This window comes from Colwellia sp. Arc7-D (assembly GCF_003061515.1).
Taxonomy (GTDB): Bacteria; Pseudomonadota; Gammaproteobacteria; order Enterobacterales; family Alteromonadaceae; genus Cognaticolwellia.
Genome location: NZ_CP028924.1, coordinates 692,057 through 749,727, shown reverse-complemented (window position 1 = coordinate 749,727; position 57,671 = coordinate 692,057). Strand labels below are relative to the sequence as shown.

Annotated in this window: 40 protein-coding genes and 2 riboswitches (2 of these 42 running past the window's edge); of the genes, 14 read left to right on the top strand and 26 right to left on the bottom strand. The window is 37.7% G+C overall.

The features are described from left to right. A protein-coding gene (locus DBO93_RS03210) for an aldose epimerase family protein (RefSeq protein ID WP_108455038.1) crosses the window boundary here: on the top strand, positions 1-482 show its final stretch. It extends 607 nt beyond the left edge of the window; only the last 482 of its 1,089 coding nucleotides appear in the window; its start codon lies beyond the left edge, outside the window; the stop codon is at positions 480-482. 121 nt (positions 483-603) lie between these two features. Here DBO93_RS03210 and argR read toward each other — a convergent pair whose 3' ends face one another. From argR to DBO93_RS03190, 4 genes are all read right to left on the bottom strand, one after another. Continuing rightward, a complete protein-coding gene (gene argR, locus DBO93_RS03205) occupies positions 604-1,086 on the bottom strand; it encodes a transcriptional regulator ArgR (RefSeq protein ID WP_108455037.1) in 483 nt (160 codons plus the stop codon). A gap of 100 nt (positions 1,087-1,186) precedes the next feature. Continuing rightward, the gene (locus DBO93_RS03200; RefSeq protein WP_108455036.1) at positions 1,187-2,260 is read right to left on the bottom strand and encodes an ACP S-malonyltransferase; all 1,074 of its coding nucleotides are present in this window, start codon (positions 2,258-2,260) and stop codon (positions 1,187-1,189) included. Next, positions 2,257-4,461 carry an alpha-ketoacid dehydrogenase subunit alpha/beta gene (locus DBO93_RS03195; protein WP_108455035.1) on the bottom strand — a complete coding sequence of 735 codons (2,205 nt, stop codon included), beginning with the start codon at positions 4,459-4,461 and terminating at the stop codon, positions 2,257-2,259. Before DBO93_RS03195 ends, DBO93_RS03200 begins: the two co-directional genes overlap by 4 nt. Before the next feature lie 119 nt (positions 4,462-4,580). Continuing rightward, positions 4,581-5,774, bottom strand: coding sequence for an acyl-CoA dehydrogenase (locus DBO93_RS03190; protein ID WP_108457728.1), 1,194 nt, complete (start codon positions 5,772-5,774; stop codon positions 4,581-4,583). A 131-nt stretch (positions 5,775-5,905) separates the two neighbouring features. Between DBO93_RS03190 and DBO93_RS03185 the strand changes: the two genes are divergently transcribed. The 4 genes from DBO93_RS03185 to DBO93_RS03170 all read left to right on the top strand — a co-directional run bounded on the left by DBO93_RS03185 (position 5,906) and on the right by DBO93_RS03170 (position 12,140). Continuing rightward, positions 5,906-6,742, top strand: coding sequence for a LysR family transcriptional regulator (locus DBO93_RS03185; protein ID WP_108455034.1), 837 nt, complete (start codon positions 5,906-5,908; stop codon positions 6,740-6,742). Between the two features lie 161 nt (positions 6,743-6,903). Beyond that, positions 6,904-7,986 carry an aminoglycoside phosphotransferase family protein gene (locus DBO93_RS03180; protein WP_108455033.1) on the top strand — a complete coding sequence of 361 codons (1,083 nt, stop codon included), beginning with the start codon at positions 6,904-6,906 and terminating at the stop codon, positions 7,984-7,986. 397 nt (positions 7,987-8,383) lie between these two features. After that, a riboswitch (cobalamin riboswitch) is annotated at positions 8,384-8,558 on the top strand. 102 nt (positions 8,559-8,660) lie between these two features. Continuing rightward, positions 8,661-10,658: a TonB-dependent receptor gene (locus DBO93_RS03175; protein ID WP_108455032.1), complete on the top strand. Its 1,998-nt coding sequence runs from the start codon at positions 8,661-8,663 to the stop codon at positions 10,656-10,658. Further along, on the top strand, positions 10,659-12,140 hold the full coding sequence (locus DBO93_RS03170) for a cadherin repeat domain-containing protein (RefSeq protein ID WP_108455031.1): 1,482 nt from the start codon (positions 10,659-10,661) through the stop codon (positions 12,138-12,140). It abuts the gene before it with no gap. 126 nt (positions 12,141-12,266) lie between these two features. Here the strand turns inward: DBO93_RS03170 and DBO93_RS03165 are convergent, their stop codons facing one another. From DBO93_RS03165 to cobC, 5 genes are all read right to left on the bottom strand, one after another. Further along, positions 12,267-13,763 carry a cobyric acid synthase gene (locus DBO93_RS03165; protein WP_108455030.1) on the bottom strand — a complete coding sequence of 499 codons (1,497 nt, stop codon included), beginning with the start codon at positions 13,761-13,763 and terminating at the stop codon, positions 12,267-12,269. Further along, the gene (cobU, locus tag DBO93_RS03160; RefSeq protein WP_108455029.1) at positions 13,760-14,428 is read right to left on the bottom strand and encodes a bifunctional adenosylcobinamide kinase/adenosylcobinamide-phosphate guanylyltransferase; all 669 of its coding nucleotides are present in this window, start codon (positions 14,426-14,428) and stop codon (positions 13,760-13,762) included. Before cobU ends, DBO93_RS03165 begins: the two co-directional genes overlap by 4 nt. Beyond that, entirely contained in the window at positions 14,425-15,279 is an 855-nt protein-coding gene (locus DBO93_RS03155; protein WP_108455028.1) for an adenosylcobinamide-GDP ribazoletransferase, read from the bottom strand. Before DBO93_RS03155 ends, cobU begins: the two co-directional genes overlap by 4 nt. After that, positions 15,269-16,333 carry a nicotinate-nucleotide--dimethylbenzimidazole phosphoribosyltransferase gene (cobT, locus tag DBO93_RS03150; RefSeq protein WP_108455027.1) on the bottom strand — a complete coding sequence of 355 codons (1,065 nt, stop codon included), beginning with the start codon at positions 16,331-16,333 and terminating at the stop codon, positions 15,269-15,271. The genes DBO93_RS03155 and cobT overlap by 11 nt, the downstream gene beginning before the upstream one ends. Before the next feature lie 163 nt (positions 16,334-16,496). Next, a riboswitch (cobalamin riboswitch) is annotated at positions 16,497-16,667 on the bottom strand. A gap of 214 nt (positions 16,668-16,881) precedes the next feature. After that, positions 16,882-17,538, bottom strand: a complete 657-nt coding sequence (gene cobC / locus DBO93_RS03145) for an alpha-ribazole phosphatase family protein (protein ID WP_162533713.1) — start codon at positions 17,536-17,538, stop codon at positions 16,882-16,884. 230 nt (positions 17,539-17,768) lie between these two features. Between cobC and DBO93_RS03140 the strand changes: the two genes are divergently transcribed. The 3 genes from DBO93_RS03140 (at position 17,769) to DBO93_RS03130 (ending at position 24,801) form a co-directional block, all read left to right on the top strand. Beyond that, positions 17,769-18,581: a cobalamin-binding protein gene (locus tag DBO93_RS03140; protein ID WP_108455025.1), complete on the top strand. Its 813-nt coding sequence runs from the start codon at positions 17,769-17,771 to the stop codon at positions 18,579-18,581. A 1-nt stretch (position 18,582) separates the two neighbouring features. Then, positions 18,583-24,213 carry an ABC transporter substrate-binding protein gene (locus tag DBO93_RS03135; RefSeq protein WP_108455024.1) on the top strand — a complete coding sequence of 1,877 codons (5,631 nt, stop codon included), beginning with the start codon at positions 18,583-18,585 and terminating at the stop codon, positions 24,211-24,213. A 120-nt stretch (positions 24,214-24,333) separates the two neighbouring features. Further along, the gene (locus tag DBO93_RS03130; protein WP_108455023.1) at positions 24,334-24,801 is read left to right on the top strand and encodes a 2TM domain-containing protein; all 468 of its coding nucleotides are present in this window, start codon (positions 24,334-24,336) and stop codon (positions 24,799-24,801) included. A 79-nt stretch (positions 24,802-24,880) separates the two neighbouring features. Here the strand turns inward: DBO93_RS03130 and DBO93_RS03125 are convergent, their stop codons facing one another. The 3 genes from DBO93_RS03125 to DBO93_RS03115 all read right to left on the bottom strand — a co-directional run bounded on the left by DBO93_RS03125 (position 24,881) and on the right by DBO93_RS03115 (position 28,302). After that, the gene (locus DBO93_RS03125) at positions 24,881-26,566 is read right to left on the bottom strand and encodes an RluA family pseudouridine synthase (protein WP_108455022.1); all 1,686 of its coding nucleotides are present in this window, start codon (positions 26,564-26,566) and stop codon (positions 24,881-24,883) included. Positions 26,567-26,744: 178 nt separating this feature from the next. After that, positions 26,745-27,872 (bottom strand): OprD family outer membrane porin, encoded by a 1,128-nt coding sequence (locus tag DBO93_RS03120; RefSeq protein ID WP_204100643.1) that lies wholly within the window; start codon positions 27,870-27,872, stop codon positions 26,745-26,747. 145 nt (positions 27,873-28,017) lie between these two features. Next, positions 28,018-28,302 carry a hypothetical protein gene (locus tag DBO93_RS03115; RefSeq protein ID WP_108455020.1) on the bottom strand — a complete coding sequence of 95 codons (285 nt, stop codon included), beginning with the start codon at positions 28,300-28,302 and terminating at the stop codon, positions 28,018-28,020. Positions 28,303-28,811: 509 nt separating this feature from the next. Here DBO93_RS03115 and DBO93_RS03110 point away from each other — a divergent pair. Next, positions 28,812-29,930 (top strand): GGDEF domain-containing protein, encoded by a 1,119-nt coding sequence (locus DBO93_RS03110; protein ID WP_108455019.1) that lies wholly within the window; start codon positions 28,812-28,814, stop codon positions 29,928-29,930. Between the two features lie 133 nt (positions 29,931-30,063). Here DBO93_RS03110 and DBO93_RS03105 read toward each other — a convergent pair whose 3' ends face one another. Continuing rightward, on the bottom strand, positions 30,064-30,315 hold the full coding sequence (locus tag DBO93_RS03105) for a TIGR03643 family protein (protein WP_108455018.1): 252 nt from the start codon (positions 30,313-30,315) through the stop codon (positions 30,064-30,066). 438 nt (positions 30,316-30,753) lie between these two features. Here DBO93_RS03105 and DBO93_RS03100 point away from each other — a divergent pair, with 438 nt between their 5' ends. Both DBO93_RS03100 and DBO93_RS03095 read left to right on the top strand, forming a co-directional pair. Beyond that, on the top strand, positions 30,754-32,733 hold the full coding sequence (locus tag DBO93_RS03100) for a methyl-accepting chemotaxis protein (RefSeq protein ID WP_108455017.1): 1,980 nt from the start codon (positions 30,754-30,756) through the stop codon (positions 32,731-32,733). A gap of 294 nt (positions 32,734-33,027) precedes the next feature. Beyond that, positions 33,028-33,519: a hypothetical protein gene (locus DBO93_RS03095; RefSeq protein ID WP_108455016.1), complete on the top strand. Its 492-nt coding sequence runs from the start codon at positions 33,028-33,030 to the stop codon at positions 33,517-33,519. Between the two features lie 344 nt (positions 33,520-33,863). Here the strand turns inward: DBO93_RS03095 and DBO93_RS03090 are convergent, their stop codons facing one another. The 11 genes from DBO93_RS03090 to iadA form a co-directional block, all read right to left on the bottom strand. After that, on the bottom strand, positions 33,864-35,414 hold the full coding sequence (locus tag DBO93_RS03090; protein ID WP_108455015.1) for a cryptochrome/photolyase family protein: 1,551 nt from the start codon (positions 35,412-35,414) through the stop codon (positions 33,864-33,866). Positions 35,415-35,486: 72 nt separating this feature from the next. Then, positions 35,487-35,639 carry a DUF2256 domain-containing protein gene (locus DBO93_RS03085; protein ID WP_108455014.1) on the bottom strand — a complete coding sequence of 51 codons (153 nt, stop codon included), beginning with the start codon at positions 35,637-35,639 and terminating at the stop codon, positions 35,487-35,489. An 8-nt stretch (positions 35,640-35,647) separates the two neighbouring features. Next, entirely contained in the window at positions 35,648-36,436 is a 789-nt protein-coding gene (locus DBO93_RS19180; protein WP_343215941.1) for an FAD-binding domain-containing protein, read from the bottom strand. A gap of 29 nt (positions 36,437-36,465) precedes the next feature. Next, complete coding sequence (locus tag DBO93_RS19175) at positions 36,466-37,224, bottom strand: deoxyribodipyrimidine photo-lyase (protein ID WP_343215940.1); 759 nt, start codon at positions 37,222-37,224, stop codon at positions 36,466-36,468. A 1-nt stretch (position 37,225) separates the two neighbouring features. Further along, the gene (locus DBO93_RS03075) at positions 37,226-38,581 is read right to left on the bottom strand and encodes a DASH family cryptochrome (protein ID WP_108455013.1); all 1,356 of its coding nucleotides are present in this window, start codon (positions 38,579-38,581) and stop codon (positions 37,226-37,228) included. Positions 38,582-38,899: 318 nt separating this feature from the next. Next, complete coding sequence (locus DBO93_RS03070) at positions 38,900-41,578, bottom strand: TonB-dependent receptor (protein ID WP_239059163.1); 2,679 nt, start codon at positions 41,576-41,578, stop codon at positions 38,900-38,902. Continuing rightward, on the bottom strand, positions 41,548-41,982 hold the full coding sequence (locus DBO93_RS03065) for a TonB-dependent receptor plug domain-containing protein (RefSeq protein WP_162533710.1): 435 nt from the start codon (positions 41,980-41,982) through the stop codon (positions 41,548-41,550). The genes DBO93_RS03070 and DBO93_RS03065 overlap by 31 nt, the downstream gene beginning before the upstream one ends. Before the next feature lie 985 nt (positions 41,983-42,967). Continuing rightward, entirely contained in the window at positions 42,968-44,689 is a 1,722-nt protein-coding gene (locus DBO93_RS03060) for a Mur ligase family protein (protein ID WP_239059098.1), read from the bottom strand. Between the two features lie 171 nt (positions 44,690-44,860). Next, positions 44,861-47,680 carry a cyanophycin synthetase gene (gene cphA, locus DBO93_RS03055; RefSeq protein ID WP_108455010.1) on the bottom strand — a complete coding sequence of 940 codons (2,820 nt, stop codon included), beginning with the start codon at positions 47,678-47,680 and terminating at the stop codon, positions 44,861-44,863. Positions 47,681-47,896: 216 nt separating this feature from the next. Continuing rightward, on the bottom strand, positions 47,897-48,634 hold the full coding sequence (locus DBO93_RS03050; protein WP_343215949.1) for a cyanophycinase: 738 nt from the start codon (positions 48,632-48,634) through the stop codon (positions 47,897-47,899). Between the two features lie 94 nt (positions 48,635-48,728). Further along, positions 48,729-49,916 carry a beta-aspartyl-peptidase gene (gene iadA / locus DBO93_RS03045; protein WP_182257296.1) on the bottom strand — a complete coding sequence of 396 codons (1,188 nt, stop codon included), beginning with the start codon at positions 49,914-49,916 and terminating at the stop codon, positions 48,729-48,731. A gap of 483 nt (positions 49,917-50,399) precedes the next feature. Here iadA and DBO93_RS03040 point away from each other — a divergent pair, with 483 nt between their 5' ends. Together DBO93_RS03040 and putA are read left to right on the top strand one after the other, a co-directional pair. After that, positions 50,400-50,930 (top strand): prepilin-type N-terminal cleavage/methylation domain-containing protein, encoded by a 531-nt coding sequence (locus DBO93_RS03040; protein ID WP_108455009.1) that lies wholly within the window; start codon positions 50,400-50,402, stop codon positions 50,928-50,930. Positions 50,931-51,448: 518 nt separating this feature from the next. Continuing rightward, positions 51,449-55,285 (top strand): bifunctional proline dehydrogenase/L-glutamate gamma-semialdehyde dehydrogenase PutA, encoded by a 3,837-nt coding sequence (gene putA, locus DBO93_RS03035; protein ID WP_108455008.1) that lies wholly within the window; start codon positions 51,449-51,451, stop codon positions 55,283-55,285. Between the two features lie 163 nt (positions 55,286-55,448). Here putA and DBO93_RS03030 read toward each other — a convergent pair whose 3' ends face one another. Then, complete coding sequence (locus DBO93_RS03030) at positions 55,449-56,177, bottom strand: DUF1499 domain-containing protein (RefSeq protein ID WP_162533709.1); 729 nt, start codon at positions 56,175-56,177, stop codon at positions 55,449-55,451. Between the two features lie 475 nt (positions 56,178-56,652). On the opposite strand from DBO93_RS03030, the gene DBO93_RS03025 reads away from it, so the two are divergent. Next, entirely contained in the window at positions 56,653-57,066 is a 414-nt protein-coding gene (locus DBO93_RS03025; RefSeq protein ID WP_239059097.1) for a GFA family protein, read from the top strand. Positions 57,067-57,187: 121 nt separating this feature from the next. Here DBO93_RS03025 and DBO93_RS03020 read toward each other — a convergent pair whose 3' ends face one another. Beyond that, positions 57,188-57,671 carry the 3' portion of a DUF5610 domain-containing protein gene (locus DBO93_RS03020; protein ID WP_108455006.1) on the bottom strand. The gene runs 146 nt beyond the window's last position, so the window shows 484 of its 630 coding nt (coding positions 147-630); its start codon lies beyond the right edge, outside the window — the gene reads right to left on this strand; the stop codon is at positions 57,188-57,190.

Genomic DNA, 57,671 nt, shown 5'->3' with positions numbered 1-57,671 from the left:
AACATCAAATCCAACTAAACGCTGAACACTTTCTCCCGATGAATGAACGAATTTATCCCACAGGGGAAATTAGAACGGTAAAGAATAGTGCTCACGACTTCAAGCAATTAAAACTTTTAGGCTCGGACATAAAGTCTAACGACGAACAAGTTGTTATTGCCAAAGGTTACGATAATTATTGGTTAACAAATGATAATGCGATAACAGGTGAGGTTTATACTGCTCGTGCAATAGAGCCAAACTCTGGTCGACAATTAACAATGTATAGCGATAATCCTTGTTTAATTTTATACACCGCTAATTATATTGATGGCAGCCAAACCGGTAAGCAAGGTACGGTTTATCAGCAGCACTCAGCGTTTTGTTTTGAACCGCAACGCTTAGCTAATAATTTAACGGGAGCCGACATTAAAAACACTATACTTAACCCAGAACAGCCATTTTATAGTAAAACTCGCTTTATTTTTGAAACGCTAGCTTAGTTTAAGTGCCGTTTTCGACTTTATATTTGCTGATCAAAGGCAGGTATTTAACATGAAAAAGCTAATTATAGCGCCGTATAAATGCCCCAAAATAGCATTAACATGTTAACTGTAATTTAAATCAAGATGATGAAGAAACACCTAATAATAAACTAATGTCTTTAGTGATTTCATCAATTCTATTAACATCTGTTGGTGCAATAAATATTGTATCGTCGCCAGCTAAAGTACCTAAAATACCTGTAGACTCACCTAAACTGTCTAACATTCTTGAAATTAATGGCGCGCCACCAATGCCAGTTTTTAAAATAATCTGCATATTGTTATGTTTTACACTGATCACAACAGATTGAATTGCTTGCTTAGATTTTGGCACCGCTAATTCATCAGGTAAAATATAAACAACTTGATCACTAGCATTACGCATTTTTACAGCGCCCAGCTTAGACAACAAGCGTGAAATTTTCGCCTGTGACATATTCTTAAAGCCTTGTATATCAAGCGCATCGGCAAGTTGACTTTGTGAGCCATAACACTGCTCTTTAAGTAACGCCTTAAACGCAAGTATTAATTCTGCTTCATTTTTTTTACGGCTTGTGGTCATTATTTAACTCAAAACGGAAATTTCTAATGGTCTATTGTATAAAATAAATATTTTTTCAGCTATTTTATTTTATCTCGAATACTAATTACTTTTTTTCTCATTATTTTACAACACATTTGCGTTGCTCAGATAACCCCATGGCAAGTACATAAGGCGCTTGTTTTTGTCGAGTTATAAAATCAGCTTTATTGGCAAGGTTAAGCCAGTTATGGCTGATCAAACTCTGAGCGACTGCACCTCCTAACGTGGCACCTGGACCTAAAATAATCAACTTATCTGGTGCAAATTCTTTAATGGCGACCTCTATCGCTTTTGAAAAGTTATATGGCTCGACCACTTGAGTGCTTAGCGTATATTGATGTAAACGTTTAACATCGCAACTAAAAGGTTGCCATACTTGCCCTAACCCATCGATTAGCGGTATTTCTGGCATACTAAATAATTCAGACGACATCAATTTCATCGCTTGTGCTGAAACATCTGTTAGTAACGGAGTATGAAAAGCTGCATGGTTAAATAAATTCATGGGGTAGCGGTCTTGTACTACGGGTAGTAATGCTTCTAGCGATTTTAGCCCATTCTTATTACCACCAAAAACTAAATAGCCACCTAAATTAATCGACACATACACTTCACAATCACTTTGTTGGTTGGCTTGCGCTAAGCATTGCATCACCCTTTGCTCTTGCTCACCGTCAACTTTCCATTCATCGTTAATGATGGGATAGATCATTTGACCGCCAATAACGCCGTTTGTCATCATTGAGCCCATGGTATTAATTAGCTCAATCGCTTGTTTGGGCTTTAAAGCGCCAGCAACCGCTAATGCGATATACCAACCCATCGAGTTTCCAGTCACGGCTACAATATCAAATTCATCTTTATTAATAGCTTGGTAATCTAATAGCGCACAAGCATAAATAAGCGCAGAAGCGTTTTCACCCGCTGTATGAATACGCATACTGTAATTTTGCATGCCATCAAGTTCAGCGACTTTTATTTGCCCTTGCTTATCACGATAGTCATCTATCAGTGAAACAATTTCAGTTTTATCGCCATGCAGACGCTGTAAATAACCTAGCTCTTCTTTATTATATGTGCCACGCCCTGGACAAATAACGACTGCTCGCTGCTTTTTTTTAAATTCTTTAGAGTTTTTATCTTGCGCACTCATTGGCAAACCTCCTTCGCGGCTGCAATTATATTGTCAACTGATGGCAACACTTCATAAGCAGCAGCGCCAAGGGGAATAAAACTATCGCTGGCAGTAACACGCTTTATTTTAGGACAATTGCTTGTTTGTTCATGAATTAACGTGACTAAAGCTTCACTGATTGACCCCGTTTGTCGACATTCATCAACAATAAGCACATGTTCGCACTCATTTACTTGTGCCAAAATGCCTTTTTCATCAAGGGGTGCTAACCAACGCAAATCAACAACACGCGCATCAATGCCCTGTTCGGCTAACTTGGCTTGGGCTTGGCGCGATAAATAATTGCCATTACCATAGGTTAAAATACATAGTTTTTTACCTGTGCCAGCAACCTTAACGCCCAAATCAATGTTGCTATTTTCTTGTGCTGGTGGCTTATATTCAAACGTCCACAGTCCGTCACCTTCTTCATGCAGGTCTTTCGCCATATATAACGCTATAGGTTCTAAAAATATCACCATACGCTGCTGTTCTTGCGCTAAACGCACACTAGCACGCATCATTTCAACCGCGTCAGCACCATTTGATGGACACGCCAGAATCAGACCAGGAATATCACGAAAAACAGCAAACGAATTATCATTATGAAAATGTCCACCAAAGCCTTTTTGATAAGCTAAACCCGCAATACGAATTACCATAGGGTTAGTAAACTGACCATTGGAGAAAAACGGTAAGGTGGCTGCTTCACCACGAATTTGATCTTCAGCATTGTGCACATAAGCTAGAAATTGAATTTCAGGTATCGGTAAAAATCCGTTATGCGCTAAACCAATAGCCGCACCTAAAATGGTTTGTTCATCTAACAGCGTATTAACCACACGACTTTTACCAAAGCGTTCGCATAGTTTTGCTGTTACGTTGTACACCCCACCTTTTTTGCCAATGTCTTCACCACACATAACAATATTGGGATATTCAGCCATTAAATCCATTAATGCCCAGTTAATCAATTTTGCTAAATGCTGCTTTTTAGACAGATTGTGTTTTTCATGTTTGAATATTTCTGCACGGGTGTTATCACTTACGACTAACGAACTTCGTGCTTTATGAATACTAGGTATAATGCTCGCCATTACGGCATCAGCACTGGTTAATTTTTCTTTACCTGCTGCATTGTCAGCAATTACAGCAATACGTTGTTCAACATTTTGATAAATTTCAATTAACTGTTCGGCACTTAAAATATTGTTTTCTAATATTATGCGTGCGGTATGTAAAAGTGGGTCTTGAAACTCTGTCGCGGTAATATCGACCATATCGCGATAAACAAACTCAGCATCTGAACCCGCATGACCGAGTAAACGCACCATGCGGATATGTAAAAATACCGGTTTACGTAATTCGCGTGCAATGTGCTCAGCTTTTTTCGCTGTATGATACGTGTCTAGTATATTCAAGCCATCACAGTAGAGATAAGTTATACCGGCTCTATTTTGATAATTAGCAGCGATCCAACCTTCTGGGGTTGCCGTTGAAATACCAATGCCGTTATCTTCACAAACAAAAACAATCGGCATAGGGATCGACTGATACGCAGCCCAAGCCGTGCTGTTAATTGCTCCTTGTGTAGTTGAGTGATTCGAAGAAGCATCACCGAAATTACAAATAATCACGCCATCGTTAGGAATTTCACCTTGGTGTGCTAACCGTTTGGCAAGTGGAATACTATAAGCCGCGCCAATGGCTTTAGGTAAGTGCGAGGCTATGGTGCTGGTTTGTGGTGGTATCGATAGCGCTTTACTACCTAAAACCTTATGACGACCACCAGAAATGGGGTCATCCTTTGAAGCCGCAAATGATAACAACATGTCATATAAAATAGTTTGTCCGGGCACTTGTTTGCTGCGCTGTATAACAAACGCGCCGCTGCGATAATGTAAAAAGGCCATATCAGTCGGACGAAATGCCTTGGCATAAGCCGCATTACCCTCATGGCCAGAACTACCAATAGTATAAAAACTTTGGCCTTTTTTCTGCATCACGCGTGATTGTAAATCAAGGTGACGACTCATTACTTGGGTTTCAAATAGGTCAATAATGTCAGCTGAGCTTAAGCCAACATCACTTGCGCTTAACGTACATCTTGATTCAGGTAAAGTACCGGCGCGAACAAAGTTGATAAAATTTTCTTTCACCAACTGATTACGATCAGACATGATATCTCCACGGGTCATTTTTATTATTGTGGTTTAAAGGTAACGTTTATGGCCATTTTAAAATAACTAAAAAGCCTAAATTAAAGACGCATTCACTACGCCTTTAATTACACCTTATTTTAGTAAAATGCTTGTAGACCCGTTTGCGCTCTACCCAGTATCAAGGCATGTACATCATGTGTGCCTTCATAGGTGTTAACCGCTTCAAGGTTCATCATATGACGTATAATATGAAATTCGTCGGCAATACCATTGCCACCGTGCATATCTCGGGCATTTCGAGCAATTTCTAATGCCTTACCACAAGAATTACGTTTGATTAAGGATATTGCTTCAGGCGCTAGCTGATCTGAATCCATTAAGCGCCCTGCTTGTAAACAGGCTAATAGTCCGGTGGTAATATCGGTTTGCATATCAGCTAATTTCTTCTGAATTAACTGTGTTGCCGCCAATGGACGACCAAACTGTTCGCGGTCAAGCGTGTATTGACGCGCGCCGTGCCAGCAAAACTCTGCCGCACCTAAAGCGCCCCAAGCTATGCCGTAGCGTGCTTTGTTCAAACAACCAAATGGACCTGACAAACCTTTAACATTTGGCAGTAAATTCTCACTAGGTACAAATACATTGTCCATTACGATTTCACCGGTAATCGATGCACGTAATGAAAATTTACCTTCAATTTTAGGTGCACTTAATCCTTCCATACCTTTTTCTAAAACAAATCCACGAATGACACCGTCGAGCTTGGCCCATACCACAAAAATATCAGCCACTGGTGAGTTCGTGATCCACATTTTATTTCCTGTCATGCGATAGCCACCTTCTACCGCAGTGGCATGGGTAGTCATACTGGCAGGATCAGAACCTGAATTCGGCTCTGTTAAGCCAAAACAACCAATGTATTCACCGCTCGCAAGTTTAGGTAAATATTTCATTCGTTGCTCTTCACTACCATAAGCATAAATTGGATGCATAACTAAAGACGATTGAACGCTCATTGCACTACGGTAACCACTGTCAACCCGCTCAACTTCACGAGCAACTAAACCGTAGGTAACATAATTTACGCCAGCACAGCCGTATTTCTCAGGTAAGGTTGCACCTAATAACCCCAATGCACCTAGCTCGCGCATAATTTCAACATCGAATACTTCATTACGATTAGCCATTAATATTCTTGGCATGAGCTTTTCTTGGCAATACTGATGAGCGCTATCGCGGATCATGCGCTCCTCTTCAGATAATAAAGATTCCAATAAAAGCGGATCTTGCCATTTAAACGAAGGACGGTTTGCACTGTTTGAGTTAGACATGAAATTACCTGATTGACTGTTTAATTTTCGTGCAAAAATAATAAGCAAATCCTAGCCAAAGTTAAAATATTATTTTCCTTTAACTGATATAGTTTAAGACTATACCTAAAACTAAAGTACTGGATATTATTATGGATTTAAAATCACTCAATTATTTTATTTCAGTTTATGAGCTCAAAAGCTTTAGCGCAGCCGCTAAAGCCTGCTTTATAGCTCAACCTTCAATATCGTCTGCAATAGCACAACTAGAACAACAACTTAAAGTACAACTTTTTATTCGCCATGCACGCGGGGTAACACCTTCTGAACAAGGTAAAAAACTTTTTCCATTAGCCAAGCAACTCCTTGGGCAAGCGGGAGCAATAAAAAACATTTTCTCTGAAAAAACAAATAAACAGCCCTTTAATTTAGGTGTTACTAGAGGTTTAGGTGTTGAGCGCATGAGTTTATTGTTAAAAGACTTCACCGCAGATAACCCGTTAGTCGAACTCACTTTGGTACCACACACAGATCAAGTTGATGCGCGTATTATTCTAAAAGACGAGTTACATGAAAATGAATCATTTATTGATATGTGGCAAGAAGACTACTTGTTGGCTCTCCCTTATGATCACGTTTTAGCACTCAATGAAACTGTTTCGCTCTCGCAATTAGATGGCTTACCTTTTATTCAGCGCACACCTTGTAGCGCTTGGAACAATTTACACGATACCTTAGCGTTAGCCGGTATTAGCCTCGACATTAGAGCAAAAATAACCACCATAGATTATGCCCTGGGTTTAATTCATGCAGGTTTAGGATGTGCATTTTTACCTGCACACAGTGAAATTATGAAACAAAGTGACGTCGTATTTAGGCCCATAGTAGGCTTACAACTTACTCGAGAAATTGTGCTGGCTTATACTTCATCGTCGAAGACCATGAATAATTTAAAACGCTTAGCTCGCAAGCATGCATATACGCATTAACCTTCGAATGGCTAAAGTGATTTGGTTTTATGGTTTGGTTTAAGATTTGGCTTAAGGTTAATACGCTAATGAGCACTTTATTTATTAAAGCCCTTGCCTTAACATAACTGTATTACAGGGCGCATTAATGGCGTCATACTTAACTAAATTAATAACAATATATGCCTCACGTCACACCTGATAAAATATTAGCCTTAGTATTACCGCAATTTGGGTTTACGCTAGAAGATTGCAAAGTATCACGGCTTGGTAACGGGCTTATTAACAACACCTTTTTAGTGCAGTCGGATGATCAAAAATTTGTTTTACAGTGTTTAAATCAACAAGTGTTTAAAACACCGCAGCAAGTCACTGACAATGCAGATTTAATCAGCGCTCACTTACAAATTAAACATGAAAATAATAGTTATCCGTTAACGCCTGTTTTCCAACGTCGAAATATTGATAATAGCAACCATGTTAAAGTACAAGGGCAATACTGGCGCAGCCTACATTATATTCCGCAATGCTACACCTTAGAGTCTATCGCTAACGTCGAACAAGCCAGTTCTGTTGCCAGTGCCTTCGCACAATTTACCGCGGCATTAAGCGACTTTAACAGTGAAAAATTAGCGGAAATTATTCCGCAGTTTCATGATTTAGCAATGCGAATAGAGCAACTGCATCAGGCAATAGAGAACGCCTCTGAGCCGGTACTACTATCTGCCAAAGCACAACTTAAAGTTATTGAATCTCAACAAGACTTTATCATAAACATCGCCAATACAACCGCAGCGTTGCCTTTACATGTTACGCACAACGATACAAAAATTAATAACTTACTTTTTAGCGAAGCCACCAACAAACCAATAGCAGTAATTGATTTAGACACCTGCATGGCAGGCTATTTAATGCATGATTTTGGCGACATGGTACGAACTTGTTGTGTATCAATTGCTGAAGACAGTGCTGAATTAGATAAAATGGTGATTAATTTTGACATGTTAGGTGCAATAACCGAAGCCTACATTGCCGGTTTTAAAGACTCGTTAAGCGAGTCTGAGCAAAGCAGCTTAATACAAGGCATAAAATTAATGCCTTTTATGCTGAGTATTCGATTTTTAACTGATTTTTTAAATGGCGACACTTACTTCAAAACGTCATACGCCACACATAATTTAGTTAGAGCAAAAAACCAATTACATTTGTATCAGTTGTTTTGTCAGCATGAGGCTTTATTGACGGAAATAGTGTTAAAAAACTGATTTTAAGTTTAATTGACCTATGAATAATTGGCGCCGAGTAAATTACCCTTTTGTTCTTGAATATGGATTTTAGAGTGCTTGATAAACTTAGAAGTTGAGCAGAATTAATCCGTTATTGGATATACACCCAAATATAACCAACAAGGATATAAGCTAATATAATATCGTCTCACCTATTATAATCTCATACAGCACAGATAATTTAATAGAGAAAAATACCAATTACATTGGTTTTAATTCCATTACCACCATGTAGCTTTATAAACAGATGTCGTACTTGCAGGACATACTGCAAACTCCAACAAGTAAACTGCACGAGCACTTAAATTATCAAATCTATAAGCTTGTAGATTAATAATGCTAACAGTTGACAAGCCATAGTAATGGGGTCAGAATTGCCGCTCAAAATTGCTTAGGTGCTCGATATTTATACGTTAACAACGTTAAAAATAAAGAGATAATCGGGAAGTTAGTGACATGCTTTATGCATAATTCTAATGCTGCCCCCGCAACGGTAATACTTTGTTTTGCAAAGTTAAGCCCGGAGACCGGCCTAAACAACATAGAATTATTTGCAGTGCGGTGGGCGCTTCGGAAATATATCGACATTAGCAACAGTTTTGCTAAACCGTCTGTAGCCTTCCGTACGCCCCTCAAAAACTTTTGAGGTGTTCATGTTCTCTCGTTTACGATATCTATTTATAACTATCTTTGTGGTATCACCCGTTTTCGCACAAGTAGAAACACCTTTAAATCAAGAGCTTGAAGTTATTGAAGTGGTGAACGAACAAAGTTTCAATTCACCAAATTATCAGGTTCTACAACGAGAAAGCTTTGTTCATTCATCGCAAACACTTGCCGATATTTTACAAACGGTTAATGGTATTCAAATTCGTCAGATAAGTGGTATTGGTAACCCCGTTTCTGTCTCTATTCGAGGCTCAAGTAGTAAGCAAATACAACTCTATATCGATGGCCAATTAATTAATGACAGTCAATTCGGTGGTTTTGATTTAAACCAAATACCAACCGAGCAAATTCAAAGTATTGAAATTAGTAAAAACCAAGCTATTGGCACCGGCGCAACCCCCATTGGTGGCGTTATTCGCATTAACACTTATAGCCCAACACAAGACACGGCGAAATTAACGCTAGCCACTGGCTCATTTGGTTACCGTGAAGCTAACATATTATTTAATAAAGTATTTAAAACTCAAAGTCTTTCATTTGGTGGCCATTATATAAATAGTGATAATGACTACGATTTTCTTGTACCTCAAAGCTTTGAAGACAGCACAAAATCAGATGAGCAAGCATTAAGAAATAATGAATTCACTAAAAAAACATTTTTCATTAATGACATTATTCAACTGGGCCAGCATCAAATTAGGTTGAATGTACAATACAATGATCAAGAAAAGTCACTACCCAACTATCGCAATAATTCCCCAGAAAACAGTTCAGAATTAAGCTCAGACAGTACTCGCTACAGTTATCAGCATCACTGGTTGAGTAATTCATCTTGGTTAGATTCAATCGAAGTAGAAGCTTACGCTGAAGACAAAAACGAGCGTTATATTTCAAGCCCTGATTCTGTAATGTTCGATATCAGTGATTATGAAACTAAAAAATACCATGTCGGATTAAAACCTTTACTAACTTGGCAAAATTTTAACTTAACCCCTTTTATTAGTTTTAATAAACAAAAATTTACATCTATCAGTCAACATAATGGTCAACCTACTCAATGTAATGGTATTGGCTCATGTGATATTTCAGCAGAGCAACAACAAACCAACTTAGGTTCTCGCTTAGAGTGGCAACCAATTTCATTACCATTAGAAGCCTATGTATTGATCAGTAATTTACATGAGAAAAACGTAAATTCTGCACTCAACCAGCCTGACGCCGAGATGCTAAGAAATGATGAAAATTATTTAACCACTGAATTAGGTTTAAGCGTTAAACAAGAAAATTTTAAAATTACGGCGAATGTTAGTGACGGTGTAAGAACTCCGACTCTATATGAGCTTTTTGGTGATCGCGGCTCTTTCAAAGGTAATGATGACTTGTTACCTGAAGAAGCTGTTACGCTCTCACTTGGCGGGCAATATCAAAATAAAACCCTGTCTATATCATCTTCGATTTATCAACAAACATTAGAAAACTCTATTGTTGCCATTTTTAATTCAAGTAATGTTGGCAGTTACAGAAACGTTAGCGACGCCGATTTAATGGGCTTTGAAGCACAACTGAATTATCAATTATTTGCACCTTTGTCTTTATCATTTCAAGTGAACTTAATTGACAGTGAAATTAAATCTGAATTTGTCGCCTTTAATCAAAATAAGATACCCGGCATTTATCATCAGCAATACAGTGCCTCGCTAAAATATCAAGTCAATAAAGCATGGCAGCTATCATTTAAAACTAGCCAAGACAAAGATTTGTACTTCAACCTTATTAACAGATTTCAAAATGACGACAGTCACTTAGGTAATGGTAATCCAGCCAACCGCACAGTGTCTGACCTATTGGTCTATTGGAAAGAAGGCAAGCATCGCGTGACTTTCAGTGCCAACAACTTATTCAATGATAAATATCAAGATCTTGCGAATAGAGCATCACAAGGTCGAAGTTTCCAAATTAAATACACAATCGAGGGATTATAAATGTTAACAACTTTTAAAACACAAATGTTGCCACTAAGTTTAGCCATAGGTACAACAATACTTGCTGGCTGTGGTGGCGGTTCTGACAGTAATAGTGCACCACTTGTAACAGGTGCTACTAGTCCTGTTGTTGAAGAAAACACAACGTTGGTTAGCAGTTATAATGCAACTGATGCCGATGGCGATGCTATTACATTGTCGCTAGGCGGTAGCTCAAGTACTTTATTTGCCATTACGCAAACCGGTGAATTAAGCTTTTTAACCGCACCTGATTTCGAAAATGGCGATATTGGCCCTTTCTCTGTAACAGTTATTGCTACCGACGACAGCAATCAAAACCTTACAGGTGAATTGAGCATTCAAGTAACCGTTGGCGATGTTAAAGACACGCCTTCGTTTGCTGTTGTGCAAACAGTTGCACCAGATTACTCAGGTTCAGAAGTTGTTACATTAGATCCAGAAACTGAATTAGTAACTAAAGGTTACTATATTAAAGATGGCTCTGATTACACTGTACGTAGCTTCAATCAAGACGTTTTCCATATCGGTCGTTTCTTCATTGACACTATATCAAAATACAATGCCGATGCACTTGATACTGAAGTTTGGAGCTATACTACGCAAGATACTGGCGATTCTACTTCACGTAACCCTTATGATATTGTTTCGCTAAGTGATACTAAAGCTTACATTTTACGCTATGGTTCAAGCAAAGTATGGATTGTAAACCCACAAGCAACGACCGCTGATGACTTTAAAATTGGCGAGTTAGATCTTGACGCTTACATCGCAGATGACAACAGCAACGGCACGCCAAACCCTTCAGCCGGAACAATTGTTGATGGTAAACTATTTATTACTTTACAACGTTTGAACGACTCATATTCACCAAACACCGCTTACGTTGCTGTTTTTGACACCGAAACTGATCTCGAAATAGAAACCAACGCCAATGTTGATGACACTGTTATGGGTATTCCTTTGGTGGGCTTAAATCCACTCAATAATAGTATTGTTAGTAAAGATGATGTTGTCTATGTCACTACACGTAACTCATACAGTGACACTGACTTAACATTAAGCCGTGTAGAAGCTATTGCCACTAGTGATTATAGCTTAAGTACTGTGTTAACTGCTGAGGACATTGCTGATAATAGCTCAGCTTTCATAAGCTCAAGTGCAATAGTTTCAGCAACAAAAGGTTATTTAGTTGCTGAGGAAACTTTTTTCTCGCCATATCGTGTGCTTTCAACGGTTTATAGTTTCAATCCTACAACAGGTGCTATTGCAGATGCTGCAGTAGCAGAGACAGGCTCTGAACAAATTAGTCATATTAATTTAGATGCGGCTAATTTCCTTTGGATCAGTGTTAGCAACCCAGTTAATCCAGGTGTTGACGTTGTAAATACTGAAACTGACGTAAAAGCGCTACCTAGATTTGCAACTGAATTAAACCCAACGGCAATTGCATTTATCGAATAACAAGTACGATTTTCAATAATTTTGCCAATAAAAAAACCGCTTAAAAGCGGTTTTTTTATGTCTTAAACCAAGTAGATTAATTAGACCGGTCATTTCATGATAAATGCTTGGAGTTGAAGAGAGTAATTAGGTGTTTTTACTCTGAGCAATAATCAGTTTAATTTTATCCATATTAAGATGTTCATTACAAACCTTAGCAAGGCGCTCTAGTTGTATTTCTCTATGCTGACTAATATCAATAATAGGTGCTTTAAAGTCTTTAATACCCAACCAATTTAGTACTAATTGTGTTGGCGCTGGACAATCAAAAAAACCATGTAGATACGTAGCAATAATTTGCCCGTCATTTGAAATACAGCCATCGGCAATACCATGCTGATTTTTATCGCTTGGTTGAACTTGAATATTAAGTAAAGGCTTACTTAACGCTGGACCGTTTGAAACACCACAATGTATCTCATAGCCCGTTAACTGGCATGTTTCATTATTAAGCGTCATAGTTGCACAGACTTGGCTTAAGGTCTTATTTTCCGTTAGCGTGGTTGTAAAATCTAACAAACCTAAACCCGATACTTGCTCAACATGTGACTCTATATGTTCTGGGTCAAATATTTTTTCACCCAACATTTGATAGCCACCGCAAATACCCATAACTTTTCCGCCATAGCGTAAGTGTTGATCAATTTCTTGCTGCCAGCCTTGTTGCTTTAAAAACGTTAAGTCAGAGGTAACATTCTTACTACCGGGTAAAATAATTAAATCAGCGCCTTGCAACGACTGACCCATTTTTATGTATTGTAAATTAATATTGGGCTGTAAGCGCAGAGGATCAAAGTCGGTATGGTTGCTCATATGCGGTAACAAAGGTACAAAAACATTCACTTGCACTTGTGTCACTTTATTATCAAGTGCTACGGCATCTTCGGCGTCTAACGCTAGATCATGCAAGTAAGGTAAAACACCTAATACGGGTTTACCCGTTCGCTCTTCTAACCAGTCTAATCCAGACTCAAGCAACTTTATATCGCCGCGAAAACGGTTAATAATAAACCCTTTCACACGTTCTTGCTCTGACTCCGACAATAATGCCAACGTCCCCACTAGATGGGCAAAGACACCGCCACGATCAATATCTGCAACTAAAATAACGGGGCAATCAACCGCTTCGGCATAGCCCATATTGGCTATATCGTTAGCTCGAAGATTAATTTCAGCGGGGCTACCGGCTCCCTCGACAAGCAATACATCATGATCAAGAGCTAACCTCTGATGAGACGTTAGCACAGCTTGCATCGCTACTTTTTTGTAGTCGTGATATTTACCTGCTTCCATATTAGAAAGCGCTTTACCGTGGACAATAACTTGCGCACCAGTGTCACTATTAGGCTTTAATAAAATAGGGTTAAAATCAATGCGTGCTTCAACTTTTGCAGCTATTGCCTGTAAAGCTTGTGCACGGCCAATTTCACCACCGTCTTTAGTAACGGCACTATTTAATGCCATATTTTGCGGTTTAAATGGCGCGACATTAAAACCCGCGTTAACTAATACTCGGCAAAGCCCTGCAACTAAAGTACTTTTTCCTGCATCAGAAGTAGTACCTTGTACCATTAATGTTTTCAAAGTGATGCCTTATAGCTAATATTTTCAACCGACTTTAATGTTAAAGGTAAGCCTGCCATAACAAACTCGACTTTATCGGCAACTTTAGCAATGGCTTGATGCAACCACCCTGCTTGGTCTACAAATTGGCGCGACAACTCACCCATTGGCACTATGCCATGGCCGACCTCATTGCTAACTAAAATAAGTTCAATTGCGAATGTTTGCGTGTTTTCTCGCGCAAAGTTTACATCTTGAAGACTATTTAATAACTTAAGAAATTGCTGTTTTTCTTGCTGCCAATACTCACTATTACAACTGTCTTGGCTTGTATTATTGCTGCGATCAGTACTTGAATTCGACTGACATAAACTATTACTTAACCATAAAGTTAAGCAATCGACTAAAATGCAAACGCCTGATGAGTTACTTGATAAAGCTTCAGAAATAATCGACTCAATAGTGACACTCAATTGCAAAGGAGCTTCTATTAATCGCCAATGTGTTGGACGTTCTGCTTGGTGCTGCGCAATTCTTTGCGCTATTTCATTATCTAACGCTTGTGCGGTCGCAATATAAGTAACCGGCAGCTTTGACAACATCGCATATTGCTCCGCTAATGAGCTTTTACCTGAACGTGCGCCGCCAAGAATTAACTGAATTTTATGCTTCACTATTTCAGTCATATGCTCGCCGATGTAAGGGCAAGTAATGATATATATATAACCACTTCTGAAAACTGTTGCGCGGCGCCTAAACAGTCACCGGTATAACCACCTAGCTGTTGCATAAACCAACGTTTTAAACACCAACGTGTCAATAATAAAATAACCACTAACTTCCAAATAACACTAAAAGATAAGGTTATTAAAAGGATGAACGTGCCCGTAGCGAGTAACGTTATATAACTATTATTTGATAATGCTTGCGCTAAAGGCTTTACTTTTGAGGTGGCATCTTCGCTGACATAGGGCATATCGGCAATTAAGCTTGTCGCCAGAACTCGACTTAAACAGTGCCCTAAAACTAGAATAGACAACACGCTCAGCCCATCATTTATCAAGTTAACATTAGGCATGTTTTGCTGAATTAACGCTAGAAGCGCTTGGTATTTAATCATCAAAATAAAAAATAATGCTGCTGCGCCATAGGTGCCTAAGCGACTGTCTTTCATAATATTAAGTTTATTTTCGATACTCCAGCCGCCGCCAAAGCCATCCCAAACATCGGCCCATCCATCTTCATGAAAGGCACCGGTTAATAACACACTGCTTGCCATAGCAACTAACAATGCGATTTCAGTAGGCAGATACATAGCACTTAGATAAAAAGCTAATGCAGAAATGATTCCGATAAGCACGCCCACTAAAGCGAAATATCGGCTTGCTTCATTTAGCATTTTGGCGGTCACATCAACCGCCATGTTAACCGGAATTCGGGTAAAAAAGCTGATAGCTAAAAGACACAATTGCCATTGCTGGCAGAGTAACTCTCGCTTGGAAGCGCTTGATTGTATTTCGTCAGACTCAGGTAACATCAGTAACCTCTGCATCGGCAAAGCTTGCCATCTCATTATAAAAAGCAGCTGCGGCTTGTATTATCGGTAGCGCTAAAGCCGCGCCCGTACCTTCGCCTAAACGTAATCCTAGGTTCAGCAGCGGTTTAACTTGAAGCCATTGCAGCATTTTTTTGTGGCCTTGCTCACCTGAGCAATGGGCAAATATCATATAACCTTTCACGTTAGTATTTAGCTCAATCGCTAACATTGCAGCAGCGGTACAAATAAAACCATCAACCACAATTAACATACGATTTTCTGCTGCGGCTAGCATCGCTGCGGTAATTTGTACCACTTCAAAACCACCTAAACAGCGTAAAATAGCTTGAGGGTTTGTGAGATTATCTCGATGAAGTGCTAAGGCTTGCTCAACCACTTGTTGCTTCTTTAAAACAACATCATCTGAAACGCCAGTACCACGACCAACGGCTTCGCTCGCAGGAATAGCCATAATTGCCGCCATTATCGCTGAAGCAATCGTGGTGTTGCCGATACCCATTTCACCAAAAGCAACAATGTTACAACCGGTGCTTTTTAGCTCTGCAATATGCTTTTTGGCAAAAATAAAACCCTGCTCGACTTGCGCTTGAGTCATTGCTTCTTGCTGATTAATGGCTTGAGTAATATTACCTAATCGTTGATCTAAAACTGCTGTCGATGATGCAGGATGTAAAATGCCAGCATCGACAATATTTAGCTGCCATCCAAGTTGCTGACTAAAAACATTAATGGCTGCGCCGCCACCAGCAAAGTTTGCCACCATTTGACTAGTCACTTCACTAGGTGCAATGGAAACACCTTCGCTAGCAACGCCATGATCGCCAGCAAAAATAGTTAAATGAGGAGAGTTAAGCTCGAGTTTATGTTGGTTATTTTTAGGGGATTTAAAAGATGAAGCAGTTAACTGAATCTTAGCCATTTGCTTGGCTAAAGATTCAAGATCACCCAATGCGCCTAGCGGCTTAGTTTTACCGTCAATTAGTGCTTGAATTTTTTCTGAGTGTTCGCAACTAACTGCTTTAATATTAAACATTTCAAAACCTAACAAAAATCAAACCCAAAAGAATTGGCTTACAAAAAATGATTAACGTAGATGAGTTTAGAGGCTTAAGGGAGTATATATTTCATCAATGATGACATAATCAACAAGGCAAAATAAAAATTCCAATGCTCGAGTAACCCGCTCGACGTGGTAATTAATGTCTATATTTCCCCTGGTATCCTGACTTACAGCATATATGTTTTTTCGGCCAATGACTTTATGGCTAAGTGGTAATATATGCGCTGTTTACAGTTGCGGGCACAGTTGTGGATTTTCACCACATTCCCAGTTTTACCTTTGCAATAATGGGATCCTCCATTAAAGTAGTAAAATTGAATATGACATTATTTAATTAATGGCGCGATTATCGACAGCTAGGACAAAATAGCAAGGTTTATTTTTAACTCAGTGGTGCGTTAAAAGCTTAAATATTCAAGCTTTCACATTTAAATTCCGGTGAGATAGCGTTCTTACATCATATGTAAAAAAGTGAGTTTCTAAAATAACAACACAGTTCGATAATGCTAAATTTGCTGTTATTAAAGCATTAACTTCGACCAAGCTTTGCCGTTACTATCAATACTAACTTGTATATGAATAAGTGCACCATAAGGCACATCGATATTAGCCATATGATTAACACCTGGGATTGGTAAGCCAAGCACTTTAGCTAAAATATAGCGAATAACACCGCCATGACTAACCACTAAAGTATTTTTCGGTCGACATTGTTGCTGTTCTTTTTGAACGGTCTGTTCAAATTGGTGTAATAAACGCGCCCAAAAACTATCAATCCGTGCAGTAAAGCTTGCCATAGTTTCACCATTTGGCGGCTGACATTGCCAAGGATTTTGCCAAAAATCCCCCAAAGTGGGCGCATTCTCAGCATTTTTTGTTGAGTTTTGAGGTTGCCAAAGTGTTTGATAGCTTTGCCCGTCCCAATCACCAAAATCCATCTCTTTCAAGTCAGCCGTAATTTGTAATGAAATATCTAATTGCTGACAATAGCTTTCTGCAAACGCTCGACAACGAATAAGGGGTGAGCTGTAGCATTGTGAAATATCCACTAAACCTTGACTAGCTTCAACAAGCTGTTGTTTGCCGGTATTCGATAGTGCAATATCTGAACGCCCACATAAAACTCCGGTCTCAACAAGTTCGCCATGGCGTAACAAATAGATATTAAAAACTGACAAGCTAACTTCCATGATTTATTAGTAATAATTGCATACAGTCTAACAAATAAACTTGCTGTATTAATAATGAAACAACCTTGTTTAAAACACGAGTTGTTACAACCACTAAAAAACCAATCATTGCTGCGTGGTTTTTGATAAAGTAAAACTCATCAAATGCAATAGCAACGATTGCATGTCAATATAATACCAATAAAACAAAACACTACCGTAAGTAACAAGGAAAATGCATGATTTTAGTTCCTGAACCTAAATGGCCAGAGCGCATTATTTGTTTAACCGAAGAAACCACCGAAGCACTTTACCTTATGGAAGAAGATCATCGTATTGTTGGCATTTCGGCTTACACCATGCGCCCTGAACGTGCACGAAAAGAAAAAACCAAAGTAAGTGCTTACATTACCGCCAGAACGGAAAAAATCCTATCGCTTAAGCCTGATTTAGTCTTGGCATTTTCAGATATGCAGGCTGATATCGTTGCCGATTTAATTAAAGAAGGAATACAAGTTCATTGTTTTAATCATCGCAGTATCAGTGAAATTTTACAGATGATTCGCACCGTATCAGCTTTAATTGGGCAGCCAGCTAAAGGTGATAAACTCGTCGCAGACATGCAAGACAATTTACGAAAAGTTAAGCAACAAGCTGAACAATTGCCTAAACATCCAAAAGTATATTTTGAAGAATGGTTTGATCCTATTATTACTGGCATTGGTTGGGTGAGCGAATTAATAGAAATTGCCGGTGGCATAGATTGTTATCAAGAGTTTTCGACTCAATCTTTAGCAAAAAATCGTATTGTGGCAGATGCCAGCGAGGTAATAGCCAAACAACCCGATATTTACATTGCTTCATGGTGTGGGCGTAAGTTTGATGAAGAAAAAGTCACCTCAAGAGTTGGTTGGCAAACGATCCCAGCAATAAAAAATGGTGATATTTTTGAGATAAACTCAACAGATATTTTACAACCTGGTCCTGCGGCACTTACCGATGGTGTTGCACAGTTGGCAAAGATCATAAAGCAATGGGCTGAACGTACATAATATGTTGAATTATTTTCGTAATAAAAATGTCTTAATGTTGTTAAGTTGTATCTTAACTTTATTAATTTCTCGCCAAAGCTTAGGACAAGAACTCGATAAAGTATCAATTCAATTTAATTGGTATCATCAATTTCAATATGCTGGCTATTACGCGGCAAAGGAACAAGGTTTTTATCAAGAACTTGGCTTAGATGTCGAGTTGAGAGAACGCGATAAAATAGGGTCTATTGAAGACTATATTGTCGAAGGCAAAGCGGATTATGGTATCAATGATTCGAGTTTAATCGTGGCAAAAAATAACGGTAAACCTGTAGTTATCGTTGCGCAAATATTTCAACACTCTCCCACCATTATTGCAACACTGCGATCTTCTGGCATTGGTAGCCCATTTGATCTTATTGGTAAGCGCATTATGGTGGATAAAGAATGGAAAAATTTCGCCCCCATCACAGCCATGTTGATGCAAGCAGAGCAAGATATGTCGGCTTTTGTATGGCAAAAACAAAGTGACCATTTCGGCGCATTAACCCGTGGGGAAACTGATGCTATATTAATATATAACACCAATGAGCCCTTTCAATTCAAAGAAGCTGATATAGACATATTAACCATCAGCCCTAGAGATTATGGCATTGATTTTTATGGTGATAATCTCTTCACCAGTGAATTAGAAGTAAAAAATAATCCTCAACGGGTTCAAGCGATTCGCCAAGCGACCATTAAAGGTTGGCAATATGCGATTAACCATCAAGCTGAAATCATTGATTTGATTGAAAAGAAATATAATAGCCAAGATAAGTCTCATGCTCACCTAACATTTGAAGCCAATGAGATTAGAAAGATTATTTTAGCTAAATTTATCCCGCTAGGTTCAATTGCCCGTACTCGTATGGAAAAAATTAGCGAGATTTATCATCAGTTAGGCATGATCGATTCGCCTTTCATCCCCGAAAATTTATTACTTGAAGATGCGTTAATCAACTTTTCTTCAGATCAAAGTAATGACGCAGACAGTACATCACTAATTTTCATGATGACCTTAGTATCATTATTGTTAATTTTTTCTACCTTACTTTTACCTAAATTAATTAGCCAGCAACGTATTGCCGCATTTATGGCATCGAGGAAATTTCCTTTTATAGTGCATTCAATATCGGCCTTGAATATCGCTATTATTTTTAGTGTTATTTACTTAACCTTGCAAGACAATGAAGAGAACACCCGCGCCAACGTGCAAAAAAATCTAGAGTTTGTCGTAGAAGCAACAAAAACTCGCCTCAATGACTGGATAAGTGAGCAAGAAAGGCAATTAAAAAAAATAGCTAAAAGTAACACTGTCATAGAACTCACCAAAGAATTACACCTGCAGTCAGCGTTAAACCAAGCAATGAAAACCTCAAAGTCGACAATAAAAATACGTCAATATATTAGCCAAAGTAGTATTGAGGGAAAAGATTTTTCAATTATCAGTTCAGAACATATCAATATTGGTTCAAACCGTAACGAAAACTTAGATAAAATCAGCTTAATAGCCCAACAACATCCTGAGATAATTGCCGCTGTTTTTACGGGAGAAAGTCATTTTGTGCCACCAATAAAGTCGAATGCTTTGGACTTGTTGAATAGTACGACTAAAGCCATTGATCTATACAGTATGTATATGATCACACCGATAACGGATGAGAATAATCAAGTGATTGCCGCTTTATCTATGCGAATTCAACCTAGCGGCCAAATATCTAATATTATGCAACAAGGTCGTATTGGCAACTCTGGTGACAGCTACTTAGTAACTAAACAAGGAAAAATGCTGACTAAAAGTCGCTTTGAAAACGAGTTCACATCAATTAATTACTTACAAATATTCAGTAAAAACAAACAACTGATCACACTTAAAGTGCCAAAAGTTAACGTAATAGACAACCCTGATGCGACCTTTGACTTACAACAATTACCGTTCACATTTATGGCAAATCACTTAGTTAATAGTGCTCGTTCAGACAACATTACCCTAATTACTAACAATAAAATAACCAGTAATGTTATCGGGTATAACGACTATAGAGGTGTAAACGTTTTTGGCGCTTGGCTGTGGGACAACCAGTATGGGTTTGGTATTGCAACAGAAGTTGATGTAAACGAAGCCTTATTAGAGGTGAACATACTTCGAAACAAGTTAATGTTCATTGCCTTTATTACTCTATTATTAACGCTAATCGCCAACATATTTACTATCTCTGTTGGACAGCGTTCAACAAAGTATATGCGACGCTCAAAAGAAGAGCTGGAGCAGCTCGTCGTAAAACGTACAGCTGAATTACATCAACGTGAACGAGCACTATGGGAACTATATGAACACGCACCCGTTGCTTATGCGACATTAAATGCTCAAGGTATGTTTATTAAACATAACCTTGCGTTTGCACAAATGTTTGAGCGCCCTCGTGAAACCTTTACCTCTTTAAATTGGCAAAGTTTTGTTGACCCATCACATTACGTACACAAAATATTTCAAACGAAATCTCACCCATTAGCCAATGAAATTCCGGTTAATATTAGTGATACAAAAACCATAGACACCATGTTGTCAGCGCTTCCTGTTTATAATGAAGAAGAGCAATTAACTGAAGTACGTTTAACGTTAATCGATATTACGCAAAGAAATGCAGTTCAAGCTCAGTTTGCTGCTTTAATGGAGTCAGCACCCGATGCTATTTTAATGTTAGATAAACATCGAGTGCACAACTTAGTTAATTCACAAGTTTTAACTATGTTTGGTTATGAAAAGTCTGAGCTTATTGGTCAGAAAATTGATTGTTTGTTACCTGAAGAAACAAGCTTGCATGTTTTTGACAAAATACTGCATGAACCTTCCCCAGAAAAACAATTATTGGAGCTAACAGGTAAGCACAAGAGTGGCTATGAGTTCGCAGCTGAAGTCACCGTGAGTGTTCTTGATATGCATAATGAACGTTTTATCGTTGCTATTATTCGCGATATTACTGAACGTAAACTCCATGATGCTGAATTAGCAGAGCATATTTTATTTCAACAAGCATTGGCTGACACTATTCCTTACCCAATATTTGTTAAAGCGCCAGATTCAACATTTACTAACGTAAATAAAGCATATGAACAAACCTTTAATGTTAAAAGAGAAGACATTATTGGAAAAACAGTACTCGAACTTGACTTTTTACCGATGGCAGATCGGATAGCTTATCAGACTGAAGACACCGAAATTATTGCCTCAAAGGGTATGATACGAAAAGAAATACCCATGATTTATGGTGATGGTTTAGAGCATACCACTATGTATTGGGTAAAAAGCTTTGAGAAAGCTGATGACTCGGCAGGTGGTTTATTAGGTACATTTGTTGATATCAGCGAACAAAAAATGGCAGAAGAAACCCTTGCAGATGCTAAGTCGCTGGCAGAAGATGCCGTAAAAGCTAAATCTAATTTCTTAGCTAATATGTCACATGAAATTCGTACCCCAATGAACGCCATTATTGGTATGTCTGCGTTAGCATTGAAAACAAATTTAACTCCAGAACAACAGAATTATATCGCAAAAGTTAATATTGCTGCTGAGTCATTATTAGGTATTGTTAACGACATTCTAGACTTCTCAAAAATTGAAGCGAACAAAATTGAGATCGAATCAATCCCTTTCTGTTTGGATGACGCGCTCGATAATTTAAATAATTTATTGGTCGATAAACTCAACGAAACACAAACTGAGTTGATATTTGACGTAGAGCAAGATGTGCCACTTAATCTTATTGGTGACCCATTGCGCCTTGGGCAAATATTAACCAACCTTGGCAGTAATGCCGCTAAGTTTACTGATCATGGCGAAATAAAAATTAATGTGTCGTGTATCAAAAAACATAAAAACAACGTAACTCTACAATTTTCAGTTTGTGATACCGGCATAGGCATGAGTGCCGCACAACAAGAAAAACTTTTTCAGTCATTTAGCCAGGCTGATGCATCAACCACCCGAAAATATGGCGGTACAGGTTTAGGCTTAGCAATATGTAAACAGCTTGTTGAACTATTAGGCGGTGAAATATGGCTAGAAAGCGAAGCGCATATTGGTAGTAAATTCCATTTCACCCTCACTTATCAAAGCCAACCGACAAATGAACTTAATACTAAATCATCTAGTTTAACGTCACTAAATGATTTAAAAATTGCTTTGGTCACTGACAATAGCGTTTATCAGGTAATTTTACAGCGGATCTTAAATTCTTTTGGCTTTGCAATAAAAAACTATAGCTCTACCAGTGAACTATTAACTGACTTAACACAGCCACAACTTGGTGGCTTTGATGCAATACTCATTGATCTGATAAATTGTAGCGACAATCAATACTGTGGCGAATTAAAGTTAATTAGAGATAATCATGCTGAATTACCAATCTTGCATATTCTCCCCAATAAACGAAAAATGTTAATCCCTACTCTGGCAAACGATGCTAAATACTCAGTAATTTGTAAGCCAATAACGACTTCTAACTTACTTGATAACCTACTGGTGACACTAGGTAAAGAAAACTTGAGAAAAGAAAGTTATGAGCAAATTGAGCGCGACTCATTATCTGCCATCGAGTCTTTACAAGGTATAAAGTTATTAGTAGTAGAAGATAACGAAATAAATCAGGAGCTAGCAACAGAATTACTCACTAGCAACGGTATTAAAGTGGTTATTAGCAACAATGGGCAACAAGCACTGGCGCAACTTAATCAAGAACACTTCGACGGTGTATTAATGGATTGCCAAATGCCAGTGAAAGACGGCTACACAACCACACGCGAACTTCGTCAGAACCCTCGTTTTGTTGATTTACCTATTATCGCTATGACCGCTAACGTAATGGCCGGCGATCGTGAAAAAGCATTAGCCTCGGGCATGAATGAGCATATTGGTAAGCCCATTAATACCCAAGAATTGTTTATCAAATTAGCACGATGGGTTGTTCCTGCTTCACAGAAAAAACTTCATCACTTAAACGCCAATAAAGCGCTGTTATCAGCAAATGAAAATGAGCAAATAATCATCCCTGAACTTGACGGTATTGACATAAAATCTGGTTTAGCGATTGCACAAAATAATAAAAGCCTTTATCTGCGCTTACTGCTTAAATTTAAAAATAACTATGCTCATGCATTAGCACCTTTAGAAAGTGCGTTTGCTAACAATAACTTTGCTGAGATTGAGCAATTAGCTCACACTATTAAAGGTGTAGCTGGCAATATTGGTGCTACAAACCTTTATACACTTTGCCAAACTTTAGAAAGAAATGCCGTACAACATAATATAAAACCATTAATTTTAAGCCAGTGTCAAAATGAATTAAAACGCATTCAATTAGCATTATCAGCACTCAACCCACCAGAGCCTAATGATGTTATTTTCAACATTTCAGACTGCAAAGCCCTTATTGAGCAATTAAAATTTGATGTCGATAATTATGATGTTGCCGCAATTGAAACCATTCAATCATTATTAGCAATGACCCAGCAGCAAGATTATCATCAGCAATTAAAAGACATTATGTCAAAAGTAGAAGTTTATGAGTTTGACGACGCTGCTAGGCTACTTAAAAGCATTACCATCACCTAAATAAATAATGGTGTAAGTAACTGATTTTAAATAACTGTCGCATTAAAGTCAGGTAAAAGTCGTAGAAAAATTTTAGCGAGTAATTAATAATTCAATACGAACAGCAACAAGGAGAAGTATATGATCGTCCGAAAGTTAAGGCTTAAAAGAGCTTGGTCTCAGGAGCAGTTAGCCCAGTTTAGTGGTTTAAATATCAGAACCATTCAACGTATTGAGCGAGGTCAGAAAGCTGGTTTGGAATCACTTAAATCTCTTGCCGCTGTCTTTGAAATTGAACTTGAAGATTTGCTAAAGGAAAAGAAAATGGAAAATTCAGAAAAATATAGCGAAGAAGAGAACCGTGTTATTGAACATGTGAAAGACATTAAAGGCTTTTATAGTCACCTTATTAATTATGGCATGGTGATACTTGGTTTGTTTATCGTAAATTTTATTACCAGCCCAGATTATTATTGGGCTTGGTGGGCAGCATTTGGCTGGGGTATTGGCGTAGTTTCTCATGGAATAAGTGTGTTTGAGGTATACAGTTTTTTTGGCGCTGATTGGGAAAAGAAACAAATTGAAAAAAGGTTAGGAAAGAAGCTTTAATGCCGTAAGTGGTTCTCCTGTGACAGTTACAGGAGACGAATTATATTCAATGCGACATTTTAATAGGAGCCACTAATCATTAAAAATCAGCAGCGACTTCAAACTCCAATTTGCAATGATTAATAGGATGCGATAACGACAAATATTCTGCATGCAAATGTAAGCGTTCGGCTTTTAAACCATAATGATCATCGCCAACAATCGGCATATTTAGCCCTAACTTATGCGCACAATGCACTCTTAACTGATGCGTTCGCCCAGTTTTAGGAAACAAATGTAATCGTGTGGTGTTGTTTTTCCGCTCTAACACACGCCAAGTAGTCAGTGCGTGTTTACCACGCTCATAACACACCATTTGCCGAGGCTTATCATCAAAGTCTAGTATTAATGGTAATTCGATAGTGCCATTATCTTCGACAACATTTCCAGAAACCAATGCAACATAACGCTTCTCGATACTGCGTTCAATAAACTGCTTTTGCAATGCTTTATGGGCTCTTTTATTAAGCGCTATGATTAATAACCCAGAAGTCGACATATCTAACCGATGCACAATAAGTGGCCCCGACGCCTGTGGAAATTGCGTTTTAATGCGCATGTAAACCGAATCTTCAATATTTTTACCTGGCACCGATAAAAACTCAGCAGGTTTGTTAACCACTAGCATATCGCTATCTTGGTAAACAATCGTTAAATCTTTACCCTGCGCAGGATTTACTAATAATGGGTTATCGTCGACTTTCAGGCCTTTAAGCATATGAGTCAAAATGGGTTGGCATTTGCTGTAACAAGATGGGTAATAGTTTTTGTGTTGTCGAATAGCTGATTTAGGTGCAGCGCCCCACCAAAACTCAGCCATCGCAATGGGCGTTAAGTTATGTTGATAGGCATATTGTAATAATTTAGGTGCCGCGCAATCGCCTGCCCCTGCGGGTGGTGTATGCTCAGGTAATTCGGCAAAAATAGCGTTTAAATCTTTCGTTTCGCCGTTAGCATTAAGAAAATCATATTGAGCGAAGAGTTTTTTTTGTAAATTTTTCGAACGTGATTTTCGCAGCTTCTTTAACTTATCAATTTCATCTGTAATGTCAGTTAAGGCTTGGTGTAATGATTCAAGATTTTTTTGACCGCTTTGCTTAAGTGCTTGTAGCTGCTTTTTTTCTTGAATACTTTGCCCTGCTAACTCAATACTTAAGCGCTCAGCATCTTTGTCTGTTAGTTGCTCAGAAGCGACTGTACGTCGTTGCTTTCTTTGTTGACGGTTCAACACAATTTGATTTTGCTGGGATGATAATGCTTGCTGATAGGCTATTGTGGCATCATTTAGGTTTTCGCTAATACGGCTAAGCTGCTGGCTATTTTCCAAAACCGTTATTTCAGCATTAATATTGTTAATAATGCTGTTTTCAGTTAAAAACGCTGAATCTTGCAATTGCATATTAGACACTGCAGGTACAAATTTAATCATATTTACATCAAGGTCGAGTTGACCAGAGTAGGCACTGAGAAAGCCGATGTTATCTTGGCTACTTTTTACCACTAAAACACCAAACATTTTACCTGTACTAACTTGTTCAGCTTTAGTTTCTGTAAAAGCTTCAGAATAGCTAATAGGCAGCTGTTCAAGCTGTTGCTGTAACTGCAAAGCAGCGGCAATGGCAATGGGCTGTGGTTGGTAATAAAATGGGAAGGTAAATTTTTCTGGCAGCACAGTATTGTCAATAGACTGAGAAAAAGGCGTAAAACAAGCAGTAAGGTTTGTCATGGCAATAAAATGATGGAATATTCTGTAAAGCAATTAATTAAGATAATAACATAATCAATATGATGTTACTGAGTAACCTTACCTGTGAGTAAATAAACTCACGCATATTAAAAAGGTGGAGTAGCGCTATATGTAAGCACTACTTTATTGAGTTACTTTAAAAACACTTAAAAAATAATTAAAAGCCAACATTAAACATAGCTAAAACCATTTTTCCATCGTCATGTATATGGTGATAAATAAAATCAAATACCATGTTATTACCAAAATCATAGCTGAAAAATAAGTCTATTTCGTCAGCACCTTTGTCAAAAGCAACATTTAATAATCCCAACGTGATGTTATCAAAACCACTGTAATCAACACCAACTGCCAAGGCATCTTGATCGAGTACACCCGATATAGTGTGATCTGCCGCATTGGAATAAAAAGGACCGCCACCAAAGCCATTGATAATAGTACCCGACACATGGTTATACGAGGATTTAAATGTAAAGTCATTCAATGTATAACTGGCCATAATGCCATATACGTCACCATCAGGGCCGCTATTATTATCACTGCTGTCTGATTGCTTACCAAATTGAGCACCTAAGGTAATGTTATCAAACTCAACGGTAGCATCAACATAGAAAAAGTCGGCTAAGTCTTTGGCATTGTAATACCATGTTTGTAGCTCAACATGGTCAATTCCCTGATAAACAACACCTAATACGTTAACGCTATCACTACCTAGTAGATCAATAAAGTCTTCTGGTTTTTCGCTATCTACACTGATCCAGTCAGTTAAATGCGCAGCATATACCGTGGTATCGGTAATATCGGCATTAGTCACTAAAATGCCGGTAAAGCTATTCGGCACCATACGCACATCGTTCATGTCAACATAAGGCGAGTCAAAACCAAAACGGCCGAGTTTAACTTCAGTATTTTCAATGTTTGCTTTTAGGTAGGCTTGTCCTAAAACGGCATAACCGTCGCCATCAGAGCCAAAAAAGCTACCTTCATCATCGTGGAATATTTTTTGTGTGGTATATAAGCTACCGTTGGCAGTAAGACCTTGCCAACTTGCACTGCTATAATTAAGCTCTGCGCCGATAGCAGAACTTTGCATACGCGCTTCAACCTCATTATCAATTGAAATGTAGCCCACACGAATACGACCAGAAAACCCTGTATCTGACGTTTCAGCAGCAATATTATCAGTTTGCATTTCGCCGTTTTCAAAAGCAGAAACATCATTTAAAAATGTACTAGACATTGCCATAACTGCGCTTACAGTTAATGGTTGTTTAAAAACATTCATGAGTAGGGACATTGGTTGAGTGAAAGTGCGGCAAATATAGAGACTAAATTAACCATAATCAATCTAAAATATGCATAAAAGTCAAAATTAGTATTATTACGAGTAATTGAGCGTGGGTGATCTTTTACTGATCATAAAACTGATATCAATTAATTTTTGCGACTCCCGCGACTTCTATCACTGTTTTCGCTTCAGCTCGCTCAATAATTTTTACGATGGTTGTCTGAATCGTTTCATCTTTACGAACATCACTTTCGCTTAAAAATTTCTCTTCTTGAGCGTCAGCACCTTCCTCTAATACAAAACTGACCACCACTTTTGTTGCACAACTTTCTGACTCTCCAAAATAAGCTAGCGTTATTTGTGGATATCCTTGAAAGCCATTTTTAACTTTTTTAGCAATGCGTTTTGTTGATTTATCTAAATTCATAATATCTATCCAATAGGCTTAAAGGCTCAGTTAACATGCTAGTCTTTAGCAAAAACATATCAAACGTATGTCAGTAATTAACATTGTCTTTGAAGGGAGTAATAGCGACATACTATTTTGCATTACTTTTCAGTCGTTGACTAATAATGTTTATAATAAATGCAAAAAGGCAGCAGCATTTATTACTTTATTTATTACTTCATTGTTAAGCACATATTTAATATGTTAAATATTGTAATAAAAACCCCAAATATACGGTCTGTTAATATGATGGTTTACTATCAAGGATGGTGAGCACTACATTTTGAATTCAACGCTAATATTGTTATGTTTAAATTACCGTTGATAGTTGATGATTAAGTGACTAGGCTAACAACATAGAGTTCAGCAAGAAAGTTCATACTCGAATGAGCAATTATCACGGTGGTTTACTTTAAATTTTGAGCGATATTAAATTTTTGCATAAAACTAAAACCACGCCTTCTCGTATTATCGAATAAAGTACTTATATGAACAAAGAAATAAAAAATTTGAACGAAAATGTAAAAAGTGAAGACAACTTTTTACATTTTTTAATGACTCAGTGCCTAGGTATCAGACGCTGGGCTTTGCTAGTTTCATTAATTTTGTATACCGCATTCGCTGTAATGGACGTCATAAAATTCCCCAGTGAGATTTACTCACTAACCCTTACAACACGTCTAATACTCGTTGTATTGCCGTTAATATATTTAAATATTGTTTATTGGTATTACCCTCCTCTTTCAATTCGTTCGAATTCATTAATAATGTTAATGGTTTATGTCGGAAGTGGCTTAAATCACACCTTCATTTATTATCTATCTGAAGTTTACACTTTTCAATTTTCTGAACTTGGCCTCGTACTGATATTAATGTTTGGCTGTTTACTCTTAATAATTGCAATCAAGCCAGCAGTGGTAGCAACTGCAATTATTTTATCCGTATTTTCAGTGGTGAATTTCCATTTAAATCATCAAATAGCAGACTTAATATTTATGCTGATAATATTACTGTTCGTGTCTGGAATTTGCCTAACGATTAACCTATTAGGTCAAAAGATGCTTTATCAAAACTACCTTCTGATTAATAGGTTATATAACGAATCGATAACGGATGGATTAACTAAACTCCACAATAAAAGATCTTTTCAAGAAGAAATAGAACGATTAAACGCGATAGCAACTCGAGACAATGCAACCTTAGGTTTAATATTAATAGATGCTGATAATTTTAAAACCATTAACGACACATTTGGTCATGATGTAGGTGATGACGTTTTAGTTAAATTATCGGAAGTTATCGAGACAAAATGCCGCCGTGCTGAAGACATTGGTTTTCGCATAGGAGGTGATGAATTTGCACTCATACTCTACGGTATCAGTAGTGAAAAGCTTGAACAAACCTGTTTTGATATGGTGTTAACGGTTGCGACCTTAAACTTAAAAAATAGCGGGAAAGATGTAAAAACAGCCTTATCAATTGGTGCGGTATTAAAATCTGCCAATGCGAAAGTTTCTAGCGATAATTTAGTTAAAATCGCAGATGAATATTTATATGAAGCAAAAGAGAACGGTAGAAACCAGTATTATTTAAAAACCTTTCAATGATCATCAGCTTAGCAATAAAACTAACTGAGACTATGCAGGTAGTTTTAATACTCTAAGTCTAATAATAAATAATTATATGTTTACCATCAAAAGTTCGGTAATTAACTTTTAAAATCGATCAGCGTATGCTTAATCAACGCTGTTTATATTGTGTTGGGCAATAGCCTCTTGTGACGTTTTCACTCCGTAATTGCAGGTGTTTTGTAGATCGACCTGACACTCTTTTTCGCCACAATTTAAAACTATTGGCTTTTAAACGACTTCGCATAAATTTAATAACCTCAGATTCATTCATATTAAACTGCAGCTCAATTGCCTCAAAAGGGGTACGGTCTTCCCACGCCATTTCTATAATTCTTGATTCTTCACTCATCAGTAATATCATAAATTTTCTAGTCTTAATAATATTGTAAACATCTTTAATAACACTACGAGATACCGACAGAAAAAGACCAATCTAAGCTTAAAATAACTAGAAATTAAAATACTTATATATCTTAAGTATTCGTTGTAGGGATCCGCTGGCAATATCGATTTTAAATGGCTAATTAAGCGGATATAAATAGTTATTTACTGCTGTTTTGATATAGTAAAGTGGCAACCATAATTAAAGCTAAAAATCAGTTTTAATCATTTAATGAAATTAAGTCTTTTTACTTTTTTGTGAAAAATAAATAAGAAATTTATCAGCATAATTTCTCAACTTGGTTTGTTGTTTATTTTGAGCCGCCGACCAATTAACTTAACAAGTATTTGTCTTTGGCTATACTCGTCTGTAACGTGAACTTAAGAACTCACATTATTTCTCTGAAAAGGATATCCAGTGACATTTTCTGACATTTCATTCAAAAATAGAATACTCCTATTATTAGCATTACCTCTAGTTGGTTTTTTGTGGTTAAGTATTTCTTCAATGAAGCAAAACTATGCTATTAATCATGAAATGGATAACCTTGCTCAGTTAACTCAACTGTCTGTTACTTATAGTGAGTTAGTGCATGAGTTGCAAAAAGAGCGAGGAGCAACCGCCGGTTTTATTGGCTCACAAGGGCTAAAATTCATCAATGAGCTAAGTAAACAGAGAGTAGCAACAGATACTAGAGTGAGTGATCGTCAACATTTCTTATCCGCTAATCACTTCCAACAAACTCTAGTAACACAATTAAATCAAGAAATTATAAAAGAATTAGACAAATTAGAAACCATAAGAACACAAGTAAATCGTTTAACCATAGATACAGCAAAAGCACTAAGTTATTACACAACACTCAATGCCAAACTACTGTCCGTAACATCAATAATTGCAGAATTAAGTAATGATGCAAATATAACTAAACAAACCATCGCCTATTATAACTTTCTTCAAAGTAAAGAGCGCGCTGGTATTGAGCGTGCAGTTTTAAGCAATGCTTTTGCATTAGATAAATTTAGTGATGGTATGTTTGTTAAGTTTGTTTCTTTGGTAACACAACAAGACACCTACATGGCTAATTTTTTAACCTTAGCGACACCAGAAAATAAAGAATTCTATCAAGAACAAATGCAAGACCCTGCAATAAATGAAGTATTAAAACTACGCAAAATTGCTGAAAATAAAGCAACAAATTTTGACGTTGATGCATTGCACTGGTTTAAACAAGCCACATTAAGAATAGGTTTATTGAAAAAAACTGAAAATGAAATTACTAGTCGCTTACTTCTACTAGTTGAAAACACCTACGACAGAGCATTTACCACATTAATCATTAGCGTTTTTTTAACGGTAACGTTATTAGTCTTGGTGAGTATAATTACCTTAATATCAGTTAAAGATTTAACCTCTCGCGTGAACGAATTAACTCAGGTTATGAGAAGCGTAAGAGATAAAAATGACTTAACTGTTCGAACTCATTTGCAAGGGAATAGCGAATTAGGGCAAATATCGCTGGCATTAAACCTTACTTTAGCGCAATTTTCACAAACCATTCATGATATTTCGAATTCGAGTTTAACACTATCAGCCGCCGCTGAAGAAACATCGACCACTTGTGAGTTCAATGCGCATACATTAAAGGAACAGCAAGAAGAAATTGGTGTTATAGCCGCCGCTGTAGAAGAGTTATCAGCAACAATAAAAGAAGTTGCCAATAATACTCAAGTTTCGGCAGATTCAGCACGAGAGGCTGATAACCAAGCAAAAAGCGGATTAAATGTTGTACAAACTTCCTATGCTTCGATTGAAGTATTATCTCAAGAAATTGACAGCTTAGCCCAACAAATTAATAACTTACATGAAAGTAGTGGCAATATTACCAAAGTGGTTGATGTTATTAAGTCTGTTGCAGAACAAACAAATTTATTGGCACTAAATGCCGCGATTGAAGCTGCAAGAGCTGGTGAACAAGGACGAGGCTTTGCTGTTGTAGCTGATGAAGTAAGAACATTAGCTCAACGCACACAGCAATCTACTTTAGAGATCGAAACTTTTATTGGCTCATTACAGACGGATGTGAACTCCGCCCATCGCGTGATAGAAGACAGTCAGCTCAAGGCAAGTGTCGCAGTAGAAAACTCCAAAAATGTTGAACAAACGCTAGAAGAAATAACTGACGCCATTAGTCATATTTTTTCAATGTCAGAGCAAATTGCAGTCTCAATTGAAGAACAATCAGTTGTAACTAATGAGGTAGCAAAGAGCATCGTCAATATTGAGCATAAATCGACAGTCACTACCGAAGGTGCATCACAAATAGCAACAACTGCAAAAGAACAAGCTTATTTAGCGACCACAATGCAAGATATAGCGAATAGATTCCGAGTGTAGATACCGAGTGTTATTTATAAGTTATTGCTAAGCATTAAAATACATCAATGATAATAAAAGCCAAAAATATATTCTCATTATTAGTAGGCATTGGGTATTAGAGGTAACGTTAAGGTCAAGTGTGTAGCGTTATTTAACACTTAAAGCTGGGTATCGTAAAGCTCACACAAGAATAAACAGGGTAAGGTTTTCACTCAATATTTACTTACCTTTACCTAGTTTGACTTATCTTTACAGTAGTTTAATTACACTATCATGCACGCTTTTGTGCATGCTTTAATGCTGGAAAACCTTATGTCCTCATCAATATTTAAATTAATACTAACCACTATTTTTATTTACTCCCTAACAGCATGTTCATCGGGTTTTGACCGCTCAGATCATAAAAACAATCGTTATCAAGAATCCTTGGAAACAAAAATATTGCCTGATGGGTCTAAGGTATTTAATTTTTCAATAGCGATACAAAATAAACAGTTAGATGAGCAGGATGAAAAAATGGCTGAAAATATTGGCAGACAAAAACAATCCAAGGGTCCGGGTAAAAAAGGGGCAGGACAAAGCGAAAACAACAAATCGCCCAACAAAAAAAATAACGAACGTAATCAAGCATTAGAAGAGCATTTTCAACAACGTGTTTCCAGCTTAAGTATTTTAAAAATGTTCTGTCGAGAAGGTTATTTTGTTCTAGAAAAATATAATGATAGCCGTGAAGTACAACTAAAAGCCGAATGTAAAGAAAGTGCATCTGTTGAAGATTATAATAAATTTACCAAGGTAAAATAGCCGATATCATCTTTTGAGAGCCAAGCAAGCGTTAAATTTTTCTAGTTACATAATCAGCAAAATCACCTTCAAGCGATTAATCAGGGTTGTTTGAAGGGAAGAACTTGCTGATTTGCAATAAATAACAATAGTAAAAAAAGGAATGATTAATATATTTCCTCCCACGGCATTACTTTTTGTCGATATTATATTTTTCTCTCTAATATAAGGTAGATGGCCAAACATATTAGCAAGGCAACCTAAGAAAAGAATGGCTAGTTTATAATTCAACTACACCCCGATACAAGCGGCACCAAGAGTGCTCATAGCAAAACACTCATACTTTCTTTACAATAAGTTTGAAACTATAAACCATCTAAATTATTTAATAACTCAGCCGCTTTTACCCTTATTTCATCTTTTTGCTCGGTAGCCATTTTATCCCAATTACGAATAGGAAAACTCATTCTATGGTTGGTCGAAAACTTATCATAGTTATGGTCAATAAAATTCCAATATAAGCTATTAAGTGGGCAAGCATTTGGCCCTATCTTTTCTTTCACGTTATATTGGCAACCTTTACAGTAATCACTCATTTTATTAACATAATTGCCGCTAGCCGCGTAAGGCTTTGTTGCAATCCAGCCGCCATCAGAAAAAAGCGCCATACTGCGTGTATTTGGCAGCTCTACCCATTCAATCGCATCTATGTATATGCCTAAATACCAATCATCTACTTGGCTTGGTGATATGCCTGCCAGCAAAGCAAAGTTACCGGTGATCATTAGCCGTTGAATATGGTGTGCATAAGCATGTTCTAAAGATTGCGTTATTGCACTTTTTAAGCACAACATATGAGTATTACCATGCCAAAAAAAGTCAGGTAGATTACGATTAGCCGCTAAAAAATTTTGCTCTGCATAATTAGGCATATTTGCCCAATACATCCCTCTGACATATTCCCGCCAGCCTAAAATTTGCCTAATAAATCCTTCAACTTGAGCTAGTGTTATAGCACCCGCTGAGTTTTGGTAAGCGTCAAGTGCGGTTTGAATTACCTCTGCTGGGCTTAACATTTTACAATTGAGAGAAAAACTAAGCCGCGAATGATATAAACTCCAAGCGTAGGGTGAAGCTACTGTCATCGCATCTTGAAAATTCCCAAAGTTGGCTAGCTGATGCTGGCAAAAAAACTGCAGCAATGACAATGATTGTTCACGATTAATCGGGTATGTAACATTTGCTGACTCTTGTCCGATAGTTTTAATGTTATGTTTTTTTATTCGTTGTAAATATTCATCGGCTTCGTTATCGAATATTAACGGTTTCGGAATAAATTTAAGATCAGAGCGTTTAAATGACTGTCTATTATTTGCATCGAAGTTCCAGGCATTGCCTTCAGGTTTTGAGCCATTCATGAGAATTGCAAAGCGTTTTCGCATGTAGCGATAAAAATTCTCCATTCGCACGTGTGTAGCTTGTTGAAAATGGCTTGGTAATTCTTCAAATGGTAGCAAAAAATGTTCACTATCTACCTCAACAACCGTTTGGGAAAGTTGCTGCTTCATGGTATTTAATTGTGTACGTAGTCGATATTCATCTGGTCGTTGAAAAGCAAAGCTTTCGCAGCAAAAATTGGTCATTAATGATTCAATAAGTGCAGGAAGATCTTGATGTTTTTCAGTATCATCTAGCGTTAAGTAGCAAACTTGGTGCCCTGCACGTTCAAGTTGGTTCGCAAAATCGGCCATGGAGGCAAAAAATGCGCTTATTTTTTGGATATGGTGCTTAGTGTAATTAGCCTCTTGGTGAAGTTCGGCTATAACATACACCACATCGCTATCAACCTTTTCAAACCAACTGTGCATGGGATTGAGTTGGTCGCCTAATAAAAGCCTAAGGTGCTTTGCCTTCATAAATTTCCTTAAAATTATTTTATTATGTCAAATTAGCACTGAGTCCAATTTTTAAGACGTTATTAACTAAACTTAATTAGTACTCTGGTTAACTTGCTTGTTACGCCTACAGCGCTGCGAGCAATAAAGTACTTGTTCCCAACACGCTCGCCATTTTTTCCGCCATATAAATTTTTTTTGACAGGTAAGACAGATTTTATGAGGTAATAATAATTTTTTATGCATTTAAAACTTCATTCAACTTTTTGATCACTTAAATTTATTAAAGCATTAGTGGGAGATAATTTATTAACCTTTTTAGCTCTTCGAACATGCTTTGACAAAATACGTTGGCTTTCTTTTTTTGTGTCTATTCGCTTTTGAAACCCCCACAATAAATCACGGGCAATCTTTCCAGTTTCATTAATATCAACCATAGGTTGAGGATAATTCACACCTAATTCGCATCGATAAAGCTGCTGCTCCATTGGCGATAAATCCCAAGGTGTATGTATCATTTCATTTGGCACTTCTGATAATTCTGGCAACCACTTTCTGATAAAACTGCCTTCTTTATCTTTCTCTAACGATTGCTTAACTGGGTTGTACACTCGAATAATATTAGTACCCGTTACTCCTGACTGCATTTGAAATTGTGGATAATGAATACCAGGTTCAAAGTCGAGAAATAACTTTGCTAAATGTGTAACGCCTAAGCGCCAATCAAGCAATAAATGGTGACATAAAAAACTGACTAACATTGCTCGCATACGAAAGTTTATATAACCTGTTTTCACTAAACACAACATGCATGCATCTACCAGTGGATATCCAGTTTTACCCTCTCGCCATTTAGTTAATCGTTCTTCAACAGTGAGACCACAATGTATTTTAGGGTAGCTTAATTCACTATAAGCTTTATTTACTGGGCGCCATTGCATTTGGTGTTCGCTTTCAAATTTTTGTATAAAATGGCAATGCCAATGCAGACGAGAAGCCAAAGCATTTATGGGTTTTTTCCAACCACTTTCAGATTTTTTCAATAAAATACGCTGATAAAACTGTCTAACACTTATATTCCCCAAGCTAAATAGGGTGATAAGCGTGAACAGCTTTTGCGACTTTCATGCGGTTTAGAAATATCGTAATGATAGTTTTTACCTCGCTCTGTTAAAAATGACTGCAACATTTTATGAGCCCAAAGTTCTCCGCCTTTTAGCATAAATTCATCATGGGTATACCATGTAGGTGGTAGAGAAGGCTTAGCTAAATTAACTAAAACTTCATTGTTTACGAATACGGCACTAGACAGAGTTGGCTGGTGTGGTTCTGCTTTCATTACTTTATGCCAATGACTATCCCAATTATTTCTATTTTTCTTGCCGCGACTTACCGCACCCGACGCACTTTCAAACCAAGTAATATTTTGCGAATTGCACCATGATTTAACCGTTTTATCTCGCTCAAAAGTAGATAATATGCCTACTTCTTCATGGCTATATAAACTCGATATTTTAAATCTTTTTTGAATTTCATTTAGACCAGCTATTACCTCACCATAGTAAACATAAACCGCGGTATTATAGGACGCTAATTGCGTATTTATGTCTTGAATAGATTGTAAAATAAAACGCCAATGTCGCTCATCATAATGAGGGTCTGCTATAAGTAACGGTTCAAAAACATAATAAAGCAGTGTTAGCCCTGACTTAATAGATGCAGCAAGCGGTTCATGATCGCTAAGCCTTAAATCACGCTTTAACCAGACAATATTAACTTCATCATTTTGCTTATGATTATTTAGAGCAATGTCTACATTATCTGTTGGCATATCAGCTGCCATTATTACTGACTTGTATAACAGGCCAATCGGAAGCATCTACAGTGTCTACTGTTTGGCTAGTAGCTTGATCTTCGTTTGTCCACTTAGCTTGATACACTCCCTCAGGATCGAAAGTTTCGCTTTGTTTTTCTATATTAAAATGTCTACCACCTCTGGGATCAGCCCCTACTCCTGCAATATATTGCCAATTCCCCCAATTAACCGCAGCATCATAATCTATTAAGCGCTCTTCAAACCACGCTGCACCATAACGCCAATCAACTCCTAGCACGTTAACCAAGCAACTTGCTACAATTTGGCGACCTCTATTACTTAAATAACCGGTAAGTCGTAACTCATTCATACAAGCGTTAACTAAACGGTAAGGTGTATCTGAAAAACACCATTTATTAAATCGTTCAGTATAAAACGTGGTAAGCGGGCGTTGTGCTGCAATCCCTTTAAATTGGTATGTTTTAGCACCTACTTTATAGTGTAACCATTGAAAGTATTCACGCCATAATATTTCTAAATACAAACATTCAGTTGAGCTATTTTTACCTCGCTGTTGTTCAAAGTGGTTGATTGAATTAACCACTTGTCTTGCAGAGATACAGCCATAACTTAACCAAGCGGATAACTTACTGCTATTTTTCCAACCGTCTAAACTATTTCTGACTTGTTTATAGTCTGAAGGTAAATTTGACGAAAAATATTGCTTTAGGTGCTGTAAGCCTTCTTGTTCTCCGCCATTAAAATTAGTCCCCTGTTTAGATTTTTTAAACGCTTTAACCGGTAGCCATTTAGGCATAAAGTTTGTTGCTGCCGGCAGCGTATCAAACATACTAGGCAAATATTGAGGGGGTGGTGCTAGTGCGCTAATCGTAATATTAGCCATTGATTTTCTGAATTTTGAATAACTTATTGGCAAGTTTTCTAGATTAAATGGCAAAGATTTTTCAGCAAATAAAGTGAATTGCTCAACTTGATTAACAGTTAATCTAGGCAGTTTTGCACTCAGTTGACTTATAAGTTTATTTTCATAAGTACCTGGTAAGCGAGTCGTTATAAAATCAGTAATTTGATACTTTTCACAGAGCTGAATTAATGTAGATAAAGTATCTCCATATACGATATAAAGTTGCTGACCAAACTTTTGTAATTGCTGATCAAAAGCACTTAAACAGTTTTGTAAAAATTGCCATCTAGCTTCGCCTAAAGGCTTTGATTGAAAGTTACTTTCTTTAAACCATTGTTCATCTACAACATATACGCAAAGTAGTTTGTCAGTTTGACTAGCTAAATTTAGTGCAGCATTGTCATTAATACGGAGATCTTTTTTCACAAAGTACAAAGCACGTTTCATCGTTATAGTTCTTAAACTTAAAAAATACTATACGAATAAAACCATACAAGAGATCAAAACAGGGACGATTTTTCAGTGCCTAATCAGTTATTAAATAACGGACTTATCTTTAATCTTAATATTTACTATTGCACCTTTGACTTAGCAAACATAAAGTAAAAAAAGCGATTATATTGCGTAATAGTGATTACAAACCAGTAATAAGAGTAGGTACGCAATAAGAACAGAGTTAAAAATTTTAATAACAAAAAAGCCCTGTCTACTTGCGTAAACAGGGCTTAAACTTTGACTTACTATAGATTAGAAGCTAACTATCTATTAGAACTTAGCTTTAACGCCTAAATAGAATTTAGGGCCTGAGCGTGAGTAATCAGATATAGTCGAGTCGTTACCACGTGTCATCACTTGTGGCTCATCTAATATGTTAAGTGCTTTTAAAGATACTGATACTTTTTTAGTCACTTTATACTTGATGTTGAAATCTACGTAATCACTGTCTTGTACATAACGGTGTGAACGTGTTGGGAATGGCAAGTTATTCGGTTGAAAATACTTTGAACGATACTTATAAAGTAAACGCATTGACAGTTGATCACCTTCCCAGTAAACAGAAGCAGAAGCTACGTTTTTAGAGAAACCAAATAGGTTTGCATCAGGAACTAAACCTGGGCTACCTGGTTCTGGCGTTACAAAATCTGACTCTGCATAGTTATAGGCAATCTTCGCACCCAAACCGCTCCAAATTCCTGGTAATTCAGTAAAATGTTTTTGAGCCGTTAACTCAACACCACGAATGGTTGAAGAATCGTTTGATGTTTGTACTGTAGAGTGTGTTACATCTGCAAATATTGTGTCTACGCCATCAAGTGATATCGTAATATCTCTATCTTCTTGTACCGTTTCATAACCGCCAGTAAAGCTTTTATTATAAACAGCTAACGTTACCGCGGCATCATTACTTGGGTAATACTCAAGTGAAACCTCAACGTTATTAGATAAATAAGGCTTCATGTGATTACCGTTAGCTGAACCACTGGTAATTGATTCTGAGTAATTATTATTACAGCTTTCGTCTTCACTTGATGAAGTACAAATATCGTAGCTAACACCTGCAGACATAGCATTCATTTGGAAACGAGACATAGCTCTATAAAGCGCTGTTTTCAAATACCATTCGTCATTTAGTTGGAATGTTAAGTTTAAGCTCGGTAATACTTCGGTGTAACTTGAATCAAGTGTTACATCTTCAATTTCGCCTGTAGTGTTAATTTCTGTTTTAAACGTACCGTCTTCAGCCGTAGTAATAAAAACTTTATCACCGTAACCGTCAGAGTGCGTTTCAGTTTTAACAACACGTACACCAACATTACCAGTTACCGGGTAATCGCCCCATTGAGTATCAATATCAGCCATGGCATAAATAGCGCTGATTTTTTCTTCTACAATACGATCGGCACCGTCACGTTTATCGTTACGTTCGCCAATATCATAAAAGCTTGTATCGCCGTTATTGCCTGGAATTTGACCTAACATTTGTCCAATAAAACATTTGGCATCGTAGGTAACGAAATCACCAGCACCGCCGCCTTCTTCGTCAAATAAATTATCGTTTTGATGGTTATTAAAACAATTGCTCACAATACCGTCAGTTAAAGCTAAGTAACTGGCAACATTGTTCTCGTCCCAGTTATCATCTTCAGTATCAGTTGAGCCAGTTTTTTGACTGCCATCACTCAAACGTAAAGAAACATCGTTAGTTTGTTCGTCAATTAAGTTTTCTTTTGAGAAACGAACACCGGCTTTAATATTAGCAAAAATATCATGATCGAGCGTATATTCAGCATCAAATTTGAACGCTAAAATTTTATCTTCTCGCTCATCATTCGCACGGCGGTATTCAGCATATGCGCCACCATCAGCACTTAAGAAAGACTGAACATTATTTGGATCAAACACTTCTGAAGCATTGTAACCATCATCACCAACACCATTACGGTCGTTATCTAACCATGTAAGGGTAGGAACGTTGGTATCACGAGCGTCAAACTCGTATTGATAACGGCTTTCTGATTTGAATTTTGAACGATGACGAACTCTATAGCGATATGACTTTGAGTATGAAAAGTCTGCTGCTAGTTTTAAGTTATCTGTTGGGTAATACTCAAAATTAATACCACCACCATCATAATCGTCTACTTGATTTCTGCTTTCACCTAAAAGTTGAGGCTTAGCTTCACCGGTTGCATAAAGCAAAGTGTGATCTTCAGCGATGATATGATCGGCTAGTTTTCTTCGACGGTTATCAATCCCAAACTCCATACGTTCTTCAGTATATTCCAAACGAGAGTTTTGGTAATCGAAGTTAATATCCCACTGATCATTAGGTTGCCATTGAAAAGTAGCAACAACACTGGTGCGAGAATCTTCATCTTCACCTGTTCGCCAATAAGCATCATTAGGTACGTAGAAAATTGAACTTTGATCAAAGTCTGACAGCTCAGTGTCTTTTCCAAGTTGAGGACTTGAGCCTTGACGACCACTAGAAACCGCTTGGTTACCATCGTCACACTCATTTTCATCTGGCACTATTGTATTACCCGAAGCGTCTTTAAGCGCACAGGCTTGCATTTGAGAACTACCACCGTAGTTTTCTTCAGGGTTTGAGTCGTCAGACGAAACAACCCCTAATGTGAAACCCATATTACCAAAGTCTTCGGTTTCCCAGCTTCTAACCGTAGAAATAACAAATTTGTTACCCCATGGATTTACATTTTCGCCATCTACATTGCCGTAATATGAGTTGTAGATACCCGTTGCTTCTACAGTAGTTTCATTTTTACCGTAATCGATAGCACGTAGTGCAGCAACTTCAATAGTTCCAGATGTACCACCTTCAACTAAATCTGCTTGTTGTGACTTATAAATAACAACTTTATCAACTAAGTCTGATGGGAATTTTTTAAAGTTTACCGCACGACCTGTACCAGCGTTTGTAATAGTACGACCGTTAAATGTTGCATAACCCAGTAAGAGCCCAAACCACGAATAGAGACTTCGTTTTGGCTACCTTTTAAACGATGACTTGAGGCGCCTGAAATATTTTCAATAATATCGGCTAAAGATAAACCCGGTAAGTCACCAAAGTCTGCCGCAGCAATAGCGTCAACAATAGCGGCGGTATTTTTTTTCTCATTAAGCGAGCGAGTCATTGTGCCTCGCATGCCACTAACTTCAATAACTTCAATGTTGCTTTCTTTAGCAACTTCATTTGTGCTTGCTTGTTCTTCAGCGTATACAGGTGCGGCTAACAAGGTAACAAATGCCGAGCTTAACAATGCCGACGTACCTTTAGAATTAAACCTATTTACTCTTAGAACGTTACTAATTTTATTCAATTTCACGTCACTCTCCCCAAGTTCCACTTATTATGTTTTATAGTAGTATTGTTTAAAACGTAAAACCCATTTACCACAATCTGACTCAAATCTAACCAATTAATGATTAGATGTCAATTAACCATCATTACCAAAACAACATAAAAAACAACTCCTCTGTTATTACCAATGAGGTAGATGTACGTAATTAACGTTAATATTTAAACCTTTAATCTACAATTTCATTAATTTTGTGAAGAAATTTTTTTGATACGCATTGAATTTTATAATGATTATTTTATTGTTTAAATATCGTTACAAAAAGTTAATAATCCTTATGATTTTTCTGCGTTATTTCTACGTTACAGGTAAGTACAGTCACTTTATTACTCAATAGTTGCTCTTGTTATGATTAATTTTTAGACCGTAGATGAAGTTTATAAACGAGACAAGTTGATTAACGACATAGTTAACGTAGCAACTATAGCAGCAGCTTTGAAAGGAAAGTGTCAGTCACAGCAGGCGCTTGTGCATATTTAGCTATATTCTTGGAGTAAATACACACAGATGTATTACCAAAAGATAAACCAAAATACCCAACCCACATTACCAATATAAATTTACAAAAAAGTAATCGTGCTGATACTGAATTCACAAATACGATAACGACGACTGATTTGGGCCTCAAAGAGTACGACTAACAGTCAATAGAATACGATTATTTTGACGTTAAAGTTTATTTACAGTCATAGTACAACTTACTATATAAACCAAGCTTATTTAGCATAACGAATATCAAAAAGATGTTATCGATTAGTTATGCTAATAGTTTGTAAAATATAGGCTTTATATTAAGTCATTTTCCATATATGTAAAGTTGACCTACTCATTTGTGCGGTTGTTAAGAGAAAACTACAGGGTGGATAGTATTTATTTGAGGAGGAAACCTATGCTTGCTGGTAAATCAGCAAGCTTTAGATTATTTCATTTTTTAATGAACACTTAACAAACGCTATATTGATTTTTCATGTAATAATGCGGTTATGTTTTCGCGCTCTGATAACACCATGAGTAAAGCTAAATCGTCTTTTTGTAGTTGTTCTACTACATACTTTGCGCCGGACAATGGGCTGTTAAAAGTAAAAATATTACACTTTTTCATGCCATGAGCTAGCGCTGTATCAACAATCAACTGAGGTACTTCCCCTAACTCTCTACCACGTAAATACGGTTGAACTTCAGCAGCAATAATAAAGTCAGGATTCATTTTTAACGCTGTTTTCGTCAAGTTGATGATTTCATTGTCTGTTCGATCACCCGCATGGCTTAACATTAAAAATTTACGCTGTGCTTTTATGTTTGCCGTGGTAACCGCCATGGCCTCCATGCTATGAACATTATGAGCAAAGTCCATAATCACTTGCGCATTATTTACCTTAAACTGATTACCTCTACCGGGGTTGTCTTTACTATTACTGGCAAAAATAGATAATGCTGCTGTAATTGCTTTATCTCCTATACCTAAGCTTTTAGCTAAACCAATAGCCCCCAGCGCATTTTGAATATTGTGTAATGCAGCACCGTTTAGGGTCATTGGAATGTCGTTTACCGCGATAATAATCGACTCTTCATACTGAAACGAATACAGCAATTGTTGATCACGCACAAAACAAACAGCACCACCTTTTTGTTTGTGTTGCTGCAGTGTTGTATTGTCTTCATGCAAAGAAAACCAGCACTTATTCACCAGTAATTCAGGTGCCAAAGCCACTAAATTTTTATCATCGGCATTAAGTACTAACGTGCCTTTGCTTTGTCCGTCACTGAGTAAACCTTTAGCAACAACAGCTTTCGCTTGAGCCAATGCTGCAACGGTATTAATGCCATATTGGCCTAAGTGATCTTCTGCAATATTGGTAATTAAAGCAGCATCAACATTATCTATCGGTAAACCTCTGCGTAGAATACCACCGCGAGCAACCTCTAAAATAGCTGTTTGAGTATCGGGATGGCGCAATAGCATTCTTGCCCCACCAGGGCCTGAATAATCGCCGTGGTCAATAATATTATCACCCACTCGAATAAAGTCTGTTGAGGTTACTCCACAACATTGACCTGCTTGCTCAATAATTTGCGACATAATGCGTACACTGGTCGACTTACCATTCGTGCCAGTAACGTAAGCCAGTGGTATCGATTTATATTGTGACCAATTTATATTTTCTGGCTCAGGTAATGCGCTTATGGGCCAACACTGCGCAGTAGTGCCATAACCCAATGAGAATTCGTCGTCATCAACTAAATAGACAATATTATGAGCTTTTGATTGTTTAATTAACTCAAGCAGTTTTGGATTTGCTTCTTCGGCAATCGTTAACTTTAAGCGTTCAATTGCTACTGAAATTTCTTCTTGGTTCTCAGTGTGAGTTAACTCTTCGCAAGTTAACTGCCACGCCATTTCATTTAAATCACAAGCAGCATAAAGTGCATCTAGTGGCGCACTTATGGCAATTGTGATGCCATCTTCAAATATTCGCGAGTAGATTTTTTCATTTGGCCAATTTACCGCTTTGAGTAATCGGTTAGCATAAATCGACCAAATATTTACCACGATAAGTTTATCAATACCGTTAACAAACGCGTCAATAATCGCACCTGGCTGATCTGATAATAAATTTTTACCGGTCAACCGACGATTATCATCTAATGTCAGTATTATATTTTCTCTATTCATATATACCCAAATGACTTCAAGATGTGAGTTTTAGAACGTTTGAGCAAATCATGCTCAGGCTGAGCTTCATATTAAGAGTTATCTAGTTAACAATAACTCTTAATATGAAGCTGCAACAAAAAGCATAGCTTACTCAGTCGTCACCAAAGGTTTTATCTCTTTTAGCTGAGATTAGTCACTTTCTTCATCATGCTCTGATACCAAACGAACGCCTCGTTCATCGGTCACAATTTTCATGCCTGTTTCTAAAACAAAAGTGTCAGGCTCGTTAGTTTCTAGCATAGAAACAACGGTTTGACGTGGTGTTTGCTCTGCTTCATGCTCAGGTTCATTAACACCATTAAAGTTAATAATTTGTTTCCAACAACGTGTTATAGCATCGCCAAATACCATTAATAAATCATCAGCACTCGCTAATTCAAGACCTTTTTCTATGGCCTCTACTTCGTCTGAAATACAATATATTTGTGAGTCTTTAATACCTTCAGCTTTTAAAGCTGCCGCTAACATTTGAGGCACTTCATCTACACCACGACCTCGACGATTATCGTCAGCCTTACAGATGTAAATATCAAAATGACCTGCCGCAGCTTTAGCAATATTGGCGATATCTTCATCACGACGATCACCTGGCCCTGCTAACACCGTAATACGTTTACCATTGACTTCTAACTTGCTAGCTAACTCACTCATACAACGCACACCATCAGCATTATGGGCGTAATCAAGTATCACTCTAAAGTTATGCTCGTCAAATACGTTCATTCTACCCGGTGCTTGGTAAAAGGTGGTGGTGAAGGTTCTTAACCCTTGTTGAATCGAATCTAACGGCTTGCCTAGACAATAAGCTAAACCAGCTGCAAACATAGCGTTTTGTACATTGTGCAGTGCTTTGCCTTCTAAGGTTGCCGGAATTAAATGCGTCCAAAGTAATGGAATATGAGTACCGTTATCAAAAATAGTGATCATGTCACCGTTGATACCTTTTTCTAATACCACCGCTCGACCGCCAGCACGAATATGCTCGCGTACTAAGCTATGGCCAGTATTCATGGTGACATAACAAATATGTTTTGCTTTGGTATGGTCGGCCATTTTTAAACAATGTGGATCATCAGCATTGAGCACAACACTGTCTTTAGCCACTTCAACAACAATACGTTTAACTTCAGCAAGTTGCTCAAGGGTATCTATGCCTCTGAGTCCTAAATGATCTTCTTGAACATTGATACAAGCGGCTACGTCACTTTCTAAATAACCTAAACCTGAACGGGCAATGCCGCCTCGTGCGGTTTCTAACACGGCAATATCTACTGAAGGATCACGTAACACAATTTGCGATGACACTGGACCTGTCATATCACCTTTAACAGATAACTGACCATCAACATAAACCCCATCGGTAGAAGTCATACCAACAACATGCCCGGCATTTTTTAAAATATGAGAGAGCATTCTCGACGTGGTGGTTTTACCATTTGTGCCCGTAATACCGGCAATAGGAATACGCGTAGGTAGGGCTGGTGGAAACAGCATATCAATGACTTTTCCGGCAACATCTCTTGGCTTGCCTTCGCTTGGGGCGACATGCATTCTAAAACCTGGTGCGGCATTCACTTCAACAATACCGCCACCAATGTCTTTATAAGATTGTGTGATATCAGCAGTTAAAAAATCAACGCCGCCCACATCTAAACCTACAGCTTGTACTGCTCGCTCAGCCATCGTTTTATTATCAGGATGTACTACATCGGTCATATCGATGGCTGTACCACCGGTAGATAAGTTTGCAGTCGAGCGAAGGTAGAATATTTCACCTTTAGGTAATACTGTTTCTTCGGTAAAGTCGGCCTCTTCTAATAAGCGCATGGCTTGGGTATCTAATTCTAACTGCGTTAATACTTTTTCATGACCAACACCTCGTCGTGGATCTTCATTAATAATATCAACTAATTGACTAATAGTATTAAGGCCATCACCAATAACATGGCCTGGCACACGTTTGGCTACCGCGACTAATTCACCATTAACGACTAACATACGGTGATCTAATCCAGTTAAAAACGATTCAATTAAAACGGCACGGCTTGTGCCATGCTCACGGGCAAATGCAAAGGCGGTTATTACCTGTTCTTCCGTTGTTAAATCAATCGAAACACCACGACCATGATTGGCATTTAACGGTTTTAAAACCACCGGATAACCGATGCTTTTTGCCATTTTTACCGCTTGTACATCTGAATACGCCATACGTTGTTGTGGAACTGGCAGGCCAAGGTCGTTGAGTAAATTATGAGTGTCTTCTTTATCGCAGGATATTTCCACTGCTATATGCTTGGTTTCACTGGTAATAGTGGCTTGTATACGTTGCTGGTACTTACCATGGCCAAACTGAACCAAGCTATATTCGTTTAATCGTAACCAAGGAATGTCGCGTTTTTCTGCCGCATCCACCAATGATTGGGTACTAGGACCAAATTGTTTGCGTTGTGCAAAGCGAATAAAATCAGCCATTTCTTGCTGAAAATCAAAATCATCTTCTATCGTAGTTTGTAACTGGGCTTTAACGTTTTCAGGCATTAATGAAATGAGGAGTTTTCGAGCTAAAATTGCGGCCTCTAAACCTACATCTCTTTGTTTATACTGGAAAACCATATTGTATTCGCCAGCAGTGCCGGTAGTGCGCGTCTTACCAAAAGTAACTTCTGTACCCGCTACACATTGTAGTTCAAGCGTAACATGCTCCCAAATATGGGCAATCCAAGTACCTTCATCTTCTTTTAATCGTCTGATAAAGCCACCGGGCTCACCATATGAGCAGCCGTGCTGATCTAAACTTGGCAGGTTTGAGATTAATCCATCAATAAATTCTGTACCCAATTTAACTGAAGGATACTTTTCCAAAATACCAATATCTACAATATGGCGAATCACAGGAAAATGAGCGTAAATATTAGGGCCAACATAAACGTTGGAAGAGAGCATTTTCATAATGATTTCCTTTTATTACTCTGAAGAGAATTTTTTATTATTTTTTATTCCGATTACGCTATACGCGGTCTAGAAAAGATACCACGGTTTTAATAGTGAACATACTACTTGAGAGAATATTTTACTGAACAGAATGTGGGGGTATTGAAGTGAGCTTTAGTTATTAAAATGAAATAGTAAAGCCCACCAAAGTATAGGTGGGCTTTACAAAAAAGTTTAGCTAGCTGGTGTAGCTACTCTTTCGTTAATACAGTAAGTTGCGCCTGGCCCAAGTACATGTAATTTAAGACCAATTAGCGTAATAGCTTCGCCTCTATTAGCATCTGCCATTGAACTGTGTGATAAATCAGCAGGGTCTACTACCGTGATGCTACCATGACCAACGACTTCTAAAATTCCAGATGGATCAATAAAAGCGGCAGTATTTTCACAAATCCCTAAGCCTGAAGCAAAAGGGTTGTAAGAAATAGCTGATAGCAAACGGCCTAAACGATTTCTTTGGCTAAAGTGCTGATCAATAATAACTTTATTAATTAAACCCATGCCCGGAGCAAAAGTAACCCCTTCCTCATTTGGCAACGCGCCAGTGCGACCGCCAGCGATCATATGCTCAGGCATAATAGCTGCACCTGCAGATGTGCCTGCAACATGCACACCATCAGCATTACGTGACCGAATACTCTGCGCTACTGGTGTGCCACCTAAAATAGTAGACAAGCGTAATTGATTACCACCGGTAATAAATATACCGGTAGCTTTATTTAATTCAGCAAGGTATTCATCACTATTTGCATCTTCACGATCATTGATCGGTAAAGAAATGGCTTTTTGCACGCCTAATTCATGAAATACATCTTCGTAATTAGGCCCTGTTTCTTCAAGTTGTGAAGCGGTAGGAATAATCACAATGTATGCATTTTCTCCGCCACAAAGCTCAACAAAACGTTGTAGAATTATAGGATCCTTAACGCGCTCTTCTGCCCCCCGATAGGAATTACAAATCCCCTTTGTTGACCATCAACTGTTTTAGCTGGACACATATCTACCTCTATTCAAATGTACCTTTGATAATTGTCTGATTGTTTTGCTTGTGCCATACACCCTGCGCCATCACATCAGTAATTTCATATTTTTCGTTCATTATTAATAAATCAGCGTCAAAACCAACAGCAATTTGCCCTTTGTTTTTAAAGCGTAAAATATTAGCAACATTACTTGTTAACATTGGGAGAACTTGCTCCAGTGGTAAACCTTTATGTAAAGTTTCCACTAAGGTTTCTCCTAGCGTACTCGCTCGACCAAAATCCATATGCACTAATTCACCTTGTGGGTCAAAACAAGGCAAGCAACCTCCACCATCCGAGCTAAGGGTTATTTGTTCTAAAGGCAATTGTCTTTCAATAGCCATTTCAATCGCGTCACTCGCTTCCCAACCTGGTTGTGCTGTACCGGCAGGAAATGCGGTTAAATCAATATGACAACCTTGCGTTAGTAATTTGCAACTATCTTCAAACAACGCTTTGTTGCGATTAACATGAGTTGGATTAAACACCCGTGCTGGTAGTTCTGTATCTCTGATCGCTTGTTCTATTAGTGCTAATCTTTTTTCACCGTCACCTAAATGAAAATGAATAATACCGGCTTTACCTGTGATTAAACCTGCAACATGAGTTTCACTGGCAAGGCGGATAACTTCTTCAAAGGTTGGCTGGCTAGAACGATGATCACTTATAGCAAATTCACCAATACCAATAACCGGTTCAAGAAAAACGATATCTGATTTAGCACTGCCGGTTATAGTGGTTAAAGGATAATGATAACCACCTGTCCAGCAATAAGCAGACATACCTTCTTCACGAAGGCCATAAACTCGACTTAACAAGTTTTCAGTACTGCGTGTTGTATCATCAGTACCGAGCAAACCAACAACGGTTGTAACGCCAGCATGAGTAAATTCAGTAAGGCCTACTGGTGGAACTTGTGTTGCAAAGCCGGCTTCACCACCACCACCCGTAATATGGGCATGACTATCAATAAAACCTGGTGTTAATGTGGCGCCCTCAAAATTAATGATATTAACGTGCCACTGTTTAGGAATGTCGATCTGCCCTTGCCCATGATCATAAATGGCGGCAATTTTATTACCTGCAATCAAAACATCTTTAATGCCTAGGGGCGTAGGTGCGTAAATATTTACATTACACAATAATTGGAGCATTGGTTGGTTAATTTTCATGGTATTTTAAGTGACGTTGTATTTAACCTAGCTTATTAATTATTTGAGACAATAAAATTGAATAAACTAAACCAACACAATGAAAAGTAAGAAAGCGTAATAATAGATTGTAACACAATTGATATTTTACCACCAAGTAGCAGCAAAAAAATACCTAGATAAATTGAAATACTTACTCATGTTTTTTACTAACTTTCATTATGGCGACTAGTTTAAAAATATTAACGAGTATTTTTTAATCAAAGATGATAATAAAACATTAAAATTGAAGTTCAATATATATTTATATACCCGATTAAAGTCACGACCAAATGATAGTTTTAATCGTATTATATTAAAACTTACAACGCTGAATTATAAGATATTTAAAAAATTCAATTGAAATTTTATATTTTCAATACCCTGTATTTTATGGTAATTTGCTCGAAATCTCTCAAATTAGTTAATAATTTTAATTATTTATTAACTTTATAAGCACAAAGTATGTTTAATCACCAAAATAAACGCATAAACCAATCAGGCTTTACATTAATTGAACTAGTCGTTGTCATTATTATTATCGGGATTCTAGCCGCTACAGCCGCTCCAAAATTAATTAATATTAGCTCAGAGGCTAATATGGCTGTTTTAAAATCGATGGGAGGCGCCGTTTTATCAGGTGCTAAATCAGTTTATACAAAATCATTAATCGCTGGAGTACAGGATCAACAAAAAACGACTATCGATCTTAATGGCGATGGTGTCGATGACGTTGAGGTATCTTCTGGTTACCCAAGTGCGAGTAGAGGTAATGGTATTTCAAAAATAATGGCCAGTAACTTTGTAACTGAGTGGACGTGGTCTACAACCTACGGTGATACACGTTTTTGGTTAACTACCGCTTCATTAGGTGGCCGCTCAGGACAGTATGTTAATCAAACTGCCGTTCTAGCAAGCGGTTGTTATATTCTTTATGATCCTGCATTAGCTCCAGGGGACTCGCCCTCAATCAGTTACGTTACAACAGACTGCTAGTAAAAATTCGATCTTACTTTCGCTGATTAAGCTAATGCGCATTGGGTCTTGGTCTTGGTCTTGTAGAAAATGATGATAAATTATTTTAAAGTGCACTTTTTTATAAAACAACTACCCACCACTTTCACAAAGTAAAAATTCATTCAACATATGATAGAAATCCCCCTCTTATTGGGATAATTTTAAGCTCTATCATTTATTAAAATTTTCACATCACGCCCTTCCTTTACTAAGCTATACCTAGCCTTTCATTGTGGCCGATATCAGTATCAGGCCACATATAGTTAATAGTGCGGCTCAATATTATTTAAGATAAGTCGAATGACGAAATATCCATAAGTAATGGCTGAAAGTATGTTATATGGCAATATCAATATTCCGCACTATTTAAAATGGTTTAAAAGTAAAATTTAACTAGCACATACGGTTCAGTTTTCATTAGAATGCTCGCATTATTTCTATTGTAACTATCGCTAACGATTACCAAGTTATTCGTTAGTCATTTTGAGGAAAAGCATATGCTTTTTAATGGTTCGTTTATCTCAGATTGCCCTACTCGTCAAAAAATTCGTGATTTTTATCGAATTGATGAAAATACAGCGGTAGATCATATTTTGCCCCTTGCTGAAGTAAATGTAAGTGCCCGAAGTCGTGCTTGGGAAAGAGCACGTAAAATGGTGCTTAAAATACGTAATGACCAGTCAGGTAACGGCGCAATAGATGCCTTATTAAATGAGTATTCATTATCCAGTGAAGAAGGCGTGGTATTAATGTGTTTAGCCGAAGCTTTGCTGCGCGTGCCAGACAAACATACTCAAGATGCGCTTATTCGTGACAAAATTTCTCAAGGCCAATGGAGCTCACATTTAGGCAGCAGCGAATCATTATTCGTTAACGCTTCTTCATGGGGTTTATTAATCACTGGCGCGATGGTGAATTATGCCGATAAACGTAAGCAAGACAGCTTTGGTTTATTGAAAAAAACCATCGGACGTTTAGGTGAGCCAGTTATTCGTAAATCAATGAACTATGCCATGAAAGTTATGGGCAAACAGTTCGTGATGGGTGAAACCATTGTTGCCGCTACAGAGCGTGCTGCAGAAAAAGAGCAAAAAGGCTATGTATATTCTTACGATATGCTTGGTGAAGGCGCACGTACAATGGCCGATGCAGAACGTTACTTAAAAGCGTATCAAGATGCGATAGAAACCATTGGTAAAGTTGCTCGTGCTTCAGGTAAAAATGATCCACGTCGCGTACCAGGTATTTCGGTGAAGCTTTCTGCGATTCATCCGCGCTACGAATTTACTCACCAAGCACGTGTTATGGCAGAAGTGGTGCCAAAGCTTAAAGCGCTTTGCTTACAAGCAAAAAGTTACAACATTGGTTTAACGGTTGATGCAGAAGAGTCTGAACGTTTAGATATTTCGCTTGATGTGATTGAAGCGGTATTTAGTGATGACGAATTAGCCGGCTGGGATGGTTTTGGCATAGCTTTACAAGCGTATCAAAAACGTGCCATTTTCGTGGTCGATTGGTTACGTGAATTAACCTTGCGTGTTAATCGTAAAATGATGGTACGTTTGGTTAAAGGAGCCTACTGGGATACCGAGATTAAAAATGCCCAAAAAGATGGCCTCAAAAATTTCCCTGTATTCACGCGTAAATCGTCTACTGATGTTTCATACCACGCGTGTGCAAATAAGTTATTAGAATATAGAGATACAATTTACCCACAGTTTGCCACTCATAACGCCTACACAGCAGCCACTATTGTAGAATTAGCGGGTGATGATAAAGAAGGTTTTGAGTTTCAATGTTTACACGGTATGGGCGATTCGTTATACGACCAAATTGTATCTCTTGAAAGTATTCAGTGCCGTATTTATGCTCCTGTTGGTCACCATGAAGACTTACTCGCATACTTGGTTCGTCGTTTATTAGAAAATGGCGCTAACTCTTCTTTTGTTAACGCCATTGTTGATGAGTCTCAGCCTGTTGAGTCATTACTGGAAGATCCAGTTGAAAAAACTCAACGTTTAAAAGATAAATATAATCATCAAATTATCAGACCTATTGCCTTATATCATGATAAAAAAGGCTTGGGTCGCGATAATTCTAAAGGCTTAGATTTAACCGATATTAATGTGATTACCCCGTTAAAGTTATCATTAGATAACTGGTTTGAAGCGAACGAAATTAACAGTAGTGACCTTCCTGAAGGCGCGGTCGCTGTGATGAACCCTGCAAACCATCAAGAAATTATTGGTTTTCATCATCACCACAGCAAAGATGACATGCTTGCGATGATTGATACGGCGCAAACTGCTTTTGCTTCATGGTCACAAACGCCAGTTACCGAGCGTGCAGCACTATTATGCCGTGTTGCCGATATTCTTGAGCGCCATACTGACGAACTTATCGCCTTATGTATAAAAGAAGCTGGTAAAGTTGCTCAAGATGGTATTGATGAAGTACGTGAAGCTGTCGACTTCTGTCGTTATTATGCCGATCAAGCAATTGAAGTTGCTGCCGATGAACGTTTAGAAGCGCGTGGTGTAGTACTTTGTATTAGCCCATGGAATTTCCCATTAGCGATATTTTTAGGCCAAGTGGCTGCTGCTATTGCGACTGGTAATACGGTATTAGCAAAACCTGCTGAGCAAACCAGTTTAATTGCCTTGCGTACCATTGAATTAATGATGTCCGTTGGCTTGCCAGCAGGTGTAGTGCAAGCGGTAATTGCTCGTGGTAGCGAAGTAGGTAACGTAATTATTCCTGATGCGCGCATTCAAACCGTTATGTTTACTGGTTCAACGGAAACCGGCACCATTATTTCACAAACCTTAGCAGATAGAGGCGGCGATCAAGTGCCACTCATTGCTGAAACCGGCGGTCAAAACTGTATGATAGTTGACTCTACCGCTTTGCCTGAGCAAGTAGTAGACGATGTTATTTCTTCAGGCTTTCAATCAGCAGGTCAACGTTGCTCAGCCTTACGTGTATTATTCTTGCAAGAAGATATCGCAGATGATGTGATTACTATGCTTAAAGGCGCTTTAGCTGAATTACATGTTGGTAACCCAGAATTTTTAAGCACCGACATTGGCCCAGTTATCGACCAAAAAGCACTTTCTGCGCTTAATGCTCACAGCGATTACATGAAAGCTAATGGTAAATTGCTCTACCAGTGCACCCTAGGTGAAGAAATTACTAACAACCTCGCTGAAAACGAACATTTCTTTTTTGCGCCTCGTTTATATGAAATTGACGATATTAGTGTATTAAAGAAAGAGGTTTTTGGTCCATGTGTACATGTCGTTCGTTTTAAAGGCAATGACATAGAGGCTGTTGTTGATAAAATTAATGGTACTGGTTTTGGCTTAACCATGGGTATTCATACTCGTATTGAGCATCGTGCGTTTGAGCTAGCTAAACTGTCTCGCGCAGGTAATGTATACATTAACCGCAACATGATTGGCGCTATTGTTGGTGTGCAACCCTTTGGTGGCCGTGGCCTTTCAGGTACTGGACCAAAAGCCGGTGGACCAAACTACTTAACCCGTTTAGTTATAGAAAAAGCCACTCCTGATGCTGAGCAATTTAACTTACTGCCTGCACAAGTTGAAGCCTTAGACGGTGATAGTCAATCAGATGCTGAATCCGTATTGTTTATGGATATAGCCAATGCGGCTGAAAAAGCATGGCGCTTAACAGAACTCAATAATCGTATTTCTTGTGTACGTCAACTCTTAGCAAAAATTGCTCATGTAGGTATTGTTGATGATTTAGCGGAAGATTTAAACCGTACGCTAACATCAGCGCGTTCACAGTTAATTGATATTGAAAAACGCATGAAAAAGCCAACATTTTTACCGGGACCAACAGGTGAATCTAATATTTTGTATTTAGAAAACCGCGGTAATATTATATGTTTTGCTGATGCAACCGTAAGCTTTCACTTCTGGGTACTTTCAATTGTAACGGCGCTAGCAACGGGTAATACCGTGATCAGTGTTGTATCAGATTTGTATTACGATGAAGCCATCGCTTTTAGAGATAAGTTTCTTTCTACTGGTGCAGAAGAAGGCGTATTCCAAGTAGCTCGTTTACGTCATTTATCAACTATGTTATCGCATCCTGCGTTAGCCGGTGTGGTGGTTGACAGTAACTGTGATCGTAAACATTACATCAGCGAAAAATTAGCGGAACGTAAAGGTGCAATTTTACCGGTCATCAGCTCTGAATACTTTGATAGCTTAATTCAGCGTTTGTTAACTGAAAAAACCGTCAGCATTGATACTACAGCCTCTGGTGGTAACACGTCATTAATGACTTTGGTTGAAGAAGATTAACGTTTAAGTACTAATAAATGTTAAATAAAAAGGGCATCAAATGATGCCCTTTTTTAGTGTTTATTTTACTACTCACTTTAGTTCTGACTGAAGCTCTAACTCTAACTCTAACTCTAACTCTAACTTTAGCTTTAGCTATAACAATCAGTGATGGTATTTTTAGTTACTTGTTAGCAAAAGCCGTAATAAACTTTTCCACTCGAGCAGCATTAGCACCAAGATCCGAACCGCCAATACGAGAAATTGAACGCAAATCTATTTTACTACTTGCCCCTACCGCTTGAACACGAATAGCAATATCATCTTTAAATGCCCATAGTGCCGAGGTATCAACCGCTTCAATAAGTCCTTGTTGCTCATTTTTAGCGACAACATCCCAGCCTAAACTTGAGGCAACGTTAAGGGCCTTAGCAAACGCTTGTTCTTTATCTAATTGACTGATAATTGGTTTTAATTTTGGATATGCAGCAAGTTGCAGCGGCTCAAGTTTCTCTCGATCATAAGCCAACGGATTGCTGTTTTCGCCACGCAGCGCAATAATCGCATCGAATTCAGGTAGATTAACCGTATCAGTACTCACTTGATGTATAAAAGGTAGTGATTTCGCTTTAGAAGCTTGCATCGACAAACCTATAACCGGTATAGCAGATAGTATCGCGATAAAGGCACAACGTTTTGCCAACGGGTATTGTTTCTTAAAGAGAGTAAAAAACCCAATCAATATCGACAATGCTAATACCGCGATACTGATATAACCGGTATATTTAATAATTTGAAAAGACACTCCCATTGGCCATAACTCCATTCGGTAAGCGATTACAGCAATTGGAAAGCCCAACAGCAAAGGAATAACAACAGCTTTTAAAGCTTTAGTGATGGTGTTAATTAACATAAATATCCTCATGTTTTTTATATGGCGTACTAGGTTTTAATTGATTTTTTAAGTCTAAATAGCTACAGCCATTTCTAGTGCATTAAACAACAGTTGGCATTTTGACACTTAAACTAACATATAAAAAGTGCTTTCCACTCAAACGCTAATGTTAGCGATAGTAAAAATTAAATACCGTAAAATTAATGACTAACAACCTAAATACATTATCCAGATGTAGATACGTAAATTAGCTAATATTGGATCTTAAACTTTAAATTCGACATCAATATTCAAAGATAGTTGGTGGCAAAGGTTTATTATAAATTTAGCTTTACAAAGCACTAAATAAGTTTGATTTATCAAAAGCGAATGTTAGCCTTCTAACCAGTAGAAAGTTCAGTAAAGTATTTACATAACGGTGCATAGTATTATGCTTTTCGTCGTTAAGTATTAGAATTTGTGCAGGCAATTTTAACATTAGAGAGTTAATTAAATGATAAATAATAAAATCAATGGCAGTTGTTTATGCGGTAAAGTTTCCAGTACCGTACAAGGACCTTTTAATAAATTTTATCAGTGCTACTGTGATAAGTGTCAGAAAAAAACTGGTTCAGCCTTTGCTGCATTGATGTTCACTACACCGGATAAAATACAGTGGCACTCTGGGCAAGCGTTAATTAAGCGTTTTGACTTACCCCAAGCGCAACGTTTCAGCAATTGCTTTTGTAGTGAATGTGGCTCTCAGGTTCCATATATCAGCCGCGATGGTGCTTTTTTAATAGTCCCTGCAGGTTATGTTACAGGTGATCCTGGCATTAAGCCTTCAGCAAATATTTTCTGGGCAGAACGACCTTGTTGGTTCGAAGAAGGTAAGCAAGCAGAGAACTTTGAAGACTACCCGAACTAATTTTCCTTAAGCATTATAAGAAGAATGTTATTCGTTATATATTGCTGCGCTAGTGATGTTAGCTCAGCAATAATATTGTTTTAATTTATATATTGTTTTAATTTAAATATTAGTTTCGATTTTATAGTTCAGATTGTTGCTCATCACTATCACTTAGCGCATCGACAAAAGCCTGTAATCCTGATTGTACTAACGCATAAGTTTTATCAATATTCTCAGTAACATCACCCTCTAATACTTTTAAACCGCCAAGAATATCTTTCGCTTCACCAAAACCTTGGTCAATACCGCCACTAATAATGTCAACAAAAGCCGTTAGCGACTCCTCCTGACTCATTTGTGGATTTTGTTCTCGATAAGCACCTAAAAATTGAGTACTAAAAGATACAATACGCTCTGCCGTTGCTTCTGGGCTAAAGTCGATGCCTGACTCATAAGCCTCTTCAACATTTTTTTCAACCCCTGATGCCTTAAGCGCTTCGTTTATTCCTTGTAACGCCGTTTTTAATACCAATGACAGCGGTTGATCGCCAACGGTTGTATTGTACTTCAGTGAAGATTCTATAATTGCTGCATTAAGCTGCTTTTTGCTACTAACAAAAATA

What these genes read in the sequence shown, in the direction of transcription:
- DBO93_RS03120 (WP_204100643.1), bottom strand. Translation starts at nt 27,872, where the DNA reads ATGAATGTTTTTAAACAACCATTAACTGTAAGCGCAGTTATGGCAATG.
- DBO93_RS03170 (WP_108455031.1), top strand. Translation starts at nt 10,659, where the DNA reads ATGTTAACAACTTTTAAAACACAAATGTTGCCACTAAGTTTAGCCATA.
- DBO93_RS03180 (WP_108455033.1), top strand. Translation starts at nt 6,904, where the DNA reads ATGCCTCACGTCACACCTGATAAAATATTAGCCTTAGTATTACCGCAA.
- DBO93_RS03060 (WP_239059098.1), bottom strand. Translation starts at nt 44,689, where the DNA reads ATGAATAGAGAAAATATAATACTGACATTAGATGATAATCGTCGGTTG.
- DBO93_RS03155 (WP_108455028.1), bottom strand. Translation starts at nt 15,279, where the DNA reads ATGTTACCTGAGTCTGACGAAATACAATCAAGCGCTTCCAAGCGAGAG.
- DBO93_RS03025 (WP_239059097.1), top strand. Translation starts at nt 56,653, where the DNA reads ATGATAAATAATAAAATCAATGGCAGTTGTTTATGCGGTAAAGTTTCC.
- cobU (WP_108455029.1), bottom strand. Translation starts at nt 14,428, where the DNA reads ATGACTGAAATAGTGAAGCATAAAATTCAGTTAATTCTTGGCGGCGCA.
- putA (WP_108455008.1), top strand. Translation starts at nt 51,449, where the DNA reads ATGCTTTTTAATGGTTCGTTTATCTCAGATTGCCCTACTCGTCAAAAA.
- DBO93_RS03140 (WP_108455025.1), top strand. Translation starts at nt 17,769, where the DNA reads ATGATTTTAGTTCCTGAACCTAAATGGCCAGAGCGCATTATTTGTTTA.
- DBO93_RS03075 (WP_108455013.1), bottom strand. Translation starts at nt 38,581, where the DNA reads ATGAAACGTGCTTTGTACTTTGTGAAAAAAGATCTCCGTATTAATGAC.
- DBO93_RS19175 (WP_343215940.1), bottom strand. Translation starts at nt 37,224, where the DNA reads ATGCCAACAGATAATGTAGACATTGCTCTAAATAATCATAAGCAAAAT.
- DBO93_RS03130 (WP_108455023.1), top strand. Translation starts at nt 24,334, where the DNA reads ATGATCGTCCGAAAGTTAAGGCTTAAAAGAGCTTGGTCTCAGGAGCAG.
- DBO93_RS03115 (WP_108455020.1), bottom strand. Translation starts at nt 28,302, where the DNA reads ATGAATTTAGATAAATCAACAAAACGCATTGCTAAAAAAGTTAAAAAT.
- DBO93_RS03030 (WP_162533709.1), bottom strand. Translation starts at nt 56,177, where the DNA reads ATGTTAATTAACACCATCACTAAAGCTTTAAAAGCTGTTGTTATTCCT.
- argR (WP_108455037.1), bottom strand. Translation starts at nt 1,086, where the DNA reads ATGACCACAAGCCGTAAAAAAAATGAAGCAGAATTAATACTTGCGTTT.
- DBO93_RS03105 (WP_108455018.1), bottom strand. Translation starts at nt 30,315, where the DNA reads ATGATATTACTGATGAGTGAAGAATCAAGAATTATAGAAATGGCGTGG.
- DBO93_RS03110 (WP_108455019.1), top strand. Translation starts at nt 28,812, where the DNA reads ATGAACAAAGAAATAAAAAATTTGAACGAAAATGTAAAAAGTGAAGAC.
- DBO93_RS03095 (WP_108455016.1), top strand. Translation starts at nt 33,028, where the DNA reads ATGTCCTCATCAATATTTAAATTAATACTAACCACTATTTTTATTTAC.
- cobT (WP_108455027.1), bottom strand. Translation starts at nt 16,333, where the DNA reads ATGTTTAATATTAAAGCAGTTAGTTGCGAACACTCAGAAAAAATTCAA.
- DBO93_RS03200 (WP_108455036.1), bottom strand. Translation starts at nt 2,260, where the DNA reads ATGAGTGCGCAAGATAAAAACTCTAAAGAATTTAAAAAAAAGCAGCGA.
- DBO93_RS03090 (WP_108455015.1), bottom strand. Translation starts at nt 35,414, where the DNA reads ATGAAGGCAAAGCACCTTAGGCTTTTATTAGGCGACCAACTCAATCCC.
- DBO93_RS03135 (WP_108455024.1), top strand. Translation starts at nt 18,583, where the DNA reads ATGTTGAATTATTTTCGTAATAAAAATGTCTTAATGTTGTTAAGTTGT.
- DBO93_RS03190 (WP_108457728.1), bottom strand. Translation starts at nt 5,774, where the DNA reads ATGTCTAACTCAAACAGTGCAAACCGTCCTTCGTTTAAATGGCAAGAT.
- DBO93_RS03085 (WP_108455014.1), bottom strand. Translation starts at nt 35,639, where the DNA reads ATGCATAAAAAATTATTATTACCTCATAAAATCTGTCTTACCTGTCAA.
- DBO93_RS03125 (WP_108455022.1), bottom strand. Translation starts at nt 26,566, where the DNA reads ATGACAAACCTTACTGCTTGTTTTACGCCTTTTTCTCAGTCTATTGAC.
- DBO93_RS03175 (WP_108455032.1), top strand. Translation starts at nt 8,661, where the DNA reads ATGTTCTCTCGTTTACGATATCTATTTATAACTATCTTTGTGGTATCA.
- DBO93_RS03185 (WP_108455034.1), top strand. Translation starts at nt 5,906, where the DNA reads ATGGATTTAAAATCACTCAATTATTTTATTTCAGTTTATGAGCTCAAA.
- DBO93_RS03040 (WP_108455009.1), top strand. Translation starts at nt 50,400, where the DNA reads ATGTTTAATCACCAAAATAAACGCATAAACCAATCAGGCTTTACATTA.
- cphA (WP_108455010.1), bottom strand. Translation starts at nt 47,680, where the DNA reads ATGAAAATGCTCTCTTCCAACGTTTATGTTGGCCCTAATATTTACGCT.
- DBO93_RS03195 (WP_108455035.1), bottom strand. Translation starts at nt 4,461, where the DNA reads ATGTCTGATCGTAATCAGTTGGTGAAAGAAAATTTTATCAACTTTGTT.
- iadA (WP_182257296.1), bottom strand. Translation starts at nt 49,916, where the DNA reads ATGAAAATTAACCAACCAATGCTCCAATTATTGTGTAATGTAAATATT.